This window comes from Acinetobacter sp. FDAARGOS_724 (genome assembly GCF_013364475.1).
GTDB classification, from domain to species: domain Bacteria; phylum Pseudomonadota; class Gammaproteobacteria; order Pseudomonadales; family Moraxellaceae; genus Acinetobacter; species Acinetobacter variabilis.
This window is the reverse complement of record NZ_CP054908.1, coordinates 1727429-1785099: the sequence shown is the minus strand read 5'-3', so window position 1 is coordinate 1785099 and position 57671 is coordinate 1727429. Positions and strand designations below refer to the sequence as shown.

General features: G+C 41.7%; 48 protein-coding genes, 6 tRNA genes and 1 other RNA gene (2 of these 55 running past the window's edge). 29 read left to right on the top strand and 26 right to left on the bottom strand.

Annotation, left to right across the window (positions count from 1 at the left end):
* Positions 1–458, bottom strand: the 5' end (the start) of a protein-coding gene (hemE, locus tag FOC32_RS09715; RefSeq protein ID WP_175967227.1) for a uroporphyrinogen decarboxylase. Its footprint begins 613 nt before the window's first position; 458 of the gene's 1071 nt are visible here — the first part of the coding sequence; the start codon lies at positions 456–458; its stop codon lies beyond the left edge, outside the window.
* A 206-nt stretch (positions 459–664) separates the two neighbouring features.
* Here hemE and FOC32_RS09710 point away from each other — a divergent pair, with 206 nt between their 5' ends.
* From FOC32_RS09710 to FOC32_RS09695, 4 genes are all read left to right on the top strand, one after another.
* Complete coding sequence (locus FOC32_RS09710; protein ID WP_175967226.1) at positions 665–1882, top strand: L,D-transpeptidase family protein; 1218 nt, start codon at positions 665–667, stop codon at positions 1880–1882.
* A gap of 164 nt (positions 1883–2046) precedes the next feature.
* Positions 2047–2745 (top strand): pirin family protein, encoded by a 699-nt coding sequence (locus FOC32_RS09705; RefSeq protein WP_175967225.1) that lies wholly within the window; start codon positions 2047–2049, stop codon positions 2743–2745.
* Positions 2746–3050: 305 nt separating this feature from the next.
* Positions 3051–4031: a N5-glutamine methyltransferase family protein gene (locus FOC32_RS09700; protein ID WP_175967224.1), complete on the top strand. Its 981-nt coding sequence runs from the start codon at positions 3051–3053 to the stop codon at positions 4029–4031.
* 251 nt (positions 4032–4282) lie between these two features.
* Entirely contained in the window at positions 4283–7120 is a 2838-nt protein-coding gene (locus FOC32_RS09695) for an ImpA family metalloprotease (protein ID WP_228761254.1), read from the top strand.
* Between the two features lie 108 nt (positions 7121–7228).
* Here the strand turns inward: FOC32_RS09695 and FOC32_RS09690 are convergent, their stop codons facing one another.
* Entirely contained in the window at positions 7229–7714 is a 486-nt protein-coding gene (locus FOC32_RS09690; protein ID WP_034706081.1) for a CinA family protein, read from the bottom strand.
* A gap of 83 nt (positions 7715–7797) precedes the next feature.
* On the opposite strand from FOC32_RS09690, the gene FOC32_RS09685 reads away from it, so the two are divergent.
* Positions 7798–8957 (top strand): IS3 family transposase gene (locus FOC32_RS09685; RefSeq protein WP_175967220.1). Its coding sequence is split into 2 segments (ribosomal slippage): positions 7798–8032 and positions 8032–8957, totalling 1161 coding nucleotides; the frame shifts between segments, so codons are not numbered across the junction.
* Between the two features lie 459 nt (positions 8958–9416).
* On the opposite strand, the gene FOC32_RS09680 is transcribed toward FOC32_RS09685, so the two are convergent.
* The 7 genes from FOC32_RS09680 to FOC32_RS09650 form a co-directional block, all read right to left on the bottom strand.
* On the bottom strand, positions 9417–9629 hold the full coding sequence (locus FOC32_RS09680) for a hypothetical protein (protein ID WP_175967218.1): 213 nt from the start codon (positions 9627–9629) through the stop codon (positions 9417–9419).
* Between the two features lie 70 nt (positions 9630–9699).
* Entirely contained in the window at positions 9700–9927 is a 228-nt protein-coding gene (locus FOC32_RS09675) for a hypothetical protein (RefSeq protein WP_104426368.1), read from the bottom strand.
* Between the two features lie 102 nt (positions 9928–10029).
* Positions 10030–10245 carry a cold-shock protein gene (locus FOC32_RS09670; protein ID WP_175967216.1) on the bottom strand — a complete coding sequence of 72 codons (216 nt, stop codon included), beginning with the start codon at positions 10243–10245 and terminating at the stop codon, positions 10030–10032.
* 418 nt (positions 10246–10663) lie between these two features.
* Complete coding sequence (locus FOC32_RS09665) at positions 10664–12364, bottom strand: NAD-dependent malic enzyme (RefSeq protein WP_175967214.1); 1701 nt, start codon at positions 12362–12364, stop codon at positions 10664–10666.
* A 423-nt stretch (positions 12365–12787) separates the two neighbouring features.
* Positions 12788–12878: transfer RNA gene (locus FOC32_RS09660), tRNA-Ser, on the bottom strand.
* A gap of 87 nt (positions 12879–12965) precedes the next feature.
* A complete protein-coding gene (locus tag FOC32_RS09655; RefSeq protein WP_175967213.1) occupies positions 12966–15002 on the bottom strand; it encodes an NADPH-dependent 2,4-dienoyl-CoA reductase in 2037 nt (678 codons plus the stop codon).
* A gap of 147 nt (positions 15003–15149) precedes the next feature.
* Complete coding sequence (locus FOC32_RS09650; RefSeq protein WP_034170456.1) at positions 15150–15503, bottom strand: hypothetical protein; 354 nt, start codon at positions 15501–15503, stop codon at positions 15150–15152.
* Between the two features lie 243 nt (positions 15504–15746).
* Between FOC32_RS09650 and argG the strand changes: the two genes are divergently transcribed.
* Complete coding sequence (gene argG, locus FOC32_RS09645) at positions 15747–17090, top strand: argininosuccinate synthase (protein WP_175967211.1); 1344 nt, start codon at positions 15747–15749, stop codon at positions 17088–17090.
* 54 nt (positions 17091–17144) lie between these two features.
* Here argG and FOC32_RS09640 read toward each other — a convergent pair whose 3' ends face one another.
* The gene (locus FOC32_RS09640) at positions 17145–18416 is read right to left on the bottom strand and encodes a GGDEF domain-containing protein (RefSeq protein ID WP_175967210.1); all 1272 of its coding nucleotides are present in this window, start codon (positions 18414–18416) and stop codon (positions 17145–17147) included.
* 152 nt (positions 18417–18568) lie between these two features.
* On the opposite strand from FOC32_RS09640, the gene pyrC reads away from it, so the two are divergent.
* The 13 genes from pyrC to FOC32_RS09575 all read left to right on the top strand — a co-directional run bounded on the left by pyrC (position 18569) and on the right by FOC32_RS09575 (position 28323).
* Entirely contained in the window at positions 18569–19603 is a 1035-nt protein-coding gene (gene pyrC / locus FOC32_RS09635; protein WP_175967209.1) for a dihydroorotase, read from the top strand.
* Positions 19588–20247: a ribonuclease T gene (gene rnt / locus FOC32_RS09630; protein WP_034704922.1), complete on the top strand. Its 660-nt coding sequence runs from the start codon at positions 19588–19590 to the stop codon at positions 20245–20247. The genes pyrC and rnt overlap by 16 nt, the downstream gene beginning before the upstream one ends.
* Before the next feature lie 20 nt (positions 20248–20267).
* Positions 20268–20343, top strand: a tRNA-Glu gene (locus FOC32_RS09625).
* 162 nt (positions 20344–20505) lie between these two features.
* Positions 20506–20661, top strand: coding sequence for a hypothetical protein (locus FOC32_RS09620; RefSeq protein WP_005234786.1), 156 nt, complete (start codon positions 20506–20508; stop codon positions 20659–20661).
* Between the two features lie 130 nt (positions 20662–20791).
* On the top strand, positions 20792–22222 hold the full coding sequence (locus FOC32_RS09615) for an amino acid permease (protein WP_175967208.1): 1431 nt from the start codon (positions 20792–20794) through the stop codon (positions 22220–22222).
* 211 nt (positions 22223–22433) lie between these two features.
* A tRNA-Glu gene (locus tag FOC32_RS09610) sits at positions 22434–22509 on the top strand.
* A 110-nt stretch (positions 22510–22619) separates the two neighbouring features.
* On the top strand, positions 22620–24032 hold the full coding sequence (locus FOC32_RS09605; RefSeq protein ID WP_034170462.1) for an amino acid permease: 1413 nt from the start codon (positions 22620–22622) through the stop codon (positions 24030–24032).
* Between the two features lie 84 nt (positions 24033–24116).
* Positions 24117–25010, top strand: a complete 894-nt coding sequence (locus FOC32_RS09600) for an alpha/beta fold hydrolase (protein ID WP_175967207.1) — start codon at positions 24117–24119, stop codon at positions 25008–25010.
* 248 nt (positions 25011–25258) lie between these two features.
* Positions 25259–26170, top strand: coding sequence for a hypothetical protein (locus FOC32_RS09595; RefSeq protein ID WP_005234779.1), 912 nt, complete (start codon positions 25259–25261; stop codon positions 26168–26170).
* Positions 26171–26301: 131 nt separating this feature from the next.
* A tRNA-Glu gene (locus tag FOC32_RS09590) sits at positions 26302–26377 on the top strand.
* Between the two features lie 24 nt (positions 26378–26401).
* Positions 26402–26477: transfer RNA gene (locus tag FOC32_RS09585), tRNA-Glu, on the top strand.
* Positions 26478–26522: 45 nt separating this feature from the next.
* Positions 26523–26598, top strand: a tRNA-Glu gene (locus tag FOC32_RS09580).
* Between the two features lie 303 nt (positions 26599–26901).
* Positions 26902–28323: an iron-containing redox enzyme family protein gene (locus FOC32_RS09575; RefSeq protein WP_175967206.1), complete on the top strand. Its 1422-nt coding sequence runs from the start codon at positions 26902–26904 to the stop codon at positions 28321–28323.
* A 65-nt stretch (positions 28324–28388) separates the two neighbouring features.
* Here the strand turns inward: FOC32_RS09575 and FOC32_RS09570 are convergent, their stop codons facing one another.
* The 5 genes from FOC32_RS09570 to FOC32_RS09550 all read right to left on the bottom strand — a co-directional run bounded on the left by FOC32_RS09570 (position 28389) and on the right by FOC32_RS09550 (position 36991).
* Positions 28389–29633: an NADH:flavin oxidoreductase/NADH oxidase family protein gene (locus FOC32_RS09570; RefSeq protein ID WP_175967205.1), complete on the bottom strand. Its 1245-nt coding sequence runs from the start codon at positions 29631–29633 to the stop codon at positions 28389–28391.
* 130 nt (positions 29634–29763) lie between these two features.
* Positions 29764–30774 (bottom strand): ABC transporter permease, encoded by a 1011-nt coding sequence (locus tag FOC32_RS09565; protein WP_175967204.1) that lies wholly within the window; start codon positions 30772–30774, stop codon positions 29764–29766.
* Positions 30774–31817 carry an ABC transporter permease subunit gene (locus FOC32_RS09560; protein ID WP_175967203.1) on the bottom strand — a complete coding sequence of 348 codons (1044 nt, stop codon included), beginning with the start codon at positions 31815–31817 and terminating at the stop codon, positions 30774–30776. The genes FOC32_RS09565 and FOC32_RS09560 overlap by 1 nt, the downstream gene beginning before the upstream one ends.
* 22 nt (positions 31818–31839) lie before the next feature.
* A complete protein-coding gene (locus FOC32_RS09555) occupies positions 31840–33672 on the bottom strand; it encodes an extracellular solute-binding protein (RefSeq protein ID WP_175967202.1) in 1833 nt (610 codons plus the stop codon).
* A gap of 16 nt (positions 33673–33688) precedes the next feature.
* Complete coding sequence (locus tag FOC32_RS09550; protein ID WP_175967200.1) at positions 33689–36991, bottom strand: LysM peptidoglycan-binding domain-containing protein; 3303 nt, start codon at positions 36989–36991, stop codon at positions 33689–33691.
* Between the two features lie 208 nt (positions 36992–37199).
* Here FOC32_RS09550 and dnaQ point away from each other — a divergent pair, with 208 nt between their 5' ends.
* From dnaQ to nudC, 3 genes are all read left to right on the top strand, one after another.
* Positions 37200–38573 carry a DNA polymerase III subunit epsilon gene (dnaQ, locus tag FOC32_RS09545; RefSeq protein WP_175967198.1) on the top strand — a complete coding sequence of 458 codons (1374 nt, stop codon included), beginning with the start codon at positions 37200–37202 and terminating at the stop codon, positions 38571–38573.
* A gap of 126 nt (positions 38574–38699) precedes the next feature.
* Positions 38700–40343: a chemotaxis protein gene (locus FOC32_RS09540; protein WP_175967196.1), complete on the top strand. Its 1644-nt coding sequence runs from the start codon at positions 38700–38702 to the stop codon at positions 40341–40343.
* Positions 40343–41122, top strand: coding sequence for an NAD(+) diphosphatase (gene nudC, locus FOC32_RS09535; protein WP_175967194.1), 780 nt, complete (start codon positions 40343–40345; stop codon positions 41120–41122). The genes FOC32_RS09540 and nudC overlap by 1 nt, the downstream gene beginning before the upstream one ends.
* A 71-nt stretch (positions 41123–41193) precedes the next feature.
* On the opposite strand, the gene FOC32_RS09530 is transcribed toward nudC, so the two are convergent.
* The 4 genes from FOC32_RS09530 to FOC32_RS09515 all read right to left on the bottom strand — a co-directional run bounded on the left by FOC32_RS09530 (position 41194) and on the right by FOC32_RS09515 (position 44273).
* A complete protein-coding gene (locus tag FOC32_RS09530) occupies positions 41194–42072 on the bottom strand; it encodes an alpha/beta hydrolase (RefSeq protein WP_175967192.1) in 879 nt (292 codons plus the stop codon).
* Complete coding sequence (locus FOC32_RS09525) at positions 42062–42754, bottom strand: BON domain-containing protein (protein ID WP_175967190.1); 693 nt, start codon at positions 42752–42754, stop codon at positions 42062–42064. Before FOC32_RS09525 ends, FOC32_RS09530 begins: the two co-directional genes overlap by 11 nt.
* Before the next feature lie 136 nt (positions 42755–42890).
* Positions 42891–43304, bottom strand: a complete 414-nt coding sequence (locus FOC32_RS09520; RefSeq protein WP_175967188.1) for a YraN family protein — start codon at positions 43302–43304, stop codon at positions 42891–42893.
* A gap of 9 nt (positions 43305–43313) precedes the next feature.
* Positions 43314–44273: a penicillin-binding protein activator gene (locus tag FOC32_RS09515; RefSeq protein WP_005234759.1), complete on the bottom strand. Its 960-nt coding sequence runs from the start codon at positions 44271–44273 to the stop codon at positions 43314–43316.
* Positions 44274–44283: 10 nt separating this feature from the next.
* Here FOC32_RS09515 and rsmI point away from each other — a divergent pair, with 10 nt between their 5' ends.
* On the top strand, positions 44284–45126 hold the full coding sequence (gene rsmI, locus FOC32_RS09510; RefSeq protein ID WP_175967186.1) for a 16S rRNA (cytidine(1402)-2'-O)-methyltransferase: 843 nt from the start codon (positions 44284–44286) through the stop codon (positions 45124–45126).
* A 67-nt stretch (positions 45127–45193) separates the two neighbouring features.
* Here rsmI and FOC32_RS09505 read toward each other — a convergent pair whose 3' ends face one another.
* From FOC32_RS09505 to FOC32_RS09490, 4 genes are all read right to left on the bottom strand, one after another.
* Positions 45194–45445, bottom strand: coding sequence for a hypothetical protein (locus FOC32_RS09505; RefSeq protein WP_004782870.1), 252 nt, complete (start codon positions 45443–45445; stop codon positions 45194–45196).
* 174 nt (positions 45446–45619) lie between these two features.
* Complete coding sequence (locus FOC32_RS09500; RefSeq protein WP_175967184.1) at positions 45620–46867, bottom strand: FAD-dependent monooxygenase; 1248 nt, start codon at positions 46865–46867, stop codon at positions 45620–45622.
* Positions 46864–48072: a 2-octaprenyl-6-methoxyphenyl hydroxylase gene (gene ubiH, locus FOC32_RS09495; RefSeq protein ID WP_175967182.1), complete on the bottom strand. Its 1209-nt coding sequence runs from the start codon at positions 48070–48072 to the stop codon at positions 46864–46866. The genes FOC32_RS09500 and ubiH overlap by 4 nt, the downstream gene beginning before the upstream one ends.
* 422 nt (positions 48073–48494) lie before the next feature.
* Complete coding sequence (locus tag FOC32_RS09490; protein WP_175967180.1) at positions 48495–48935, bottom strand: BLUF domain-containing protein; 441 nt, start codon at positions 48933–48935, stop codon at positions 48495–48497.
* 1205 nt (positions 48936–50140) lie between these two features.
* Here FOC32_RS09490 and FOC32_RS09485 point away from each other — a divergent pair.
* A complete protein-coding gene (locus tag FOC32_RS09485) occupies positions 50141–51184 on the top strand; it encodes an acyltransferase family protein (RefSeq protein ID WP_175967178.1) in 1044 nt (347 codons plus the stop codon).
* 189 nt (positions 51185–51373) lie between these two features.
* On the opposite strand, the gene FOC32_RS09480 is transcribed toward FOC32_RS09485, so the two are convergent.
* From FOC32_RS09480 to FOC32_RS09470, 3 genes are all read right to left on the bottom strand, one after another.
* The gene (locus FOC32_RS09480) at positions 51374–51613 is read right to left on the bottom strand and encodes a DUF378 domain-containing protein (RefSeq protein WP_034703714.1); all 240 of its coding nucleotides are present in this window, start codon (positions 51611–51613) and stop codon (positions 51374–51376) included.
* Between the two features lie 397 nt (positions 51614–52010).
* A complete protein-coding gene (gene pepP, locus FOC32_RS09475) occupies positions 52011–53345 on the bottom strand; it encodes a Xaa-Pro aminopeptidase (protein ID WP_175967177.1) in 1335 nt (444 codons plus the stop codon).
* A 151-nt stretch (positions 53346–53496) separates the two neighbouring features.
* Positions 53497–54129 carry a UPF0149 family protein gene (locus FOC32_RS09470; RefSeq protein WP_005234747.1) on the bottom strand — a complete coding sequence of 211 codons (633 nt, stop codon included), beginning with the start codon at positions 54127–54129 and terminating at the stop codon, positions 53497–53499.
* A 65-nt stretch (positions 54130–54194) separates the two neighbouring features.
* Here FOC32_RS09470 and FOC32_RS09465 point away from each other — a divergent pair, with 65 nt between their 5' ends.
* The 5 genes from FOC32_RS09465 to lon form a co-directional block, all read left to right on the top strand.
* Entirely contained in the window at positions 54195–54752 is a 558-nt protein-coding gene (locus tag FOC32_RS09465) for a hypothetical protein (RefSeq protein ID WP_004782884.1), read from the top strand.
* The gene (locus tag FOC32_RS09460) at positions 54749–55036 is read left to right on the top strand and encodes a cell division protein ZapA (RefSeq protein ID WP_005234746.1); all 288 of its coding nucleotides are present in this window, start codon (positions 54749–54751) and stop codon (positions 55034–55036) included. The genes FOC32_RS09465 and FOC32_RS09460 overlap by 4 nt, the downstream gene beginning before the upstream one ends.
* 97 nt (positions 55037–55133) lie before the next feature.
* A non-coding RNA gene (ssrS, locus tag FOC32_RS09455) (6S RNA) lies at positions 55134–55318 on the top strand.
* Between the two features lie 288 nt (positions 55319–55606).
* Complete coding sequence (locus tag FOC32_RS09450) at positions 55607–56188, top strand: 5-formyltetrahydrofolate cyclo-ligase (protein ID WP_175968193.1); 582 nt, start codon at positions 55607–55609, stop codon at positions 56186–56188.
* Positions 56189–56335: 147 nt separating this feature from the next.
* Positions 56336–57671, top strand: the 5' portion of a protein-coding gene (lon, locus tag FOC32_RS09445) for an endopeptidase La (RefSeq protein WP_005234742.1). The gene runs 1091 nt beyond the window's last position; only the first 1336 of its 2427 coding nucleotides appear in the window; the start codon lies at positions 56336–56338; the stop codon falls past the right edge of the window.

The following is a 57671-nucleotide window of genomic DNA, read 5'->3' as shown; positions in this document are numbered from 1 at the left end:
GTTGCCAAGGTCCACGGGCTGCCGGAGAAGCCGATCAATGGTACTTGTCCACCCAAAGCTGAACGAATAGTCGATACTGCATTCATTACATAATCAAGGTCAGACTTGGCATTAAATTTGGGTAAATTAGCCACATCCTGTTCAGTCCGCACAGTTTTGTGGAATTTCGGACCTTCACCTGCTTCAAAATAAAGACCCAGACCTAAAGCATCCGGAACAGTCAGAATGTCCGAAAATAAAATGGCCGCATCCAGCTCATAACGGCGTAAAGGCTGCAAAGTCACTTCACAGGCAAAGTCAGTATTTTTGCAAAGAGAAAGGAAATCCCCTGCTTTGGCACGTGTTTCTCGATATTCTGGTAAATAACGGCCTGCCTGACGCATCATCCATACAGGGGTAGTATCTACAGGTTCACGTAACAATGCGCGCAGAAAACGATCATTTTTTAAGGTCGTCATTCACTTTCCTATCTATCTTTGATATTGCCCACATCATAACAAAATGACTGCATTTTGAATAACTTCTCATGACTTTAAAAACCGATCATGTTAAGTGATCAAATGTGAGGAATTACACAAAAGAACTACTGCATCTCCACATTTTTTCTGTAATACTTATAGTGTTTTTTCACATAGTTAACGAAATATTTTTAAGGTTGAGTTACATGTTCGTTCGCACAATGCTCGCTGTGAGTCTAGGTTGCATTTTCGCAGGTACTGTTTTCGCTGCGTCTACTGCTGAACAACCATTAAATCCCCAAGTTGTCACTGATGTTGCGGTACAGGATCCGATTGATCCTTTAGCGACTGAAGCTTCGGCAGCACAAGCAGAAACTCGAATTAGTGCTCAAGAACAACAAGATCTGAAGAAAGCTTCTGAAGCATTAGATTTATTACAAAATACTGAAGACCAGACGGCCGATATCGGTGCTGCTTCAACCAAGACTAAAGTACCGACGAATTCTGCTGCTGCGAAAGCATCTTGGACTTTAGATGGCCTTAATAATGCAAGCTGGTATGAAGATATTGGTAAGGGCCAATTTCCGGTGTATGCACGTGCGCATGTCATGTTGAATAATGCCCATGCTTCTCCAGGTGCGATTGACGGTACTAGCGGTAAAAATACGTTGAAAGCGATCGCATCTTTCCAGCAAATGAATGGTATTAAACCAACAGGTACGTTAACTCAGGAAACTTGGGATGCCCTATTGGCTAAACAGGGTTCTAAGCCTGCTTTTGTGGAATACACCATCACTGAAGAAGACCTAAAAGGTCCTTATGCCGAGTCTATTCCTTCTGACTATGCCTTACAGGCAAAAATGAAAGGTTTGTATTACACTCGCGTAACTGAAATGCTGGGTGAAAAATTCCATATGGATGAAGGCTTTTTGAAAAAGTTAAATCCAAAAGCTACCTTTAAGAAAGCTGGGGAAAAGCTGATTGTTGCCAATATCCGCAATGAAGTTCCTGAAGATATTCATTTGATTGTGGCGCATAAAGGCGCCAAGCAGCTTTATCTGTTCAATAGCCGCAACCAGATGATCGCTTCTTTCCCGGCAACGATTGGTAGTTCAAGTACTCCATCGCCAACAGGAACTTATAAGGTGACTGGCGTAGCGAAAAACCCATGGTATAGCTACTCGCCATCTAACTTTGTTCAAGGCAATAACAAGAAACCACTTTCTTTACCACCTGGTCCAAACGGTCCTGTAGGTAATATCTGGATCGGTTTAAGCAAAAAATCATTTGGTATTCACGGTACACCGAATCCATCGGCAATCTCTAAAACTGCATCACACGGTTGTATCCGTCTGACCAACTGGGATGCGAATGATTTAGGCCGTAAAGTGAAATCAGGTGTAACTGTCCGTTTCCTTGAATAATCTTTATTTAAATGCTTAAGCCCACTTTCGAGTGGGCTTTTTTGTACTTACATCCTTTTTGTATCGTTGCAAAAATGCAATGATCTGTCGCCTGTTTATGATTTTTTAAGAATTAAAACAACGGTATGATGATCTCAAGTTAAAAATTAAAGTGAGATAAACCCATGAAAGCTTTTCTACATCCAAGTGAAAATCGTGGTCATGTAAAAATGGGCTGGCTGGAATCTAGACACAGCTTCTCATTTGGCAACTGGTACAATCCGAACTATATGGGCGTGAGTGCTTTACGTGTCATTAATGACGACCTGATTGATGCACATCAGGGCTTTGGTACCCATCCGCATGACAATATGGAAATCCTGACCTGTGTATTGAAAGGTACGATTACTCATCAGGACAGTATGGGCAATCATGGCGGTATTGCAGCAGGTGAATGGCAATTGATGAGTGCCGGAACCGGTGTACGTCATAGTGAAATGAACCAGGGTGATGAACAGGTACATCTCCTGCAAATCTGGATCATTCCGAATGAACGTGATGCTCAGCCGAATTATCAGCAAATTCGTCTGGATGCCAAAGAACAACCGAATCAATGGCATTTAATCTGTGGACCGAATGACAATGCACCCATGCACATTCGTCAAAATGCAGAAGTCAAAACAGCCGTGATCCATCAAGGCCAAAGTCTGGACATCAAAGCGACTCAGCATATCAATTATGTACATGTGATTTCTGGCTCAGTACAAATTGCAGAATATACAGTTGAAGCTGGTGGTGCGATTGCCTTTATGGATGATGCAGAAATTAAAGCAATTGAAGATGCTCAAGTGATCTGGTTTGATTTACCAAAAGCTGCTCATTAAAACTTCTATTTATATTCAGTCTATGCCGACTTATCATTTTGATCAGTCGGCATTTTTATAGAAAACATATAAAAATAAAAGTGATTCATTCTTTATAAGGATTTGAACTTCAAAATACCGCTATACAAATTAAACCAATTCACATCAGTTTTTTACCGAACAACAGTAAATTTTGGGCGAAGATTGAGCTGATCCATTTTGATTGAATCAATATAGCGAATGGCTGTTCTGGTCATTATCTTGTATAGATTAAACAGGTGTATGCACCTTTTCATTTATTCTGAATAAACCGAAGAGCACATCTAATGAACCAGATTTTAGAAATTCAAAATAGCCAGCAACAAGCTCTGCACTTTTTATTAGACTTTTTAAAACAACAGCAATATCAGTTTACCGCCATTACCCCACTTTCTCATCAACGGATTCTGGATCGTAAAAGAAGCGAAAAAAATAAACAGAAAACCCTACAGGATATCTTTGGCTGGAATCTGGAATTTACAATTACCGATCTTGATCCTGTTCTTTTTTCATTATTATTAGAACATCAGCTTCTAGAAGTTAAGAATAATGCATATAAAAGTCTGATCAGAGTCGCTTCACTCGAAGACAAATTATTTATTCACTCAGCCTTTCCTACGACCCAACAGGACGCTGTTTTTTTTGGTCCTGATACTTACCGCTTTGCCTATCATTTAAAGCAGTATTTATCTTGCCAAGCCAATTCTTTTAAACGGGCGGCTGAAATATGCTGTGGCGCTTCTGCTGCTGCAATTCATATGGCTAAACATTTTCCAGATCATGAGAAAATCTTTGTCGCAGATCTGAATCCGAAAGCTCTTCTCTATAGCCAGATTAATATCAATTTTTCAGGTTTTGATACGATTCATCCTGTGCAGAGTAATTTATTTTCTGATCTTGAAGGCCAGTTCGACCTGATTTTTGCCAATCCCCCTTATTTAATTGATCCAGATCAACGGCAATACCGTCATGGAGGCAATGAACTGGATGGCAATGAATTGTCTTTTAAGATTATCAAACAGGGTTTACAGCGACTCAGTCCAGATGGACGTCTATTTTTATACACTGGCGTCACTATTTGTCAGGATGGCAATCGCTTCTTGCAGCATCTGGAAGCTTTGATGAAGCAGCATCAAAATATTGACTGGTCTTATGAGGAAATTGATCCGGATATTTTTGGTGAAGAGTTAGAGCAACCTGCTTATCAACATGTAGAAAGAATTGCGCTGGCCCTGCTCAAGTTTGAAGTCAAAACTGATAGAACATGAAATTTCAGCTCGGGTCGAGGCTATTTTTAAACTGCGGCCTAATTAAAACAAATAAAAATTAACTCAATCCGCATCACATTTAAAATTATTTTCAATAATTATTTATCATTAAAAAACATACACTTAAACTAAATATTAGTTCTATTTTATCACTACTTACTTCTATAATTCTCATCTGATATTTACGACAACTTTAAAAATAATGTCGTCTTTTTGGTTATACCTTGGGGAAAATTGTGGAAAGAAATTATTTGAGGTTGAGAACAGCCTTACTGACCTTATCGCTATCGATCAGTCTGATTGCCTGTGGTGGAGCTGGTAGTGAAGAATCAGCCTCAGCGCCTAAAGAAGTACCAGATAATAGTTTACCTGTAACACCTCTCCCACCTGCAACCAATCGGATTGATCAGGCATTGAGTACAGGTGACGCGATACCTTTAACTGAGCAGGATTCAACTGCACTACTAGACTGGGCCTTACAGCTCGCCAAGCAACAACAAACATGGCAAAAGGGTTTAATTACCTCACTCTATACCAGTTCAAATGGCAAAGTTTTGCAACCTAAACTGCAATTTACGCCAACTGCTTCAATTAATCTTTATCCTTATGATTTAAGTGCAGCTTTGCCAATCGCAGTTTCAGATCAAGCCTGCGGCTGGAATTTAAGTCAGCAGGCGAATAAGGGTTGTGGTCTGGGAGTCGCATCACAAATCGGTAAAGGCCGTGCGCTGGCTTTTGGCCAGAATATGCTTGGGGGGATCTCAGCGAATAGTCCTGACGTGATAGATTTTGCACCCGTGCTTAATAATGGTTTTCGCTGGCTATTGACGGGGAAAACACAAGCACAGCCTAAACAAGAACTTAAACTTACCGTGAATGGCCTGGCACAAACCAACCTGAGCATAATAGAAAATTATTTTGCCCAGCATTTAGGGGTTAAAGTTACCTTTCTACAATGTAATGTACTGGATCAAACCAATACCTGCTGGAAAGATGCTGACCTGATGATTTTAGGCAGTAATATCGGCGCCAATAATTTTGAATCCAGCTTGATTCAGGAATATCTGGAGGCTGGTAAGCCAATATATTTCCAGGCAATGGGTTATAACGTCACTACACCGATGGAAAAAATCTTTTTGGCATTGAAGATTGAGACCAATAATAATTACTGGCGTGGCCAAGATACTTTACTCATGTCTTCAGGACGTTCCATCACGGATAAATGGAATAAAGTGAATGACATCGATAGTACGATCCAAATGCTGGAATATTTCAAGTCACCAAGTGCAGCACGTCTAGGTGATTTAAATGCCAATAATTCGTTGATTCAAACCATCAATAAAGCTTCTATCAATTTACAAAATTTAAATGCACAGGGAATCACTGCATTCAGCACAAAAAATAATAATCAGATTCTAAAAGCTTTGGTGTTATTGGCAGATCTCTGGCGTCCAGGCGTGAATTACAGCGGGCTGTCGAAAAATAGTGATGCTTTGACTTTTATGCGTACGTATGCCAGCGACTCCTGGACGGACTATAAACGCAAAACCACATTGGTGAATCCAAATGGTGCTGGCGATTATATGCCAGCCTCTGCACAAAACATGGCTGTCAGTGCGCAAGCCGAAACCATTACCGTGACCATTCCGCAAGGCAGCGGAATTACCGCAATTGGTCGTGCCAGCATTCCGGGCAAACCTGTCAGTATTGAGATTGTTGATGCTCAAGGTGCACAGCTTTCAGTCCAGACCAGCTATTTACGTGCCTGGGGCAATCCCTTTGATGATGGCGGCTATAAACGTCCTCGCCGACCAAACAGTTTCGCCGTAAAATTAGACACCACTCAAAGCAATGACTTTATCAGCCCGTTCGGTGGACCATTGATGTTGAATTACAGCAATGCCAAAGCAGGCTCTGTGGTGACCTTAAAAATCAAAGGCGCAGCAAAATATGCACATTATGATTTTACTCAAACGATCACTGAAGCGGATATTAGCGAAGCCACCAGCATCCTGCAAAGTAGAAACTTCGGCTGGAACACTTTTAAATTCGTTGGTGGTGAAATTCAACAGACCAATGACTATGCCTTAAAAGCCATTGGTGATCGATCAGCACGTACCTATGTGGATCAGATTAAGGGCGTAATCTTTGACAGTAACCACATTGCCAACGGTTATAACAACATGCCGCTGGATAGCAGTACGGCACAGCGTTGTAATGAATTAGGCTGGGATTGTACCGGCACAGTTCACCGTGCACCGAATGTTCAGCATTTTGTGGGCTGGATTGCGACCTGTGGCTTCCTATGCTCAGGAAATCCATCAGATGGGTCAACTGGCATTGATACCGGTTGGGGCTGGGTACATGAATTGGGACATAATACTGTTCAGGATGTCTTAACCATGGTATTCCCTTCTACTGAAACCGGAAAAACTGTTGGTTGCGTAGTGGAATGTAATAACAACATTCTGGCGGGTTTAAGCATGATGCGTAAATATCATCTATATGCTCAGGACAGTAATGGTAGCAATTTCCGTTACCCAACTTTATATGCCAATATCAAGGATACACGAAGCCTTGGTTTGTCAGGTGAAGCACAACGTGCCGCAATGGAAAAACGCTTATGGCAAGATGGCTATCATGTATCGATGCAGGCCTTCCATATCCAGATGGCCATGAACTATACCCGTTTACATCAAGGTAAATCGCGACCTGATCTTCAGGGTGTATTTGAGTTCATACGCTTACTGAATACTTCACAGCGTTTGTATAATCAGATTGATTTAAGCAAAGCATCTCAAGCAGATAAGAATAAACTGGGATTAGGCGCCTTTAATGCGAAAAGCATGAGCCGCCCTGACCTGATTTATGTGCTCAGTTCAAAAATCATGGGCTATGACCTAAAAGATTTTTATGCACTTTATGGCTTGCCTGTCACTGCAACTGCACATGCTTCAGTCGCCATGCTTAATCTGCCTACCGCACCTTTATATTTCTATGCGCAACCGGATGGCGGTTCAAATCGCTTGGCAACAGGGCAATGGCTCACCATTCCAGCGAACGGTTCTGTTCCTAACTATCCTTATTAATCGACCAATTAAATATAAAAAATCCCGGCTTCGGCTGGGATTTTTTTATAGCAGATCGTTTTCATGATCAGTGTATGAGCGACCATCAAGAGCTAAATAAATAGCGATTTACTTATTTTTCTTGTCTCGACTGCCTTCAAGGATTTCGATTAAGCTCAGATTAATATTTCTCGCCAGTTTTTTTAATTTCTCTCTCGGTTTTCCTCTGCAAAGAAAGCGGAAACTATAGAGCTCATCCTTATAAGAAATCACATAAAAAAAAGTTCCTACTGGCTTTTCTTTGGTTTCTGTCCCGCCTCTTTTTAAGAGTCCTGTACAGGCAATATAAATATCAGAATAAAACATTTTCTTGGCTTTTCTGACCATTTCCTGCGTGACTTCCATAGATTCCGGGGTATATTTTTTAATAAATTCAGGTTTGATTTTTAAAATATTCTCTTTGACACCCATGTCATAACACACCAGTCCGCCATATAAAATATCACCCGAATATTTATTTTGGGAAAATCGGTAAGCCAGGTAACCTGCTGATGCACTCTCTAGAAAAGTAATACTTAATTTTTTTTTGGCGAGTAATTTTATACATTTATTCATAGAGTAAACTTGATCCTAGACAAAATAATGGACAGCACGTCCCTCTAAAGATAACGTAACTTTAATCTTTGGAGATTCAAGAAATGGCTAAACGTTTTAGTCCCGAATTTAAACAGCAAGCGATTGATTATGCACTTTCAAACTCACACGAGTCTGTAGCTGCAATCGCCCAGAAATTAGGTGTGGGTTATTCAACATTAGATAAATGGATTCGTGAAACCAATCCGGCAGGTTCAAGCAAACGTCAACTTTCACCAGAACAACAGCGGATCGTGGAATTAGAGAAAGAAGTCAAACAGCTCAAGGAAGCCAATGACATCTTAAAAAAAGCGCATGTGTACTTTCTAACAGATCATGCCAAGAAAAGTACACGGTAATTCAAGATCTAGATATGAATGAAGTCACCGTATCTTCTGCCTGTAAATACCTAGGTGTCAGCACTTCAGGCTATTATGCCTGGCGAAAACATCAAGCCAATACGGCACAGAAATATAATGACTTAAAAGCCGTATATTGGCAGCATCATGCACGATTGGGTGCACCTTCATTAGTACATGACATGCATGATTTAGGTTACAACATGAGCGAACGTACTATTGGAAGGATCCTAAAAAAGCTTGGTTTACGTAGCAGGATTGCACGTAAATACAAGCATACGACTGATTCGACCCATCATTTGCCTACAGCACCCAACTTGTTGGATCGCCAATTTACAGCTACTCAGCCTAATAAAGTCTGGACAACAGACATTACCTATATCCGCACTAAAGAAGGTTGGTTGTATTTATGTGTGATGCTAGATTTATTTAGCCGTCGTATCGTGGGGTGGCAAACCAGCCATCGAATAGACCGCCAGTTGGTGTGTGATACATTTAACTATGCAATGGCTCGTCAGGGTTATCCAACTGGTGTTATGGTTCATTCGGACCAAGGCTCACAGTACTGTAGTCGTGATTTTAGAGCGCTGTTACTGAAAAATGATTGTACTCAGAGTATGTCTAGACGTGGAAACTGTTGGGATAATGCAGTGACTGAAAGCTTCTTTCATACATTAAAAGGTCATGTGGTACATGGCAGTGTGTTTTCGACTCGAAAAGAAGCGAATGCTGTCTTGTTTGACTATATTGAAATTTATTACAATCGAGTCAGAAGACATTCTGCAAACGGCTGGTTAAGTCCAGAAGCCTTTGAACAGAAATATATTAAAAGTTTAGAGGGGCTGGTTGTCCACGATACTGTCTAGGATCAACTCCTGACTTTATGATCATCTATTGATTATTAAATGTTCAAAAAGAAAAGATTAAATACTTAGCGTCTGAATGTCCTAGCAAAACTAAAACTGAACTGCCCTTGCTCACCACCTTAAACCAGCTGTATATCCTCAGTCATTTATATGACTTAAGTTCATACCAACGAAACTTATAATAACCTTGACGGGTTTTAACTCTGATTGGCTTTCTGATTTGATGTGTATTAGATTTTTTATAGGTTGATAATAGTTTTATGCCTAAAAGCATAAGTAGTAGAAGATATAAAATAGGGATCACTGAAATGATGGCTAAGTCGATTTAAATTTGAACTAAAAATATGCTTATTAATTCAGGATTTATTTATAAGACGATGAATAGGTTTAATTATCAAGTTCATAATTTCAAAGACAAAATCCTGGCAAGATACCAGGATTTTTTATATTCACTTTTGGTCATGTCACATGACCACTAAATAATTTTGAAAATTTTGCCGCGATGGTGCTTTGAAAAAACATTTCAAAACTTGGGCGAATATTTTCACCTTCAACTGTAATATGTTTGACGTTAGAATCCGATTGGGTATGAACAAAATCAGGGTCAACAGTAGCCTGAATCGCGTATTGAACACCGAATTGATCTTTCACACTGATATTTTGCTTAAGCATAATTAAACCTTTAATAATGATTATGAGAGAGATCGGCTAGAAATTGGTTAGCCAACATATAATTTAAATATTAAATAACTTTATGATTTAATTTAAATAATTGATTTAAAGATGTATAAAATGTACGACCGTCTAGATTCAGGTCAACTTCGATTTCTGATTGAAGCAGCACTCTTTTACCTACTTCAATTTCCTTAAAACCTTGACGTGTATTTTGCATTTTATTCAAGGGAATCAAAGAAACAATAATTTCTGTACCATTTTTAGATTTTGCAATTAATTCATTAATTTTTAACAACTTGTATCCTATTTTTATACTTCTTCCAATCTAGAAAAAGCTTTTTAACTTTTATTTAAAACAATAAAAAAGCACTGATGCGTGCTTTTTTATTCTAAAGACTTATAGCGCAGTAATATTTACAGCATTTGGGCCTTTTTGACCTTGAACTACGCTAAATGCAACTTGCTGGCCTTCCATTAAGGTTTTAAAACCTGAACTGGCAATTTCACTGAAATGAGCAAAAACATCTGGACCAGATTCTTGTTGAATAAAACCGAAACCTTTAGTTTCGTTGAACCACTTTACAGTACCTTTAACAATATTTGAGTTTGGCATAATAAAACCTACTAATTTTTAATCATCTGAATGACCAGTTGTAACTTTGAAAATAATAAAGAATGGAACTTAAAATCTGGATAAAACGAAGGATTATGAATAAAACGACGATACTTAAGGAAGATTTTTTGCAACAAGACTTTTTTCTAGTTAAGGCCAGTATACAGGAAGATTTAAAATAATAAAGTTTTCTTATATATATATTTAATTAATTTATAAATAGTATTTTTTTATTTACAGGATTTTTATTAAATTTCTATTAATTTCAATTACTTGATAAAATAAAACCGTATTGTTTGAGTAGGTTGAACTTCTATATTTTAGATTATCTTCGCTTTCTCCAAACAAAAAAAGCAGAGAAATAACAATGTCATCGCTCTGCTTTACTTAATATTAGGCCGCCCTTTTCCTAATAATATTAAAAGGTCACACGCTTATATTCCCGATATTCCGGTATCCAGAAATTCGTATCAATGGCTTTCTGCAGCACATCAAAACCAACTTTTGGAGCAACGCCATCATCAATCGCAGCTTGCGCAACCCTTAAGGCAATAATCTTGGAAATATGCTGGATCTGATCCAGATCTGGCAACAAGTTGGCAGTTGGATCCTGAAGTTTTGGAGAGCATTCTGCTAAGGCATTACTTGATGCCATCAGCATATTATCCGTAACACGTGTAGCACCTGAAGCAATCACGCCTAGTCCAATTCCCGGAAAAATATAAGAGTTATTGCATTGAGAAATAGTATAAATCTGTTCCTGATAATTAACAGGTGCAAATGGGCTACCTGTAGCAATCAAAGCTTTCCCATTGGTCCATTGAATAATATCGGCTGGAACAGCTTCTACGCGAGAAGTAGGATTCGATAAAGGGAAGATAATCGGATGTTCACAATTTTCAGCCATTGTCGTGATCACATCTTTGCTAAATAATCCCGGCTGTCCAGATACCCCAATCAACACTGTGGGTTTCGCATATTTGATGACATCCGATAGAGAAATAATCTCTTCAGCATTTCCCCATTCAGCAATATTTTCTGGTTCTTGCGCCAGTTTTCTCTGGAAATTTAATAGATTCGGCTGATTCTGGGTAATAAGACCGAAGCGATCCACCATAAAGACCCGCTTACGCGCTTCTGCATCAGTCAGGCCTTCTGCCACCATTTTTGCCACAATTTGTTCAGCAATCCCACAACCGGCTGAACCTGCTCCCAGAAAGGCAACAGTCTGATCTTTTAACTGTTTGTTTGACGCATACGAAGCTGCAATCAGACTGCCTACTGCCACAGCTGCCGTACCCTGAATATCGTCATTGAAGCAACATACTCGATCGCGATATTTTTCCAGTAAAGGCATGGCATTGTGCTGGGCAAAATCTTCAAATTGAATTAGCGCATCGGGCCATCTTTGCTGAATCGCCTGTATCACCATTTCGACAAATTCATAATATTCATCACCAGTGATACGAGGCTGACGCCATCCCATATAAATCGGATCATTCAACAACTGCTCGTTGTTCGTGCCCACATCCAAAGTAATCGGTAAAGTATAGGCGGGACTAATACCTCCGCAGGCCGTATATAAAGCCAGCTTTCCAATCGGAATGCCCATTCCACCAATGCCCTGATCGCCTAAACCAAGAATGCGCTCACCATCCGTAATCACAATCACTTTGACATTTCTTCGATTTACATTATGTAGGATATGCTCAATATGATCCCGATCCGGATAGGAAATAAAAACCCCGCGATGACGGCGATAAATCTTGGAAAAATGCTGACATGCCTCTCCTACCGTTGGCGTATAGATGATCGGCATCATTTCGCTTAAGTAATTTTCGATCAAATGATAGAAAAGCGTCTCGTTGGTGTCTTGGATGTTACGTAGGTAAATATGCTTATTGATTGCATCATTGAATGAGCAGTATTGTTGATACGAACGCTGACTTTGTTCCTCAATCGATTCGATCGCTTGGGGCAAAAGTCCGTGTAAATTAAAATGTATACGTTCTTCTACAGAGAATGCTGAACCTTTATTCAGCAATGGGAGTTCAAGTAATGCAGTACCTGCGTAGGGAATATAAAGTGGACGTTTAGGGTTCAGAGGTTCAGTTGCCATTTTTAACTCGCACTTTAAAATTCGACATGAATGAAAGCCGAAAAGAACAAAAAATTATCCTACTATCCTAGTCGACTTTCAGGTGTTTCAGTCATTCAGCGAATTAATAATGAAAAATGTTCTATTTAATAAACTGATAACGGCAATAAAATAAGCTTTAAATTTTTATATCCTCTTGTCAGATAAAAATTTAGATCATACTTTTTAAATTGAGACTTAAGCTCGTTGCCTGAGATTAAATTTTAGAAATTAAAGCTATATATGCATTCGTTTTTATTCATTCATTTTTTAATAAGAAAATATCTTAGAAATTAGATCAATTAGCTAGTTATCTACTTACTACATCTAAAAAATCAGACAGTTTCCAACTAAATAAAACTTAGACAATAAAAAACCCCGATCATTGATCGGGGTTTTCATATCTGGCGGAAGCGGTGAGATTCGAACTCACGGAGGGGTATAAGCCCTCGTCGGTTTTCAAGACCGGTGCATTAAACCGCTCTGCCACGCTTCCATGTGCGCAATAATACGGAGCTTTTAGGCGACTGACAAGTGAAAATTACAGTGAATCTCATCAACTGCATATAGTTTCATCAAATCCTTACAATTTTGCTGCCAATTCTGCCCCTTCACGAATTGCACGCTTGGCATCCAGCTCAGCAGCCAGCTTCGCTCCACCAATAATATGGTAATTCGCCAAAGTCTTTTGTCCTTCTGAAGGCATAACATCTTTGACCGACTCTTGACCAGCACAAACCACGACCGTATCTACACGCAGTAACTGATCATGCCCATCCACTTCAATCCACAAACCTTCATCCGTGATCGATTTATATTGCACGCCGCGTAACATGCGCACGCCATGTTTTTTTAATTGGGCACGATGAACCCAACCCGTGGTTTTACCTAAGCTTGCTCCTAAAGCGGTAGTTTTACGCTGTAATAGATAAATTTCACGTACAGGTGGCTCGACTTCTGCTGGCTGCAGTCCGCCTTCACTTACATAATTTGCATGCAGATCTACCCCCCACTCCCGTTTCCATTCATCTACAGGTTGTGGTTGCGGCTGATGCGGGGGCTTTAATAAAAATTCTGATACATCAAAACCGATTCCACCGGCACCAATGACCGCGACACGATCTCCTACTGGTGCACCGCGCAATACTTCAGCATAAGACAGAACTTGAGGTGCATCACTACCGGCAATTTTCAATTCACGCGGAACAACGCCCGTAGCAACAATGACTTCATCAAAACCTTCGCGTTCCAATTGCTCCCGATTCACTCGAGTATTTAAACGGACATCTACCCCAGTTTTTTCCAGTTGTACTTTAAAATAGCGAATGGTTTCATGGAATTCTTCTTTGCCTGGAATCACTTTGGCCAGATTAAATTGCCCACCCACTTCGTCGGCGGCTTCAAATAAAGTCACATCATGACCGCGGCTGGCTGCGACTGTGGCTGCGGATAGACCTGCGACTCCACCACCTACTACCGCAATCCCTTTAGGCTTTTTGGTTTTGACATAAACCAGTTCGGTTTCATAACCAGCACGTGGATTTACCAGACAGGTAGCGCGTTTATTTTTAAAGGTATGATCCAGGCAGGCCTGATTACAGGCGATACAGGTATTAATTTCATCAACACGATTGGTTGCAGTTTTATTCACCCAGAATGCATCTGCCAATAACGGGCGTGCCATTTGCACCATATCTGCCTGACCTGATGCCAAAATCGCTTCAGCAGTCTCCGGCATATTGATCCGGTTCGATGCAATGACTGGAACAGCAACATGTTTTTTGACTTCTGCGGTGTAATCTACGAATGCAGCACGAGGAACTGAAGTGACAATCGTCGGAATACGCGCTTCATGCCAGCCAATACCGGTATTCAGCAAAGTTATTCCAGCCTTCTCTAATGCTTTAGCGACTGTAATCACTTCCTGCATGGTATTGCCATCATGTACCAGATCTAGCAAGGACAAGCGGAAACAGATAATAAATTTTTCACCAATTTCAGCACGAATCGCTTTAACAATCTCCACCGCAAAACGCATGCGGTTTTCAATGTCCCCACCCCAACGATCAGTACGCTGATTGACGTGACGGCTTAAGAACTGGTTAATCAAATACCCTTCAGATCCCATGATTTCCACGCCGTCATAGCCCGCTTTTTTAGCCAGTTTTGCAGTTTTAACATAGTCCTGAACCGTATCCAGAATCTGGTTTTCAGACATCTGACGTGGTTTAAAAGGTGAAATTGGCGATTTGATCGGGCTCGCAGATACCACAAAAGGCTGATAGCCATAACGTCCGGCATGCAAAATTTGCAACAGAATCTTGGCCCCATGCTTATGCACAGCATGCGTAACCAGTCGGTGTGGTGCAACATCACCCAAGGTATTCATCGTTCCACCAGCGGGCAATAACCAGCCCTGACGATTCGGTGAAATCCCGCCAGTAATCAGGAGACCCACACCACCTTTGGCACGTTCACCAAAATAAGCTGCCAGTTTAGGATAATTATAAAACCGATCTTCCAAGCCCGTATGCATTGATCCCATCACCACACGGTTTTTAATCGTGGTGAAACCCAGATGTAATGGTTTTAAAATATTTGCATAGCGCGTCGTTGTCATAAAATATCCCTGATTCTTATTTGGCTAAAAGCTTAAATCTTATCAATGTACTTTAACTGATTTTCAGAGGCTTTTTATGACTATCATGTCTGCTTTCTCAGGCACAAATACCAATTGTGATATTTATGCCGTACCTTAATGGTGAATTTATTGCTGCCATTGATTTTTGCTCGATTTCCATAAGGCAATTACACCGAGTACTGTACCAATGGGAAAACTGAGCAGCATCAGGATCGCCATAATTCTGGACAAGGTGCGTCCTGAACCATTGCCCTGTTTTACCTTGAGACAGGCCTGAATATTCAAAACAATCAGCACCGCCAAAAGTAGCAACACAATAACCAGACTCAACATGGAAATCGTCGACTGCTGATATTCCAGATATAAAAATGCAACCGTACTAAAAACCAGCAAACCGGCATAGATTCCATGCACAATCGACAGGGTTTCATTTTTGGCAGCCGGTTGCAGATTAGGTAAAGGAGGAATATTCGGGCTCATGAGGGCTATCCTGAAGATGTTTTTTTAATGATGTTATTGAATCTTCCCAGATTTTCCTATTTTTTAAGCATTTGTCAAAAATACGGTAATTTTATGATTATCTAAGCCTATTGAATCAAGATTTTGAAATGAGTTTTTCTTTTCTAAAGCAAACCTAAATAAAATAATGATACAATTGACGCAATATGTGTTTTTTCAGGCCACCACTTCTGGCGTGCCTATTTCATATCATTAGGATGAACAATGTCTGATAATGCAACTATCTTGCAGAATGTCCCAGTAGGCAAAAAAGTTGGTATTGCCTTTTCTGGCGGTCTAGATACTTCTGCAGCTCTTTTGTGGATGAAACAAAAAGGCGCTGAACCTTATGCTTATACAGCAAACCTGGGTCAGCCAGACGAAGACGATTACGATGCGATTCCAAAAAAAGCTGAAGCTTATGGCGCAGTAAAAGCACGTTTGATCGACTGCCGTTTACAGCTTGCATTAGAGGGTATTGCTGCAATTCAATGTGGCGCGTTCCACATTTCTACAGGTGGCGTTCCATACTTCAACACGACTCCTCTTGGCCGTGCAGTAACAGGTACCATGCTGGTAACTGCAATGAAAGAAGATGACGTGAACATCTGGGGTGACGGTTCTACTTATAAAGGTAACGACATCGAGCGTTTCTACCGCTACGGTCTGTTGACTAACCCTAACCTGAAAATCTACAAACCTTGGTTAGACCAGACCTTCATTGACGAGCTAGGTGGCCGTGCAGAAATGTCACAGTTCCTGATCGACAATGGCTTTGACTACAAAATGTCAAAAGAGAAAGCTTACTCAACTGACTCAAACATGTTGGGTGCGACTCACGAAGCCAAAGATCTTGAATACCTGAATGCGGGTATCAAAATCGTTGACCCAATCATGGGCGTTGCATTCTGGAAAGAAGAAGTTGAAATCAAACCTGAAGAAGTATCGATTACTTTTGAAGAAGGTTTCCCTGTTGCAATCAATGGTCAACGTATCGAAGATCCAGTTGAGTTCATTCTTGAAGCGAACCGTATTGGTGGCCGTCATGGTCTAGGTATGTCGGATCAGATCGAAAACCGTATCATCGAAGCGAAATCTCGTGGTATCTACGAAGCTCCGGGTATGGCCCTTCTTCACATCGCTTATGAACGTCTGGTCACTGGTATTCATAACGAAGATACGATCGAACAATACCGTATCAACGGTCTTCGTTTGGGTCGTCTTCTGTACCAAGGTCGCTGGTTCGATTCTCAAGCATTGATGCTTCGTGAAACTGCACAGCGTTGGGTAGCTAAAGCTATCACTGGTACTGTGACTTTAGAACTGCGTCGTGGTAATGACTACACCATCATGAACACTGAATCTCCTAACCTCACTTATGAAGCTGAGCGTTTGACTATGGAGAAAGGTGATTCTATGTTCTCTCCAGCGGATCGTATCGGTCAGTTGACTATGCGTAACCTGGATATCACAGATACACGTGCGAAACTGGGTATCTATACAGATTCTGGCTTACTTGCAGTAGGTACAGGTTCTGCAGTACCTCAATTAAAAAACAAAAACAAATAAGTTTGTTCAGGTCAAAAAAACCGCTCATCTGAGCGGTTTTTTTATAGATTCGATTTAGGTATTCACACTGTTTGGATTTGCAGTGCGGATCGACTGATAATAAATCTGATTCCGTCCTAGCTGTTTGGCTCGATACAACGCCTGATCCGCAATTCCCAACAAAGCATCCTTATCAATGAAGTATTCACCACGATAAACGGTAATGCCCAAACTGATGGTGATATGGTTAGCTACACCAGATTTCTCATGTGGAATTTCCAGACGCTCAATTGCATTAAAGATATTGGGAGCCAGTGCATAGGCGCCATGCGCATCAGTTTCTGGAAGCAGTACCACAAACTCTTCACCACCATAACGGGCCACAAAGTCCATATGCCGGATGGCATTTTTAATGGTAAAGGCAATACTGGAAATGACATCGTCCCCTTTTTGATGCCCATAGAAATCGTTATAGTTTTTAAAGTGATCTACATCGATAAACAAAATCGCCAAAGCATGCTGATTACGACGGGAACGTTCAAAAAAGATATCCAGTGTTTCATCGAAAGTTCGTCGATTAGAGATTTTGGTCAGTTCATCATGCTGGCTTAAATGCAGTAATTCTGTGGTATGAATCCGCTGAATTTTCTCACTGATTCTGGCCCGCATGGTGTATAGAAAAATCATTCGCTCACGGGCAAAAAGCATATAACTAATCACACATCCCAATAGGCTACTGCCAATCAGAATCCGCCCCAAGACTAGCGCATTAAAGTCGATCGATAACATGGATAACAGCCAGACCGTACAAAGTGCAGCAAATAATCCCGTGATTAACATCTGTAAAGGTTTTACTCCGGTCAGAATATATCCCAAGATGTAGATAATGGTGATGATCGCCATCGACTGATGTTGCAAGCTTACTGTTTGAATAGACATGGTCAGATAGGAGGTCGAGACTATCATCCAGAACATCAGCAGCATGGAAGCTTGCGGAAAAAAGCGTTTGATTTTAGGTAGACAGGAGAAGAAATAAAAAGCAAGTAAAGCTAGACTACCATTGATCAGCCCCAGCATACAGCGCACAAAATCTTGTACGAAATATTGTGAATCGATAATCCAGTAGTCCGTTGGAACCATAACGAGCAGAAAAATAAAATAGGTCAGTACACCTGCCCAGACATATTTTTCGACATGTTTACGTGCTCGCTCCAGGTTTTTGCTCCAGAACTCCTGTTCCAGATTCTGAGGGAAAATCGAACCTACACGCTGACTTTGCCGTGTGATTAATTCTTCTATTTTTTCTTTTTCATCTTGCAATTTTGCTAGATTGTACTTGTATTCCATTGCCAAGTATTTATGTAATTTTTTTATTAATTTTAAAATATCATACTTTTATAAATTAATTTATAGATATCCCTTATTTTGTATATATTTCTCGTTACCATTTTGGGCATAGATGCATTATCATTTGTTTTATTTCTCCGATTGAATTCGCCTTGAATACGATTACCCTTCTCCAGCCAGACGACTGGCATGCCCACCTGCGTGATGGTCTCGCTCTGCAACGCACCGTTCCTGATCTAGCCAAACAGTTTTCCCGCGCAATCTGTATGCCGAACCTTGTTCCCCCAGTTAAAACTGTGGAAGAAGCATTAAGCTACCGTGAACGTATTATGGCGCATGTTCCTGAAGGTAGCGATTTTGATCCACGCATGGTGCTGTATTTCACAGATAATACCTCTCCAAGCGAAGTCAAAAAGATTAAAGATTCTGATCATGTCAATGCCATTAAACTTTACCCTGCTGGCGCAACCACCAACTCGGATAGCGGTGTAAGCGACATTAGTAAAGTATATTCTGTCATTGAACAGCTTGAAGAGCATCAGGTGCCTTTATTGCTGCACGGTGAAGTGACGCATAACCATGTCGATATTTTTGACCGTGAAAAACGCTTTCTAGACGAAGTCTTAGCACCGTTACTGAAACAGTTCCCGAAACTGAAACTGGTTCTAGAACACATTACCACCAGCGAAGCAGCTAATTTCGTGCTGGAACAGGATCGTAATGTAGCTGCGACCATTACTCCACAGCACTTACTGTTTAACCGTAATGATATGCTGGTTGGTGGGATCAAGCCGCACTTCTATTGTCTGCCAATTTTAAAACGTCAGACGCATCAGCAAACGTTGCTTGAAGTAGCGACCAGCGGTAATCCTAAATTCTTCTTAGGCACCGACAGTGCACCGCACTCAAAAAATGCCAAAGAAAATGCGTGTGGCTGTGCAGGATGCTATAGTGCGCCGACTGCAATTGAGTTATATGCTCAGGCCTTTGATCAAGTAGGTAAAATCGACCGTCTAGAAGGTTTTGCCAGCCACTTTGGTGCAGATTTCTACGGCCTCCCACGTAATACCAAAACCATTACGCTGGTCAAAGAAGATCAAGTTATTCCTGAAAGTCTAGACTACTTGGATGGTGAACAAATCATTCCGCTATATGCAGGAAAAACCATTCAATGGAGAAAAATGTGACAAATGAAACTCTTCCAGTCATTGGTCAGCGTTTCCGTGGATTTTTGCCTGTTGTTGTCGATGTTGAGACAGCAGGCTTTAATGCACAGACTGATGCCTTGTTAGAAATTGCGGCCATTCCAATTGTTTATAATGAAGATGGTCAGTTTGTGCCTGGTGAAGCTTACCATGCACATATCAATCCTTTCGAAGGTGCCAACCTGGATCGCCGCTCTTTGGAATTTATCGGGATTGACCCGTCAAATCCGATGCGGATCGCAATGGCTGAAGATGAAAAAACCGCGTTAAAACGTATTTTTAAATCGGTTAATGAAGTGCGTCGTCAGCAAAATTGTACGCATGCCGTTTTGGTCGGTCATAATGCGCATTTTGATTTGGGCTTTGTACAGGCCGCAATTGCCCGTACCGGAACCAAAAACCAGAACCCGTTCCACAGTTTTTCTGTGTTTGATACCGTAACTTTAAGTGCGGTGATGTTTGGTCAAACGGTTCTGGCTAAATCTTGTATTCAGGCCGGGATTGAGTTTGATGGCAAAGAAGCACACTCTGCGTTATACGATACGCAAAAGACTGCGGAACTGTTTTGCTATATTTTAAACAAACTCGCACCTCACCTGCTTGACACTTTGGTGGCGGATCAATAAGATACCGCCATCTTCTAAACGTCCCTATCGTCTAGAGGCCTAGGACATCGCCCTTTCACGGCGGTAACCGGGGTTCGAATCCCCGTAGGGACGCCATCTTATTTACCCCCACTCTTCTTTCATTTTTTTCAAGAAAACTCTTTTTCTTATTATTGCTTTCAATCCTATTGTTATAAATTCCGCATGACTGAGTTTGGTGCACTTTCTCGTTTGCTTAGGCTATAATCAAGTTGATGTTAGGTTTTGATCAATTTTCCCATGCTAAAGAAAATCTTGCTTGTTTTACTCATTCTGGCACCTTCAGCGCTTTATATTTATGTGATTAGTCGCGATGATAAAACTGCTGAGAATCAAGCAGAAACTACGCCTGCTGAAAAAACACCGACTGAGCAATACCAGACTCCAGATCACTAGTTTTTAAGAGGCTTTGCAAATATTTATTTTTCAAATTAAAAAAATAACTTTATGAGGAAATTCCAATTTATGTGATATTTCAAATAATTAAAACTAAAATACTTTTTTTAAATCTCTCCTTTTATGAGCTATGCAATCTCCCTCTCCACCTTCACAGCATTCGTCTGTTGAGGGCCAAACTCCGTCATTAAAACGTGCCATGGGCACACGTCATCTGATCATGCTCTCCCTTGGTGGCGCAATTGGTACCGGCCTGTTTATGGGTTCCGGTGAAGTGATTTCACAAGCTGGGCCTTTAGGCGCGGTACTGGCCTATATTATTGGCGGCTTGATCGCCTATATGGTCATGCTCTGCCTCGGTGAACTGGCTGTACATTTACCCGTATCTGGTTCCTTTGGTGCCTTTGCAACCCATTATATTGGCCCGGGTACTGGCTATATGGTGTCCTGGATGTACTGGCTGGGCTGGTCAGCCACTTTGGGTACCGAATTTACTGCCGCAGCAATTTTGATGCAGGAATGGTTCCCGCAAACTTCGATCTGGTTATGGACACTGATCTTTGCTGCAGGTGTTCTGCTCTCCAATCTAAGCTCAACCCGTACCTTTGCCGAATCAGAATTCTGGCTATCGCTGGTGAAAGTCGCGACTGTACTGATTTTCATTATTCTGGGCTTTGCCTGTATCTTTGGCTTTATTCCGTTCCAAGGTTATGAATCTGCGCCACTGTTCAATAATTTGACTGAACATGGCTGGCTGCCAAACGGTTTAATTCCGTTATTCACCACATTACTAATCGTGAACTTTGCCTTTAATGGTACCGAGATGATCGGGATCGCTGCCGGTGAAACCGAAAATCCTGAGAAAAATGTACCGAAAGCAATTCATGCTGCGGTATGGCGTCTGATGATTTTCTTTGTCGGGACCATTATCGTGATTAGCTCACTGCTGACTTATACCGATGCGGGTTTACAGGTCGGTGGTCATGGGGGCTTAAGCAGCAGCCCGTTTGTATCCGTGTTTACCCAAATGGGTATTCCATATGCGGAAGACTTTATCCGTTTCGTAATTATCACTGCACTGCTGTCGACTGCAAACTCTGGCCTTTATGCAGCTTCACGTATGATGTGGGCATTGTCTTCACAAAACCAGTTACCGCGACTGTTTGCTAAAGTCAGTAAATCCGGCGTGCCTTATGTAGCAGTCTGGGTCACCATGATTGGCGGTTTGCCTGGTCTGCTCTCTGAGCAGTTTGGTGCAGATGTCATCTTTAAAAACCTAATGGGCGTGGCCGCTTTTACCATGGTGATTGTCTGGATGAGCATCTGCTGGAGCCAGTTTAATTTCCGTCGCCAATGGCTGAAGTCTGGTCATAGTGTCTCTGAACTAAAATTCCGTACACCTTGGTTCCCTTTAGTTCCCATTCTAGGTTTTGTAACTTGTACTGCAACCGGTCTGAGTATGGCAGCTGACCCTGAAATGCTCTCTGGTTTTATTGGCTGTTTATTGTTTATGGCAGCATGCTATGCAAGTTACTACTGGCTTTATCATCAAAAAGCTTAAATTCTAAACTTTTGAACTTAAAATAATTTCTTTAATAAACCCAGTTCCGATTGGGTTTATTTTTTCATATCAGGTAAATCCGTTCAGAAAATAACATCTTAATAAAATAAAGTTTTTGTTTTGCCTAATGTTTAAACTGTTAAATACATTTTAGTAAAAACTCTTTTGACAAAGTTCGGCTTAGTCCTTAATATAGCCCTCACCTCGCAACGTCCCTATCGTCTAGAGGCCTAGGACATCGCCCTTTCACGGCGGTAACCGGGGTTCGAATCCCCGTAGGGACGCCATTATCTGATCGCACACGATCAAGTCTTATACATAATCCATATTAATACGTTGCAGATTTGTAGTTTTTCACTACAATAACCCGCTTCATTCTCTTATTTTTTTGACTCCTATGCACTCATCTCCGAATGATGCTACGCATCAGGGCAATTCTGCGCCTTTAAAACGCGCTATGAGTACTCGACATCTGGTCATGATTTCGCTTGGCGGCGCAATCGGAACAGGCCTATTTTTAGGGTCGGGTGAAGTCATTGCACAAACGGGGCCTGTAGGTGCCATTCTTGCTTATCTCCTTGGCGGGATCATCGCTTACATGGTTATGCTATGTCTGGGTGAACTTGCCGTTCATATGCCCGAATCGGGCTCATTTGGCGCCTATGCCAAACGCTATATTGGACCAGGGACTGGCTACACCATTACCTGGCTATACTGGCTGACCTGGTCAGTGACCTTGGGAACTGAATTTACCGCTGCAGCTTTATTAATGCAGGAATGGTTCCCGGATAGCTCCATGTGGATGTGGACGTTGATTTTTGGTGCTTTCGTATTCGCACTGAATATGATTTCCACTCGCTGGTTTGCTGAATCTGAATTCTGGCTGGCACTGGTTAAAGTTGTTACTGTCGTGACCTTTATCCTGCTTGGCCTACTCGCTATTTTTGGTGTAGTAAGCTATCAAGGACAGGAAACTGCTCCGCTATTCAGTAACCTGACAGCTCAAGGCTGGTTCCCGGAAGGTCTGTTCCCAATCTTCACAACCATGCTGATTGTAAACTTTGCATTCTCTGGCACAGAACTGATTGGTGTGGCTGCGGGTGAAACCAAAGATCCTGCCAAAAATGTACCAAAAGCGATTAATACTGCAATTTTCCGCTTACTGATTTTCTTTGTAGGTACGATTATTGTGGTGACCTCCCTTCTTCCGCATCAGGAAGCAGGTCTGGCAGCTGAAGGTGTCAGTAGCAGTCCATTCGTGACAGTATTCCAGCATATTGGTATTCCTTATGCCGAAGATATTATCCGCTTTGTGATTATTACAGCACTGCTGTCTGCTGCTAACTCAGGTCTATTCGCTGCATCCCGTATGATGTGGTCATTGTCTTACAGCAAACAGTTACCAGCAGTATTTTCCCGCTTAAATGCGCGTGGTGTACCTTATATTGCAGTCATTGTCACCATGATTGGTGGTATGCCTGGTTTGCTGTCTGAACAGTTTGCCCCGGAAACTATCTTCACTAACTTGCTAGGTATTGCAGCATTTACCATGGTAGTGGTCTGGATGAGCATCTGTCTCAGCATGTTCAACTTCCGCCGTGAATGGTACAAACAGGGTAAAACAGCGAAGGATCTTGATTTTGCTGCGCCATTGTTCCCGATCGTACCGATTCTGGGTTTTCTGTTCTGTCTTATTACTTGTATCAGTATGGTGTTTGATCCAAGCATGCGGATCAGTTTCTTTGGCTGCTTGCTGTTTATCGCACTGTGCTATGCCAGCTACTACAAGTTCTATCACAAAAATGCTTAAACATTAAAATGACTAAAAGAGCAGCTTCGGCTGCTCTTTTTTATTTATACTGAAAATGTTCTAGGCAGCCAGCGTGGTGTGTCGATGAAAATTATTTATATTCATGGCATGAACAAGCAGAAATTCAGCTCTGCGTCTCTGCGTCAACATTGGCTGAGTCTACTGAAATACGGTCTGGAACAGTCGCATCAACAGGCACATTTTGCTTATCTGAAACGGCATATCCATATTCCTTTTTATGGCGACTTGCTGTCCCGTCATCATTTACATAATGTGCTAAATGCCAGCACCTTGATGCCACAAGACTGGCCTCGCTTTCCCTTCCATCAGCCAGTTAAATCCCAGCCACCATCACCCCATCTCAATCAATATTCACCTGAAATTTGTGAAATTCCCGAGCTAAAGGTTGAGGATGCCATGACCTTTAACCAGAAGGTGAAGTTTATTAGTACTTTGAGCCGGAATACTCTATTACGGGATTTTGTGATCTTATTGAATCATTTCCCTCGCCTGCATGATACGCTGATCAAAAAATTTCTGATTGAAACCTATTTTTATCTGGCAAATTTCACATTCATGCAGCAGGTGCATCAGCGAATTGGCCAGCAACTGCATGGCGATAAACCTTGTATCCTGATGGCTCATTCTTTAGGAAGCGTGATTGCCTATCATTATCTGCTTCTGCACCCGGAACTGAATGTACAGCGTTTTATCAGCATGGGATCACCAATGGCTTTCCGGGTCATTCAGGAACATTTGCCCCAGCCTATTCATCGACCAAAAGCTATTAAAGGTGACTGGATCAATTTTTATTGCAGCGATGACTTTTTAACTGCCTTTCCATTATCAGAACCGCCTTTTCAGTTTCAGCCGGCAATTATCAATCGGGAGATTCGTACTTCAATGTATCATCCGCATGATATTGATGGCTATGTCCAGCATCCGGAAGTCATCGAAGCCCTGCTGGAATTACTCTAAAAAGCATCTCAATTTACAGATTTAATTCTAATATTTTCTTTGTACTATTTTTCTGCTGAGTCAAATTCTTTATCCATACCTACTCATTTTCTGGTTTATTTATGACATTTTTACAAATATACATATGTCTGTTAATTATTGTTTTATCAAAGATAATTTACACATTAACACCACAAAAAGCGCTGCTTTTGCTACGTTAATTTTTTCTATACTGTAAATATAATTCTATCGAACTCAGTGGGGTGTCGATGAAAGTTATTTTTATTCATGGAATGAATCAGCAACATCATAGCGCTGCCTCCATCCGCCAACGCTGGCTCCATATACTTCAAAAAGGGATGCGCAAACACCAACAAGATGCCAGATTTAGCTATTTAAAACGTCACATTCGTATTCCATTTTATGGCGATCTGCTTTCACGTTATAACGTCCGCAATATTCTAGAAGCCGGCACCCTGATACCACAGGAATGGCCCAGCTTTCCTTTTCGCAAGCCAGCTCAACCTCAGCTTCCTGCCCCTGTTCCACGTCCTGGCTGGCGTAGGCCCACAATTACCGATTTTTCCCAACCCGGTTCAAGTGACACCATGGATTTCAGACAGAAATTCAATTATTTTACCGCTCTCGGCAGGAATGTGGCGCTTCGGGATTTTGCCTTATTACTCAATTATTTTCCCACTCTGCATCGCACTCTATTGCAGAGATTTCTGATTGAAACTTATCTTTATCTCGATAACCCTGATTTCATGAGAGAGGTACATGAACGGATTGCCCGACAACTGAGTGGTCGCAAACCCTGCATTGTCATTGCTCATTCTTTAGGAAGTGTGATTGCCTATAATCATCTCATCCAGCACCCTGAACTGAATGTACAGCGTTTTATTACTTTAGGTTCGCCATTAGCTTTCCAGGTGATTCAATCCAGCCTGGCACAGCCAGTGGTACGACCTCAGGCAATTAAAGGCGACTGGATCAATTTCTATTCAACGGATGATTATCTTACTGCCATTCCGCTTACTCAACCGCCATTCAAGTTTGAACCTGAAATCATCAATCATGGCATTCGTACACATATTCACCGTCCACATGATATTACTGGCTATTTACTACATCCTCAGGTCGTTGAAGCTATTCTGGAATTACTTAAAAATCCGGCTTAAATCCGGCATTTTTCAAGTATTCTACTAATATTGTTTTAAATTTATGCACTCAAAAGAAAAATTCCAAAAAACTCTGGAAAAGCGTTTGACACCCCCCTGTTTTCACCCTAATATACGCCCACCTCTGAAACGTCCCTATCGTCTAGAGGCCTAGGACATCGCCCTTTCACGGCGGTAACCGGGGTTCGAATCCCCGTAGGGACGCCAATTTCAGAAGTAATATTTTATTAAGTCCCTATCGTCTAGAGGCCTAGGACATCGCCCTTTCACGGCGGTAACCGGGGTTCGAATCCCCGTAGGGACGCCATTACTTCAAATCAAAAGTTCTAGTTTAAAATATCACTTCTACATTGTCCCTATCGTCTAGAGGCCTAGGACATCGCCCTTTCACGGCGGTAACCGGGGTTCGAATCCCCGTAGGGACGCCATATTCGAGATGGTTAATTTAACTAACTTCTCATAAAAAAGCCCAAGCATGATGACTTGGGCTTTTTTATTGCATGTTCCTTCATTCCTGTTTTTTAATGTTTGATCAAATTGTCTCGATTGCAATTTTATTTGTTTATAAATAATTCATTCAAAAATCTTATTCTTTTACATTTCTCTTCAACTCGTTATCCATTCATTTTCATTTACAGCAATCGCACTATAAATCCGAACAAAAAATCAACACCGGTGGTATAAGCATGCCATTAAGGTAGAAAGCATAATATATCTGCAAGGATCAGATTATGTTCGTCAGTACAAAGTTAAGTTCGCCTGAATCATCTATTAAAAATCATAATCATCAATTTAATAACTTTAAAGATTGGGTCAACTTCTTTCAAGATCAACAGATTTCGACGACAGTAAAGACCGAACAGGCTGAGAACTATTTAAGGGGTTTAATCCATCTAGTTGACGTGGCTGGATTGGAATGGCTGGATCAACCCAGACATGTAGAGCAACATTTTCTGGAACAGCACCACCAAACCTGCGCAATTTTCCAGTCTTATGTAGAGCGGCGTAAACAGCAGCAAGGACGTGAATACTTCCCGACTATTTCACATGCATTTGAGTTCCTGGCCAAAGTCGCACCTGTAAAACTGGTAGACGGCTCATGGCTATATTCGACTGTACAAAACTGGAATCGTCCGGAAAACAAAGACCTGATTTATATCTATCTGGAAGAACTGGGCATGGGTCATACCCGCGCCAATCATGTCACCATGTATCAGGACTTGCTGAATCATTATGAGTTGAACAGCTATGCTGAACAGTTAGATGCCAGCTATTATGAACAGGCAGCCGTTCAACTGGCACTAGCTTATGCACCGCCAGAATATTTACCGTTGGTAATTGGCTTTAATCTAGGTTATGAGCAGCTGCCATTACACCTGTTAATTACCAATTATGAGCTGTCTGAACTGGGTATTGATCCGCATTACTTCAATGTGCACATTACTATTGATAATGCTCACAATGGTCATGCACAAAAATCGCTGCAAGCGTATTTAGATCAATATGCACTCGCTGAAGATCCTGCCCAGTATCTAGACCTGATTAAAAAAGGTTATGTGCTGAATGATATTGGTAAAAGTTCTGCCCAGATCATCAAGCAACTGGATACTGAAAAGCTGGCTTTGAAAGTGTTCCAGAACAAAGCGCTGATTGGACAATATATCCATAACCAGAAGTGCCAGTTTAGTGGCAAGACCATTAATGAATGGTTATCCGATCCGGCACAGATTGCGGATTTCCTGAAAGTCATGATTGAAAAAGGCTGGATTGTAAAAGATGCACCTGTAGAACAAAGCCGTTTCTGGAAAATGATTGATGATCCAGATGGCAAAATGTTTGGTGTATTTAATGCGACTGAAAAACAAATTATTAAAGACTGGATTCAAGGTGAGACTTTAGCTGCTCGTCTGTCATCACGTAGCAGATCTCAAGTACATAACCAGATGGAACCAGTGCTGAACCGTATTGACCAGCAACAGATCCATCAGCTGAAAAGCCGTCTGAATCGCTGTGCCGCTGCCGAACAAAAGATTGATTTATTGATTCCTTATGTAGCACCGCATATGCATCATCAGGAAGTAGGCTTGTGGGCAACGCGTCAGCTTTCCCAGCTGCTCTTCCCTTTCCAGACTCAAGCCATGACTTATTCTTAGAAAGATCATTCATAAAAAACAGGGCATTGTATATGCCCTGTTTTTGCTTCAATACATTGTGCACATTAAGCCGATTTACGTGAATTGATCTGACCTTTAATCACAGCTTTCACATTGCCTTTTACGTAATTTAAAAATACCTTTAAAGGCGACAGTTTTGGATTTGGTCGATAACCTTTGGCAATTTCCTTAAATTGCGCGGCATACCAGATGATTTCCATAATCGCCATCTTATCGATCATTGGAATACCAGTTTTAATTTTCTCCACTGTATAACGTACATCCTGTCCTGCAACCAGACGGTTACCCAGATCAGGCTCGACTGCAAATGGACGTGCAATACCGACAAAATCACATGCGCTACTATCTAGGGCTGCATTCATACCTGCTGCGGTACGGAAGCCACCCGTCACCATCAAATGACAATTAACTTCCTGACGGATCTTTTCGGCAAAGTCAAGGAAATAGGCTTCGCGGGCAACCGTTGATGCTTTACGTTTCTCTGCTTTTACCCCTGCCATTGCGGGTGCTTCATAGGTTCCACCAGAAACTTCAATAATATCGATCCCGGCTGCATCCATCGCCTTAAAGACATAAATAACGTCTTCTTCACTAATGCCACCGCGCTGGAAGTCTGCCGAATTTAATTTTACTGAAATGATAAAATTCTCTGAAGTTGCTGCACGTACTGCCTTATAGGTTTCTAGCAGGAATCGGCTGCGGTTTTCAATACTACCACCCCACTGGTCTTGACGTTTATTGGTCAGTGGCGATAAAAACTGGCTAATCAGGTAACCATGTGCCCCATGTAACTGCACGCCTTCAAATCCCGCCTTTTCGCAAATGGCAGCTGAAGTCGCAAAGCGCTGGATAATATCTAAAATTTCATATTCACGCAGTTCACGTGGCGTACCGAAACTCATCGCCAGTGCTGGACTGAAAGGTACAGCTGAAGGTGCTACGGTTTCTTTATTCAAGCCTTTTGGGCATTGACGTCCAGGGTGAGATAACTGTACCAGTTGTACCATACCATGACGTTTTCCGACATTCGCCCAGGCTTTTAACTTTTCCAGGTCACGTTCAGTTTCTATTACCACTACACCGGGTTCATTCTTGGCACGAAAATCCACCATGACATTACCTGTAATCGCACAGCCTAAACCACCTTTGGCCCAAGCTTCATATAACTTTAAATGGGCCTGATTAGGTTGGCCTGCATCATTGGCCAATGCCTCACTCATGGCACCTTTAATGATACGGTTTTTAAACTGGGTATTACGGATCTGGATAAAATCGGCCAATTGTGTCATGTACTTTCCTGAAATGTTTATCTTATTTTGTATGTGTTATAACCTAACTTGCTATAATTGACAATTCATATTGTCAAATGGATACAAATTTTATTTTTAGATATTAGGGGGTAGTCTTAAAAAAATCATTTTAAATTTTGGGATCGAAAGCATCTCGGATGGCTTCACCGATATAGATAAGCAAAGACAAGACAATGGCTAAGGTCAGAAACCCGGACAAAGCCAACCACGGCGCATTGAGATTATTTTTGCCCTGCAGCAATAATTCACCCAAGGAAGCGGTTTCAGGCGGCAAACCATAACCTAAAAAGTCCAGTGCAGTTAGTGCGCTGATGTTGGCGGTCAGCATGAAAGGAAGTTGTGACAGACTGGAACCTATGACATTCGGCAAGATATGCCGGAACATGATCCGGCCATGCCCTGCTCCAATGCTTCTTGCTGCCCAGACATATTCCAGATTTCTGGCTCGTAAAAATTCGGCGCGCACCATCGACACCAGTGTCGTCCAGCCAAAAAATAGCATGATCACAAATAGCCAGTAAATATTTGGATTAAATACGCTGACCAGAATCATGACCATAAACAGCATCGGCAGGCTGCTCCAGACCTCAAGTGCACGTTGCCCGATTAGATCAATCCAGCCACCATAATAGCCTTGAACTGCCCCAACCAGCACCCCTAATCCTGCTGACAGTAAAGTTAATGCAAAGCCAAACAGCAAGGAAATACGCAAGCCATATAAAATACGTGCTAGCACATCCCTTCCCTGATCGTCTGTTCCTAGCCAATTTTGTCGGCTTGGAGGTGAAGGTACTGGAATATCGAGTGCCAAATTGGGTGTGTCATAGCCGAAGCGGATCACCGACCAGATTGCCCAGCCTTTGGCATTAATCAGCTGCTGTACCGTAGGATCCTGATACTCGGCTTCAGTTTCAAAGACACCCCCAAAAGTCGTTTCAGGATATGACTTTATTACTGGCAGATAATAGGAATTCTCATACTTGACCAGTAAAGGCTTATCGTTAGCGATCAGCTCAGCACCAAGTGACAAGATAAAAATAATGATAAAGGCAATGAAGCAGGCAAATCCGGTTTTATTATTTTTAAAACGTTGCAGGCTGGCGCGTAGCATTGGTGACATTATTTTGACCCTCGCGAATCAAAATGGATCCGGGGATCAATCACCCGATACAGCACATCACTGATCAAACGCAGCACCAAGCCCAATAAGGTAAAAATAAACAAGGTTCCAAAAATGACCGGATAATCCCGCTGCAGAATCGCTTCAAATCCCAGCATGCCCAAACCATCCAGATTAAAGATGATTTCAATAAACAGGTTCCCGACAAATAAAATACCGAGCAAAGCTTCTGGCAAACTGGCAACCAACACCAGCACAGCATTGCGCAGTACATGACGGTAGAGCACTGCTCTGTCCTGTAGTCCCTTCGCTCTTGCTGCCAGCACATATTGTTTACTGAGTTCTTCCATAAAGGAAAATTTCACCAGATAAGTCAGCCGTGCAAAACCGCCGAGTACCATAGCCAGTAGCGGCAAAGCCATATGCCAAAAATAATCCTGAATTTTTCCAAAGAGGGATAATTCAGCAAAATTTTCCGAGCTTAACCCTTGTAAAGGAAACCATTGCAGATAGGAACCACCTGCAAAAAATACAATCAGCAAAATGGCAAAGATAAAGGCTGGAATAGCATAGCCCACAGCCAGCAGCAAAGACGTCATTTGATCAAACAGGCTGCCATGCTTTTTGGCCTTCTGGATGCCAAGAGGAATAGAGACCAGATAAATGAGCAAGGTACTCCAGAAACCTAGAGACAGTGAAACTGGCAATTTTTCCCAGATCAGTTCAGTCACAGCTTGGCCTTTAAAAAAGCTCTGGCCTAAATCAAACTGGGCATAGCTTTTCAACATTTCCCAGAAACGTAAATGAGCCGGCTGATCAAATCCATACTGAATCTTGATCTGCTCCAGCATTTCGGGCGTCAGGCCTTGCTGTCCCTGATACTGCAGGCCACCGATCGCCAAATTATTTGCATGCTGTGCCTGATAGATGGCCTGTTCCACTGGACCACCCGGTGCAAGCTGAATCACCACAAAATTGATCAGTAAAACCATGAATAATGTCGGAATCATAAGAAGCAAACGTTTGACGATATAAGTGCTCATGGCACTCCCCAAAGCTGGAAATCTAGCGATATTTTAAGTACGGCGCCACTTGTCTGGCTTTAGCTGCATCCACCCACCAGTAATCAATACCCGCAGAAAGCTTGGGCTTGATTTTAGGCTGCTGATACATATTCCAGTAAGCATACCAGTATTCACCCGTACCATAAGTCGGAATATGATAATAACCGGCTCGCAATAAACGATCTAAAGCTCGGGTACTATAAATCAGCTGCTCCCGGCTTTGTGGTTGAACCACCTGATCAATCACCCGATCAATCACCGGATTTTGAATACCGGCATAATTATAATTGCCAGGCTGACGTGCCGCCTGACTACCCCAAAACTGTTTCTGTTCCTGCCCCGGTGTCAGCGATTGCGGCATAATATCCACAATCATATCAAACTGATAATTTCTAAGGCGCTCATAGTACTGAGCCGTTTCTACCATCCGAATGTACGCCTGAATTCCTAAACGTTTCAAATGGCGTAGATAAGGCATTAGATGACGCTGCTGTTCAGCCTGATGCAACAGAAATTCAATCTGTACAGGTTTACCTTGAGCAGTCACCAGTTTTCCCTGCTGATAACGGTAACCAGCATTCAATAAAATTTGTCGCGCCTGTAATAAATTTTTGCGGTTAAACCCGGAGGCATCTGATTGCGGATAATGCCAATCCTGTAATACCGTCTGACGTTGCACCGGATGCAATTTAGATAAATTTGGCTGTAATATTTTCAGCTCTTGGGCACTCGGCTTGCCTGTAGATGCCAGTTCACTGTTACTAAAAAAGCTGTTAAGACGCTGATATTCCCCATGAAACAAGGCTTTATTTAGCCATTCAAAATCATAGGCCAGAGTTAAAGCTTGCCGGAAGCGGATATCGACAAAGGGCTGACGCCGCATATTAAAAATCAGGCTTTGGGTTGGAATCGGATTGTGATGGTGAAAACGATAGGTTTTGATCTGGCCTTGCTTTACCGCAGGAAAGCGATAATCACTTACCCAGCGGTTAACCTGTTTTTCTTCATGCAGTGTGAACTGGCCCGACTTAAAAGCTTCAAACTTGATTTCCGGACTACGGTAATAACGATACTGTATGTGATCAAAATTATAACGCCCACGATTGACCAGCAGATCTTTACCCCAGTAATGCGGATTACGTTTATAGGAAATACTGCGTCCTGCATCAATACGTTCAATCACATAAGGCCCAGAACCCAAGATCGGTTTCAGGTTAATGTCTTTGAAATTACGCTTTTGCCACTCCTGCTGAGAATAGATCGGCATTTGCGTCACAATCATGGCCATTTCCGGATTATGGCGAGATTTAAAACTAATCTTAACTTTTGAAGGTGACAGAACTTCGGTTTTTTTAATATCTGCCAGATACATCTGTAAGCCAAAATTAGACTGAGTCTGGTACAGATCAAAACTGTATTTCACATCTTTAGCCGTCACTGGCTGACCATTACTGAATCTGGCCTTAGGATTTAAATGGAAAATAATATAAGCAGTCTGCTTTGGATCGAAACTGACTTTCTCCGCCAGCAAAGGATAATAAACGCCGGGCTCATCCAGGGATTTCGACATAAGGCTGTCAAAAATATAATTAATCCCTTCAGTGACATTCCCCTTACCATTCATGCTGTTCAGATTATCAAAACTGCCATCGGCTGCCTGAATAAGAATGCCGCCTTTGGGCGCTTGCGGATTGGCATAAGGCAGAGATTTAGCCTGTGCATATTTGGGTGCACCATGCACTGCAATATAAGGTGTCGTAATGACTGCTGCCCCGCTAGAACTGATGATCCAGGGGGCAGCAAGAATCCATAAGACATGGACGGGATTAAACAATTTCACGATCCAGAAATTAGTTTGGAACCTTAATCACATCACCAATACGCAATTGCGTATTGGGTTTCAGCTCATTCATTTCTGCCAGCTCATTGGTTGCCATACCATAACGGGATGCCAGACGAATCAAGGTATCGCCACGCTTCACCTTGTATTCAGTGACCAGCTTTGGAAGCTGAAGCGTTTGGCCCACACGTAAACCAGCACGTGGACTAAGATTATTCAGGCTCGCCAGATCAGTAACGGGTACTCCTACACGATTGGCAATCGCAATCAGTGATTCTCCGGATTTTACCGTATAGGATTCTGTCGCCTTAGAAGAGGCAGATTTTGTTGCGACTTTTACTACCGGCTCTTTTTTGGCAATCTGAATATCTTCATTAATTTTTAAACGCTGTCCAATCCGCACATTGCTATTGGTGCTTAGGCCGTTCAGGTCTGCCAGATAACGTAATTGTAGATGATATTGGCGGGCAATCGAGCTTAAGGTTTCACCAGATTTCACGATGTGAGTATCTGATTTGACATTCTTTTCCTGAGTCTCGGTGACCACTTCCTGCACAGGTTCAGGACTACCAGATAATTTCAGATGCTGACCCACACGCACATTGGCACTACGGGAAATATTGTTCAGGTTGGCAATCTGATCCATCGACAGATTATATTTTGCTGCAATCCCGGTCAGCGTATCACCCGATTGAACCGTATAACTGTCAGGAACCTGACTACCGGCCGGAATCTTGATGGTCTGACCAATGCGTAAGCCGCTGTTTGCAGACAGGCCATTTAACGCTGCCAGTTCAGATACCGTCAATTTACTTTGATTGGCAATGCTGTACAGGGTTTCACCACGTTTGACCTGATAGCTTTCTGTTGGCGTATGATCAACCTTAACGTTCTCAAACTTCTGTTCGATTTTTTCGGTTTTCTTGCTGCTCGCAGTCAGTTCATCAACTTCATTGAGAGGAACATTAATCTTCTGTCCGACCATCAAACTGCTACCCGCGGTTAAACCCGGAGTTAGTGCAGCAAGTTCTGCATTCGACAATGCGTAGCGATCTGCAATCAGTTTCAGATACTCACCACGTTTAACGGTATAGGACTTGGTCTGGACTTTGACAGTTTCGACTTTTTTGCTGTCTTCAACTTTCGCTTTGCTGGTACTTTCTTTTAGGGAAAGCTTTTGCCCCACAAATAAACCACTGGTCGTACTCAGATCATTATAATCAGCCAACTGTTTAACACTAAGGCCGAACTGGCTGGAAACGCTGGTCAAAGAATCATTGGCCTGAACCACATAACTTTCCGGTTTCTCTTTGGCTTTCGGTACTTCCTGTACTGGGTTGGCATCATAGAGATAAATTGTGGTGCCCACATATAATGTAGAGTTTGGATCAATCTGGTTCCATTTCGCGACATCACGCCAGTTCACGCCATTCTTCGCTGCAATCAATGCCAGATTATCGCCCGGTAAAACCTTATAGGTACTGCGCTTACCTTTCGGTGCCACAACCACAACTTCTGAATCAGTTTTTACATAGTTTTTGCCCTGATTGAGTCGAGCTTCAACTGAATCTGCACTGGTGTTTACAGCGACTTCTTTCGGATATGAGAATCCTTTGGTCAGTTCCTTGCCCTGCTGCTCGGCAATAGACTGACTGGTCTGAATTGCAGTCAGTTTGATCTTGCCATCATAAGGGTCAACAATTTCTGTGCCTGCAGGTGCCAGTGCTTTCAACTCTTCAATGACCTGTGCCTGTTCAGCTGCAGTCGCCACAGGTTGTAAAAGCTCATCCACGGTCTTATTAATTTCTTCTGCTGACACCACTTTCTGGATTTGCTGACGTTCAGCTGCGGTAATTGGTGGCTCGACCTGGATAGGCTTCACTGAAGCAACTGGCGTCACAGCAACCGGAATACGTGGCGCGCTTGGAATAGGCAATTCACTTTTTGCCGCAAATTCAGCAAGTGCTTCGGAACCACGTGGTGTGCTGACCCGTTTGGTGGTTTGTGCAGTTAGATTAGGTGTCGTCGTGGTTGACACTGCTGCTGGTGCAGTCGTAGCTGGCTTTGGTGATGTAGTCGCAGTTGGAGCTTTAGTTGCTGTTGCAGTCTTAGCAGTCGTAGTGGCAAGCACCGGCGGAGTCTGCTTGGCAGGTACGATGGTGGTACTGGTTGATGCTGGTGCTACAGTTGGATTTGGAGTTACTGTAGTGGTCGTTTTAGGCGAGTTACTGACAGTACCTGCCCATAAGCCGCTTGAACTAGACTGCAGTTTTTTCAGTTTTCCATCAATCGATGGACTTAAGTCAGCCGGAATCAAAATACGGCGCGGACTTTCCGGATCAATACGATCACCACGATGCCCCGGGTTAAGCTGATACAGTTCAGCACGGCTTAAACCGGTAATGGCTGCAATCTCATTTAAATTGGCTGCACCGACAGTCACTTCACGAAAGTGAGGACGGTTGGCAATTGGTGGCAAACTCACGCCATAAGTACCCGGATTTTTCACAATCTGCGCAACTGCCAGGAAACGCGGCACATAGTTCATGGTTTCCTGAGGCAGTTTCAAGGACCAGTAATCGGTAGGCAAGCCTGCGGCCTTATTACGGTTAATCGCCTGCTGGATACGGCCTGGACCGGCATTATAAGAGGCCAAAGCCAATTCCCAGGAACCAAACTGGTTATATAAGCTGCCTAGAAACTCATAAGCCGCACGAGTCGACTCAACGACATCACGACGGCCATCGTAAAGTGAGGTTTGTTTCAGACCATAAATACGGCCAGTACTTGGAATGAACTGCCATAAACCTGCTGCTGCTGCACTACTGGTCGCCGCCGGGTCATAAGAACTTTCAATGATCGGTAATAAAGCCAGCTCTGTAGGCATGCCACGGCGTTCTGCTTCTTTCACCGTATAATAGAGATAGCGCGATGCACGGGCACTCAGGCGGTCCAGATAAGGCTGACGGGAAATAAACCAGCCACGCTGTGCATCAATACGCGGATTCCAGGTATTCAGATCCATCTTGAAACCCACGGTCATCCGTTTCCAGATATCACCATGCTTCAAAATCAGTAAGCGGTCACCTTCAACCGCACGCATATCCGTTGCAGAAAGTAAATCTTCCAGCCCATCCAAACTGCTTGCATCTAGATATTGTGAGCCAACCTGCTTGCTTGACGCTTTTTGGGTCGCACTTTGTGTAGAAGAACAGCCCGTCAGTCCCAAGGAAGCGAGTGCCGTTCCAAGTACAGAAAATTTTAAAAATGTTGGTAATGCAGGCTGCCACAAAATTGCGGTTGGTTTATACATAAAGAAATCCAAACAATTCGTATATAAATTTATTTTTTAGATATGCCATTGTAGTGAAGCATGTCGTGGACACAAGGCATTAATTTACCCCGATTTCACGTTAAATGTTACAAGAAATTAAAAAAACTGGTGCATCTAGACGCATCAAGCGTATTTGCGTTATACAATATCCGCTTCAGCAAGTTCTTTTTTGATCGGATTTTAATTTATGTCTCACACTATCACGCTATATGTTGATGGCGCCTGTCGCGGCAACCCGGGTTTAGGCGGTTGGGGTGCGTACATAATTACCGAACAGCAGGAACACAAAATTTGCGGTGGCGAAGATCATACCACCAATAATCGCATGGAGCTGACCGCAGCGATCGAAGGCATCCAGTTCTGTCCAAAAGATGCCAAGCTGGTCATTTATACCGATTCCAATTATGTCAAACAAGGCATTACCGAATGGATTCATGGCTGGAAAAAGAAAAACTGGAAAGACGTTAAAAATCCGGATCTATGGCAAAAACTGGATGCCATTTGCCAAGGTCGGGATATTGAATGGCACTGGGTAAAAGGCCATGCCGGACATCCTGGCAATGAAATGGCCGATCAACTGGCTAATCAGGGCGCAGATGAAACCTTGAAAAAATCCAAATCAGTTACTGCAATCACTGAAAATAAAAAAAAATCTGAACCTGACTGGCTTCTAGACGACCCTTTCGGGCTGGATCTTGTCGATAGTGAAGAAGAACTCGAAGAGAGCATGGAAATGGCCGAAGAAAAAATGGAACGGACTGAAAATTTAGAAACAATTGAAAATACCGATGAGTCTGCTTCAGTCACTTCAGATTCAACCGAACTACATCCGCAAATTGTGATTACACCGCCGACCTTAGAGCTGCATGGCCCCCGTCAATTGATTCTGGATACGGAAACCACCGGTTTCTATTATCAGGATGGTGACCGGATCATTGAGGTGGGTGCGATCGAAATGATTAACCGGAAACTTACCGGCAGCTCAATCCATATTTATATCAATCCGAAAAAACCGGTTGGTGATTCGGTGAATGTCCACGGTATTACCGACGAGTTCCTGCAAGACAAGCCGCTGTTTGAAGAAATCTCACAGGTACTGTTTGACTATCTGCAAGGTGCCGAAATTATTGCGCATAACGCGACCTTCGATATGAACTTCCTGGACATGGAATTCAAGCGTGCAGGCTTTGTCGCACTTTCTGAAGTTTGTGAAGTAACCGATACTCTGGCAATGGCCAAATCCAAGCATCCTGGACAGAAAAACTCTCTAGATGCCCTCGTGCGTCGTTATGAAATTCCACAACGTGACCGTACCTTCCACGGTGCCTTGCTCGATGCGGAAATTCTGTCCGATGTTTATCTGGCCATGACCGGTGGACAGGTCTCTTTTGATATGGATGCCCTGTCACATACCGAAGAACAAGGTGGCAGTTCAAGCACTGTGAAAATCGAAATTGAATTGCCTGTGATTCTTCCATCAGATGAAGAACTTGCCGAACATGAGAAATGGGTCAAACAATTTGAAGAAAAGCATGGAACGCCTTGCCTTTTTGCAAAATAAAATCTAAATTTCAAGCAGTAATTTCGCTTTTAAAATACAGTTCTTCAGTTATAGTAATTCCAAAGAGGCCCCGTCCGATAAAGCGGGGCTCATATATAGAAAATACTCAAGGAAAGGTGCAGATCCATGTCTTACCAAACCTCTATACATTTTGATCCAACAGCTTTACTGATAATAAAAAATGAGGTTGATAACTCGATCAAGTTAGTCGAATCAGCAGTAAGCACCTTGGTAGAAGATCAAACTTTACCTTTTGGCATTGACGATGCATTAAATCAGTTCGAACAATGTGCACAGGTACTGGCACTGATTGATATGCCGAATCTGGCACAAATTGCTCAATATTCAGCAGAACTGATGCGCAAGATTATGGGGAATCCGGCGCAGGTCAACACTCAGGATGTGATCGCATTGAGTGAAGGCACCACCATGCTGAAACGCTATATCGAATTTATCTGCTTGCGTGAAGTGAAAATTCCGCAGTTCCTGCTCGATACCCTGAACCGTCTGGAACTTGCGCTTGGTAAACCATTGACGACCGAAGGTCAGCATATTGAACCTTTGCTTGATCTGATTACTCCAGACTTCCAGTTACCCCAAGTACCAGGTCTTGAAAAATCCAAATATGTGCAACGCCTGTATAAGCTGTCTCTTAACAAACTGCTAAAACAGGAAGAAAGCGAGATGGATCTGCAGGCGATCAAACTGGTCGGTACTTATCTGGCAGGTCTTTCAGCAAATCATCCAAGCAAGCAATACTGGCATCTGGTGCATGTTGCTTTTGATAATATTGATCATCTGCTCATCAATGAACCACGTTTGCGTACTTTAATAAGTATTGAACGCAACATGGCGCAGTACTTTAGTTCAGCCGACAGCTTCAAAGCCTCTCTGTCCGATCTGGCAAATGTATTAAGCTTATGTATTAGTCAGGAAGATGCAACTGCACAGCAAATCCGTAGCCAGCTGAATATTGGTGATGATCTACTGACAGATATGCAACTTCAAGTATTTAGCCGTCATCTGTATGGCCCAGACTTCGAAACCATGCATACCATTAGCGAACTGGTGACTGCAGAAATGACCCAGATCCGCAATGATATCGAATATAACTATCAGCACATGACACCTGAAAAAACTCAGGAACTCCAGACTCAACTGAATAGCTTAGCCAATATCTTCAAGGTTCTGAACCTGAACGAAGCCTATCATGATTTAAACCGTCAGGCAGCTTCACTCAGCCAGGCGGATATTCTGAAAGATGAGTCTTTTGCCCAGCAGTTGATGAATGTGATTCTGTCCGCGATGAACTCGATTGGTGTATTGGAACGTCACCATACTTCGAGCCGTCTGCAGCTACGTGTGAATAACATGAATATCTCATTGGATCGTCTGGACGAAGCACATAACGCTTTGTTAAATGAAACCAAGGCACTGATTGAATTATCTAGCCAGATTCTGACTGATTATCTGCAGGATCAAGATTTGACCCAACTCGAACCTGTACCCATCCAGTTCTGTGAAATTGGCGGTGCTATGCTGTTCCTGAATGCTGAACATGTGAAAGCTGCATTCAATACAACTGCCCTGTTTATCAAAAACCGTATTGAACAGTCGGTTGCATTAACACCAGCAGAAATTCATCATGCGCTGGATGCATTGGCTAGTGCCGATATGATGATCGATAACTTAAAGAATAAACAGCCTGTATTACAGTCCATGTTTAAGGTAGCATTAGACAGTAGTGAGAAACTGAAAATCGTTGCCTAATGTCTAAAAAATTATCACTTGCTTATATTTTCCAGCAGCAACAGTTGCTGGTCGACCAACACTTTCAACTGCCTCAAGTTGAAGCTCTGGCAAGTGATTTGCTGCTGAATCCGGGTGATCAGGTGGTTGCCCGTGATCTTCTTCCAGATGAGCCAATTCCTGAAGGCTTGCAACTGGTTCCGATCCGTCAATTATTACAGTTCTGGAATGTTCAGCAATTTGAACAGGCCAGCCGTGCTGTGCAACTACTGGAATGGCGCCGGAATCACAAGTTCTGTAGCCACTGTGGCACCCCGACTGAAGCCCATGCTGTTGAATATGCCATGGTTTGCCCAGCTTGCCATTATCGTCAGTATCCAAGGGTGCAACCTTGTGTGATTACCGTGATTACCCGTGGTGAGGATGAAATTTTGCTGGCTAAAAATGCACGTAATACCAAAAGCCAGATGTATGGCCTGATTGCCGGATTTGTCGAAGTTGGGGAAACACTTGAAGAAGCGGTACGTCGCGAGACGCTGGAAGAAGTCGGCTTGAAAGTGAAAAATATCCAGTATCTGGCTAGTCAGCCGTGGCCCTTCCCGAGTAATCTGATGATTGCCTTCAAAGCAGAATATGCTGGCGGTGAGCTGCAATTGCAGGAAGAAGAAATTAGCGATGCGAAATTCTTCAAGTTTGACCAGCTGCCGGAAATTCCGTTTAAAGGCAGTATTGCCCATGTCATGATCATGCATGTGACTCAAGGTACACCGGTCGCAGATGATACCCGTGAATGGCTCTAAGGTTTTCAATTAAAAAAAGCCCGGTTTTCATACCGGGCTTTTTTTGTGGGAATTGCCATGATCACAGATCTTCACTTAAAAGCATCTTCTAGCGCCCACATCACACGCGGCTTGGTTTCAAAGAACCGGCTAAACAAACTGGACAATGAACCGATCATCGTAATATGACCCAGTTTCGGAATGGTAATCAACTCACTATGATTGCCATGGTCTTTGAAAACCCGATCCAGATCCTGACTGTTGAAATGACCGACAATATTGTCCCGCTCGGCCATGAACAGATAATGTTTGGTGGAGGTATTTTCCACAAAATAATATGGCATCACCTGCTGATACGGAATCGACTGGTCAAAAGCATCGGCACAGATTGGATCATCTTTATAGTCAAAATGATACGGTCCTGCCAGACCAATAATGGCGCGGATTTTTTCCCGCTCAATCATGGCCTTTTGTGGATGGTATAGCGCTGACATGACATTAAATGCCCCGGCTGAATGTCCCATCAAGACCAGATTTTCCGTAGAAACATTTAACTGGCCTGCATGCTGCTGCAAATGATTTAGCAACAGATGCAGGTCCTTAATATAGATCGGGAAAATGTGTTCAGGCGCTAGGTGATAGTTCATTACCACCACATCATAGCCTTCTTTGGCAAAGGCCTCGCCAATGAAATGGTAATCCTTTTTATCACCGTGCAGCCAGGCACCACCATGGACAAAGACAATCAGGGGGCGATGCGCTAAAGGCTGATGACTTAAAAACAGATCAAAACGTTGACGGGCTCTTAAGCCATAGGCTAACTGGGTTTCAACACTATAACCCTGTTTTGGGGTTAAACGGTTCAGCGCATAACTGCCAAAATCATAGATCCGGAAATCTTTATAACGTTGCTGGACTTCAAGGATCCGATCTGACAGCTGCGTTTTAAATTGACCGACCTTATGGAACATCAGTCGGTTCAACTGTATCAGGATCAATGGCGACTGGAGTCTGTTCAACACCCGACTGTGCATAAGATGCAGGCGCTGCAAAATTCTGGTTAGTATTATAACCAGAGCGCTGATCCACGTTGTCGATGAGCGTGACAATTTTTGTGATATTCCCCACTTGTTGCAGCACCTGATTCAGGTCATCGATTTCTGCACTATTCAGACGTCCCATCACATACAGCACACCATCTTCAGTATGCACATGCACTTTGCTGTCAGATACTACTGGTGCTTTCATAATCAGGCCACGGGTATTCGCCGTCACGGCGGTATCCTGCATGATCGTAGTGTAGCTGCTCTGGTTACCCACAGTGATAAAGTTATGCACCGCTTTGACGTCACTCATGGATTTGACATTATCTTCTGCCAATTGCTTGAGATGCGCATCCGGCACCTGTCCGGTCAACAGGACATTGCCATGGAAGCTTTCAATATTGACCCTTGACTGTTTAAAACGTGAATCTAGTTTATAAAGATTAATTTTTGCAGTACGTACAATAGAAGAATCGATAAATACCTGTCCTAGCGTCCGAGCTCCATTTTCGGTACCTACAGGAGCCGTACCAGTACCGTTAGAAATAAAGCTGGCACAACCCGATAAACTTGCGACACACAGCATTGTTATTGCAATACGCTTAACCACTCAGCAAGACTCCTTAATTTTAATCAGTCTTATTTCAATATAATAATCTGTTTTTTCAAGGCCAGATGTTCTTCATCATACTTGAACTTTCCCATGATGCTGCAAATTTTATCTACCGCATCAGATCTTATTTTATTCAAAGATTAATAAACTCTTGATCAAAAGTAAAAGCATTTTCAAACCAGTGCAGATCATAAGGGTATTGAGAAAAATCATGCTGTATGGTTTTTGCAAAATACCGATTAAAATCAAAACAAATCACATCAAAACGATAGTAATAATGTGCAAACTGTGGATTCTTTTGAATAAAACATACAGCCGTTTGTAGGACTTTTCGTTGCTTGGCAGAGGAAACCGATTCAAAAGCCAATGCATAAGCTGTTTTAGCCCGTGCTTTTACCTCGACAAAGACCAGTTCCTGCTCACGCTGCATGACCAGATCAAGTTCACCATAGCGACTATGCCAGTTTCTGGCAATGAGATGAAAGTCTTGTTGCTGCATTAGTTGGGCAGCTTGTTGTTCTGCCCATGCACCTAATTGTTTCTGCATCGTTGACCCTTATAGTGCCTTGAGACCTTTGGCACTCTGCTGAAAACAGGACGGCGTACGTTGTATGCCCTGATCCGATACCCGAATCATTCCAGTACGACCCTGGAATTCAATATTGCGTATTTTTTTATTGTTTAAATAATACTGGGTGATTTGCCAGGCATCCCCACCAAAAGCAATCAAACGCTGATAGGACATATTCACCGGTGCCTGTTGATAAGCCTGCATCACATCAGGCCAGTTAGCAAAATAAAGTACCGGCACATCGCAGAACTTGATGCCTCGTGGCGGAGCATGCTGTTCATTAATTGCATTCGCGACTGTGTAAATCCGTTTATGTCCTAAACCCTGTAAGGATGCCAGCCAGTCCGCATTGCCGAGCAATAGGATCCCCTGCTTGCTCTTCAGAAAAAATGGCGGCTTCTGGATCATTTCCAGTTGCAGCTCACTCTGGCTAAGTAGTGACATTAGCAAGAGTTCATGTTCTGACTCACTGCCCGGTTGACGCAGCACAAACAGTTGCTGAATCCCATCTAGCGCAATCTGCTTCTGTAAGGCAGCTGCATCTTCTTTTTTCGACAGGCTAAATTGCCAGATATTTGGGGCCGTTAGGCTAGTTTCATTCAAACTCAGTGTACGAATCTTGGGTTTAGTCTGCACCAGCTGCTCTACATCCTGACGTCCCAGAGGACCGATCACCATTTGCGTCTTTTTACTGACATGCTGTTTGAGTAACTGAGAGATTTTTTTCTGGTCTGAATTGACCCATTTCAATGGTACTTTCTGTCCGGACGCCGTATATGCACTGAGAAATCCTTGCTTGATACTCGAAGCAGCTCGCGCCAAGGGGCCGGTTTCAGGTAGAATAATCAGCACTTCCGCTTGTACGCTGCTGACGCAGACCAGTAACCCCAAGCCCAAAATTTTATTTTGAATCTTCCATTTTTTATTATTCGACTTATTCCACATGGAGAAACCTATGAGTGCTCAGTTATTTGTTGTTGCGACTCCAATCGGGCACTTAGATGATATTAGTTATCGTGCAATTAATGTATTGAAATCGGTGAGTCTTATTGCAGCTGAGGATACACGAACTTCTGCACAATTACTTAAACATTTTAATATTCAAACACCTTTGACAGCCTGTCATGAACATAATGAAAGCAACAAGATTGATCAGCTGATTCAACGCCTGCTCAATGGTGAAGATATGGCATTAATCAGTGATGCAGGTACACCACTGATTAGCGATCCAGGATTCAAGTTTGTCCGTGCTGCGCAAGAACATAATATTCGTGTGGTTCCTGTGCCGGGTGCATGCGCTGCAATTGCCGCTTTAAGCGCAGTAGGTTTACCAAGTGACCGTTTCAGCTTTGAAGGTTTTTTGCCGTCTAAACAAAGCCAGCGGCTCTTGACTCTGGAAAAACTGAAAGATGAAACTCAGACCTTAATTTTCTATGAAGCACCGCACCGCATTCTGGAATGTGTTAAAGATCTGGCAGCGGTATTCGGTGTAGAACGTCCTGTAGGTTTTGCCCGTGAAATTACCAAGACCTTTGAAACCATCAAGAAAACGACACTGGGTGAACTGGTCGAATTTGTTGCCAATGACCATAACCAGCAAAAAGGTGAAATCGTACTGGTGATTGGTGGTTCTATCGAAGAGAAAGATCTGGATCAGGAAAAACTGGATAAATTGTTATTGCGTTTATTACAGGACCTGTCTGTCAAAGCAGCTTCACAACTGGCTGCAGATTTGACTGGGATCAAGAAAAAAATTGCCTATCAACGTGCTTTGGAACTAACCTCTGCCAACGATTAATTTTTCTTTACTCATAAAAACACCACAATCAATGTGGTGTTTTTTTATTCGCGAATATCAAGTGCAATTATTCTCTTGCAACGGATTCATCAGCTGGAACTTCAGTAATACGGCCACCACTTGCCAGAAAAGCTGCAATTTCATCCTCAAGTGCCTGACGTTTTTTCTGCTTAGCAGTTACAGTCAAAGTTTCAGCTTCTAATACGTCTGTATCATTCACAACTTCTTCGCTACTTGCAGCACCTTTTTCTGCTGCTTTTGCTTCATCGTCGTCGATTACAGGATCTTCTACATCATCATAATCATTTACGTCTGTCATTTTGCTCTCCCCACAAACGGCTTCGCTTTTATCTATTGAACCAAGCTTTAAATTAACTGAAATTTAGCAATCTCTTTGGTCTTCGCCTAGCCCTAATTTTCAAAAAATCGTATCTTTTTTAAACAAAATAGTTACTCTTTATAGATGTTTGTTTAAAAAATTTACATTCGGCCACTAGGTTGAATAACGTGTATCTTTGAGTAAACTTAAACCATTCGCCTGAGCCATAAATGCATCTTTCAGGACTGCCTGTTGCTCTACCTGTTTCAGCCCGAAATTACGTGCCCATACCACTGGGAAAAGCTCAGTAGTTTCCATCCAGCCAATCGCCGACATACTATGCATCATCGCATCATTCTGGCCTTTACGACGATGCTCATAACGTTTTAAGGTCTGCACATGGGCCCACACTCCACGCGCTTTGTCATGTAGCAACACCTCACAAAGTATAGCAGCATCCAGACAGCCGATATTAACCCCTTGTCCAGCAAGCGGATGAATCACATGCGCAGCATCACCAATTAATGCTAAGCCATCTTGTACATACTGCTGTGCAGCACGAGCTTTGAGTGGGAATTTAGCTCGCGGTGTCGCTTCCAGCACTTCGCCCAGCATATGATAGCTTTCACGGGTCAATAGTTGAGTAAAGTCAGCATCTGATAATGCTGCATATTCATCGGCATAATCATCAGGTAATGTCCAGACTATGGATTGCCAGTGGCCTTGCTCTTCTTCTTTAAGACCTGCCATTGGCAGATAAGCCAAAGGACCGGTTTCCAGAAAAATCTGACGAGCCACATGCTGATGCGGCTGGACTGTTCTAATTGCACAGCTGATTCCAGCCTGTTTATAGTCCAATACATCGATATCGATAAAGGCTTGTTCACGTACAAAGGAGTTCGCGCCATCTGCGCCAATGACCAACTTGGTTTTGAGCTGGGTGCCGTCTACCAGATGAATGATCCAGAGATTTACACCACATTCCACCCGGCTAACTTTGACCTGTGTGCGGTAATCTTGCACCTCTTCAAGCATCTTTTGCTGTATGGCCAGATTCAGGATACTCGGTTCTACCATCGAGCCTAGCGCCTGCTCTACAGAAGGTGTCCTTTCTGAAGAATGACCAAAGTTAATTTCACCGTAGCCATTTTTATTCCAGACCTGCATTCCAGTATATGGCTGCTGGCGTGCAAGTTTGTCCCACACCCCCACGGTTTTTAACAAATGAATGGTCGCCTGACTTAAAGCCAAAACCCGCGGATTGGCTACGCTTAAAGTTTTGTCTGCATCCAGAATAGGCGCAGCATCCAGCACAGTAGCTTGCACACCACCTTGAGCAAGTAATAAAGCGGTCAGGCCACCTACTAGCCCACCACCAACAATGATAACATCTAATACATCAGAACTCGGATTCAGACTCATGCTTTTAACCCCATGGCATAGTTAGCGACCAGTGGCTTGATGCCAGGAATAGTATCAAAAGCAATCAGTCCGGTATTACGGATCAGTTTCAAGAATGGATTCTGATTACTAAAACCACGTACGACTGAATCACAGAACTTGATCACTCTTTGCTGATCATTCAAGCGGGATTTCTCATAGTCCTGTAATACCGCTGCATCACCTAAGTCTGCGCCTTGTGACTGCTGCTCTTTCAGGTAGCGCACCAATACATGTGCATCTCGCATACACAGGTTAAAACCCTGACCCGCTACTGGATGAATCGTATGTGCAGCATTCCCCATCAAGACCACACGGCCCACAGCCTGTTTTTCTGCTAATACTTGGGACAAAGGGAAACTGAAGCGCTTACCTACTTTCTGGAATTTGCCGGCACGATCGCCATAGGTCTCTTGTAAGGCATTCAGAAAATGCTGGTCACTTTCTTCACCCAGCCATTTTCCTTCCGTTCCTTTTTTCACAGGCCAGACCACAGAACGACGATATTCACCTGGAAGTGGTAATAAGGCTAATGGTCCTAGATGGCTAAAGCGTTCAAAGCCAACATGATTATGCGGTTTAGAAGTTTGAACGGTAGTGACAATGGCGACCTGATCATAGTCATGCTCTGAAGCCCCAATGCCAAGCGCTTTACGACAGAAAGAATCACGCCCATCAGCAGCAATCACCACTTTGGATTGAAGTTTCAATAAAGCATCACCACGTTGTGCTTCAAGATAAGCAAACTCAGCATCTTGAGTCAGAGAAGTCACCTGAATCCCATCAATCAGTTCAATTAAAGGTTCTTTTTTGACTTGAGTTAATAGCACACGGCCTAGCCAGGCATTTTCAATGACCTGACCAAAGCTTTCGACTTTTTCCTGTTCTGCGATTAAGCGCGCCTTACCAAAACTGCCCTGCTCAGTGATATTCACTTCAAGAATCGGCGTTGCATGTTCCTGCAAGGCATCCCAAAGCCCAAGTTCCTGATAAATCTGTACACTACGGCGTGATAAGGCACTGTTACGTGCATCAAAACTGGAATGATAGGGTGCAAGATTTACATCATCATAATCTGGATATTTGATCGCTTCCAAAAGTTTGACTGCAATATTGGTTTTAGCCAACATCAGCGCGAGACTCAGGCCGACCATACCACCACCGACAATGATGACTTCTTGTTGCATGCTGTAATCCTTTTAATATCGTATCTATATACATAGATACTTATAATCATGATGAATTTTATATTAGCCTAAAAAATTTCTTTTTTATAATAAATTAGGTAGCGGTTTCAAAGCGAAGTCTGCTTGTGGTTAATTTATAGCTAACCTCAACGGCCTACTTAAATTTTTCAAAATACAGAAGTGTCGTCTGCCTGATGAAAAGCAGAAGAATTTTGCACTGATTGTTAGGTTTAAAAGCTTGGCTTGGTATGAAATGATAAGGATGAGATCTGGATATATTTTTTTGAATTAACAATATTTATGTTTTTGAATTTATAAAGTATTTTTTATTTAACTTATTTAAAGTAAATACTCATTTTAAAAAATTTTTAAAAAATCATACGATGCAGGGCTAAAGCTTATATCGCATGATGATGTAAGGATTAACTTGCTTTCAATGTATAGGCATGGTCATTCAAACTTGCCAATATCTGAATAAATTGAGGAATGGTCTCGGCATTCAAGGTATAAGGATTGAATTCATCCAGATTATGTTCGGCAAAGAATCCAAGAATATCCTGATGGATATTGGCATATTTCATATGCCAGTATGAGAAGAGTCGATCATTTACATCTTCAAAATACAGTACTTCACAATTTTTATGTCGAGGATCTTTCAAGATTTTTTTATAGAACAGATCTTCAATCTTGTTCCTATCTCCTTCCAGACATTGAACAAAGTAACCATTCCCATAATACAGAGCCCCAAAAATCGCATTACGTGAATTGAAATTCAACGCTTCTGTAAGAATATTGAATAGATCATTCATTGGATCTTCGCAATCATACAACTTACTAACATATAAAAGTCTTGCGTCGCTCATTGTCTACCTCAATATTTTAGATTATGTACATTACTCAATATTTTTCCGTTTAATATATATAACTGATTTTATAAAAATTTTCTATGATTATATACAAAATAATTTATCGAATAGTAAAATAACTTGAAAAATAAAATGAATTTTTATATAAATTCAGTCACTTGCTTTTAATATGCATTTTCCAAATATTTCTATATTAAAAAGCTTCAAAATTTTGCTATTTGAGATCTACCATCAAGTATCAGTTTTTTTACTTTCTAAATGCTCATGTAATTTGAGCACCAGATATCTTTGCCAGAACAGCAGCAAGCCAGCAAAAATGTAAATCAGCGATTTGTTCTCGATCAGTAGTGCAACTGCTACAAATACAATAGCAAAGATGAAGGAAAAGATTAAATGAGTCTTGCTATTCTACTTAGAAACGACAGTCTAAGTCGAGCTCAAGCAACTTATTAAGCATGGACATTCTTCTTCCTCTTTTCTCAAAATATTTTTAAAGGTTAACTGTTTTAAATTTCTAAACGATACAAAAAACATGCCTATTTAATAATCAATCCTGTAGTCTTTGACTTATAGTCATTCAAGTCCTTTACTACTATTTTGGTTAAATGAATTTTCATATGATGATTACATCAGGAACAGGAAGTTCCACATAAGAATAACAATAGATAAGCACAAGGACGGTAAGGTACGACAGGAGTTATACCAAGCTAACCAATACGAAAAACCCCGGCAGGATGCCGGGGTTTTTTATTATCTAATGATTAAAAATTTGAATATAGTACCAAGGTTTCTAAACAGAAATCTTAGCAATTACTGTAAAATATATCTTTCATTTATGTATAGAAAATTCCCAAATTTTGGTGTGAAGAAGATAATGTATACGTGATCTTTGAATTGATTCATAAATGGTTTCTGAAATTTCTTTTATTAAGCTGATTACTTTTACTTTTTATTAAAATTTTGAAATATATTTTAAAGGGGCTAATAAATAATAATAATTAATAAAAAATTCAATTTTCATTTATTTAAAATACTCTAGCAAACAATCGAATTCTCGTAAAATAGGCTACTTTTATATAAAAATAACCGTAATAATTTTAGATTAAATAATCAGTAATATTCACGGTCTTTCACCAGGTATATTTGTGAGACAAACATTGAGTATGATAGTTTAAATTAAATACTTTAATAAAATAATAACTATGCTTTATTCAGTGCAATTTCTTAGGGGGATTGCTGCCTTAATGGTAGTTATAAGCCATACCTCCTTTAAAGGACAACAATACAATGTAGATGCGCTCCAGTGGTATCACATAGGCGGTTCTGGCGTTGATTTATTTTTCATCATCTCTGGCTTTATTATGTGTTATACAACATATAATAAAAAAGTTAATTTTTTAAATTTCATGAGAAACCGATTCATCCGAATCATTCCTCTTTATTGGATTCTCAGTTTTTTTGCTTTAATCGTATTTCTGATTTCTCCAAATCTTATAAATTCATCTGGTGGTGAAACAGGAATTTTCGAATCCTTCTTCTTAATTCCGAATGGCAGTAAATTTTTAATCAATAATGGATGGACCTTAAGCTATGAATTTTATTATTATTTTATTTTTTCATTTTTCCTAATCTTTTTATTAAAAGACTTATATAAATATTTTTTTATCATTCTATATTTTTCAGTTGTTGTGGCTACAGGTTTAATACTCCAACCAAAATCTGAATTTCTGATGTTTTTAACCCATAATCTTTTGCTTGAATTCGCTTTAGGCGTTCTAGCATTTATCATTATAAAAAATACTAACCTTTCACGATTAATGTCTTTATTTATGGTTCTTGTCGGCGCTTCCCTCTTAGCCTATCAAAACTTTTATAAACTACCTGATTTCATCACCTTGAGATCATTAAAAATCGGGATCCCGATGTTTTTCATTTTTATTGGATGCGTAGCTTTAGAGGACTTAATCACTGAAACCAAATCACTAATTTTAAGATTTTTTAATCATCTTGGAGATTCATCTTACTCTTTATATTTGATTCATCCTTTTACTTTAAGCCCAGTTGCTATGGTTTTAAACAAACTCAATATATTAAACCCTTACCTATTTAGCTCTATACTTATTACTTCTTCTATCTTAGCAGGTTCTATTACTTATCTGGTTTTAGAAAAAAGGTTAATTAAATTAGGCAAAGAACCATTTAACTTCTTTAAGTATTTTTATCCGGTTGATAGAAAAAACTTATAGAGATTTTTTGATCACTTTATACGGTTTTTATCAATTTAAAATTTTATATAGGTTGACCAATTTAAAGACGAAAAACGGAGCCTAAGCTCCGTTTCTGTTAAATGCCTTTATATCTTTTAAATTAACTAATCTATTATAGGCATCAGTTAATTAAAAAAATATCAATGATTTCAATTAACTTTCAGTCAGTTAACGTACTACTCGAGCCTGAGACTCATGATGTACATCGCGTCGACCCAATTTTGTACCCGTATAAATCAGATACAAGGCAGACAAACCAACCAATACATAAATAATTCGAGATAGTGCGCTCATTTCACCAAAGATGGCAGCGACTAAATCAAAGTTAAACGCACCAACCAGACCCCAGTTGATGCCACCAATAATCGCTAAAGCATAAGCAATCCAGTCAAGCGTATTTAGTCTCATCATTTTTCTCCTGCTCTTCTTTGAGTTTATTTAAGGAACAGGTCAAGTATGAGAACGAAATCGGAATTAATATGTTGCTTTGATGCTAAAAACTCAATTGCTGTGTTGAATTCCTGTCATCTTATAATTCTCAATTTTAACAAAATTAATTTTATTTGAATAAGTCGCGATTAACGTAAGTAAATGTCTTGCTTGTTTCTCGATAGTATCTTTGTTCTATCTAGCTATTGGATAACTTATTTCTAAGAAAATAATTTACATTTTCTTAAAATTTTATAAATACTCATTTTAATATCAATAGATTAGAAAAATTAATGTCTTCAATAAGTCAATTTTTAGCTTTTTCCTATAAAGATAAAAAAGCCGATGCGATCATCGACTTTTTTATATCTTTTATTTAAGCAGCACGTGCTTGAGCCATTAAGGCTTCAATATCTTCCACAGTTTTCACTACTTTTGCAGTTAGCACTAGTGGGCCATTTTTGGTAGCAACCACATCATCTTCAATCCGGATTCCGATGCCACGCCATTTCGCATCCACAGTTTCATCATCTGGCGCAATGTAAAGACCTGGCTCAACTGTCACGACCATACCTTCTTCATATGCACGCCATTCACCGTTGGCTTTATATGTACCTACATCATGGACATCCATACCGAGCCAATGCCCAGTACCGTGCATATAGAACTGGCGGAAACTTTCAGTCTGGATAATTTCTTCAAGTTCCCCCTGCATAATCCCCAGATCAAGTAAACCTTGAACCAGAATGCGAACCGCCACATTATGCGGCTCTTTATAAGAATTCCCGATTTGAACAGCATTGATCGCAGCAATCTGTGCATCCAGTACGACATTATATAAAGCTTTTTGTTCCGGGCTGAATTTACCATTTACTGGGAACGTACGGGTAATGTCTGATGCATAAAACTGATATTCACAGGCAGCATCAATCAGAACCAGATCACCATCCTTCAGCTCTTTATCATTTTCCACATAATGCAGAATACAGGCATTTTCACCGCCACCGACAATACTGTTATAGGATGGTACGCAGCCATTTTTACCAAAGATATAATTCAATTCAGCTTCTAAAGCATATTCCATCATGCCTGGACGAACTTTCTGCATAGCCAGTGTATGGGCTTCTGCAGAAATATCCGATGCAAGCTGCATCAGTTCAATTTCATTTTCATCTTTATGCAGACGCATTTCATCAACGATACGATCCAGCTGCATGATCTGTGCCGGTGCAGAAGTACCACGGCGGCTTTCACCACTGGCTGTTGCAATCCATTTAGCTACACGTGCATCAAATTCGGCATTGTGCCCAATCCGGTAGAAAAGCTTGTCTTTGTTCTGAAGCTTGTTGAGGATTTCCTCATCCAGTAGATCAATCGCATAAGCTTCGTCCGCTTCATAATCATCAACGGCGCCATCCACTCCGGCACGATAGCCATTCCAGATTTCCATTTCACGATCACGTTCACGGCAGAACAGACTATAGGTATAGCCTTCTTCTTCAGTATCAAAAGTTTCAATGACTGCAACTGCTTCAGGCTCAGCAAATCCGGTCAGGTAAAAGAAACTGCTGTCCGCGCGGTATTTATAATCTGCATCACGATTACGCAGGGCAACCGGGCTGGTGGCAATAATCGCGATACTACGTAATCCCATTTCCCCTGCGAGGATGTCACGACGTTCCTGAAAATTGGCTTGAGTCAGTTTCTTCATTACACCTTACTTCTTATCAATTGCTACTGTTATTTAAAATTTGATTCTGAAAACGGGTCAGATCAATTTACTATCATCTTCATGAGAAGACTCAGCAAAAAATATGCCGGTTTCAGAAACGTTTTTAATTTGTGTCTAAAACCGCTTGAACTTAACTCGGACGTTTCGGCGAGAAAATTTCAACTACAGATTGCGCTTCAGTTGCAGAAGCTGGAGCTGGAGCTTTTTGCGTGAATTTCTGCAATAAAGGTGTTTCCTCAACCTCTACTTTCTTACGACCGACGGACAGGCTTACTGGAATCAGACGAACAAACTCATACAACTCCTGATAACTTTCTTCACCCTCGGCATCGTCATCAGAGTTTTCAAATTCAACTGCTGCAACATCTTGTAAATGTTCAATCAGTTCCATTTCATCATTGCGGATATGACCTGAAGCCAGACCAAAACCAAGCACTACGCCTGCACACCAGTCAGCCAGAGCCTGAACGCGTTCTGCCAAGCTATGCTCATCATCTGGTAGTAATGGCAGATAATCCAGCGCATCTTCAGACAGCGCATGAAAGATGTCTTCTGCCTCACCTGTTAACAATTCTAATGCTTCAGGATTCAGTTCAGGGACATCTAGCGTTTCTAAAATCTGTACCCATTCATCACTTGTAGGTGCCTGAGTGACACAGACAATTCCAGTAAGCAAACCATGCAGTTCGCTTGGGCTAGAAATTTCTTCAATTGAAGAAAAATTGCGGTACCATTCTGACCAACCTGAAATATCGTCTTGCATTCGTTTATCCAATCTCTATACTGCTTTATATATTACCTTTGTTTGCAACACTGTGCGACCTCGATATGTTAGAAGAATTACAGCGTCTACAAGTGCATATTGGCGTTTTAAAAACGCGACTTGCACAACTTGAAAGTGAGAATACCAGTTTACGGGAGAAGCAAGAGGCTTCAAGCGTGCAACATGAAACTCAAATTGAACAAAAAAATAGCTTTATTGCGCAAAAACAACAAGAAATCCAGAACCTCAATCAGCAACTGACAGAATCACGTAATCAGTTTCAGCATTTAAACCAGGATGCTACAGCACTGGCAGATCGTTATAGCCGTCTGGAAAAAAGTTGCACTGATCTAAAGAACCGTTTTCAGGAAATTCTGGCTGAACGTAATGAATTGCGCGTGCTGAAAGAAAAGTTATTGCTGGAACAGCGTCATGCCCAGCAGGAAATTCAGCGCCTGAATCAGGAATCTGAACGTCTTACCCAGAAAAATGAAAATGCCAAAGCTAAAGTTGAAGCCATTATTCAACGTCTGGCGATTTTGGGAACAGCCCAAGATCAAAATGCACAGGAAATTCAGCAATTGGCCCATCCTACTGAAGTGACTGAGGAAGCTTCATCATGAGTGAACAAATCGCAATCGACTTAAAGGTATTGGGTCACAGTTTCCGTCTGGCCTCCACTGCGGATCAGCAGGATGAACTACAGCGTGCAGCGCAATTACTCAATGAAAAATACGATGAATTTCGCCGTAAAGCCCCTCGTATGGAACCAAGTAAACTGATCATTATGGTGGCACTGGAACTGATGCAGGAAGTATTGACGATGAATAAATCCCTGCAACAATATGCGCACTGCGAACGTTTGTTACAAACTATTTTGGAAGAAGTTGAAGAACTAACTGAATAATCGAGTTTTTTGTATAAACTTCGGTCGTTCGACTAAACTGTTTACAGTTCACGAACAGCATAGAGTTGCCACATCGGCATTATCGTTTATACTTAGTCTAACTCTGAGATGTTCGCCAGCGGGTCAGATTCCCCTGAGCCGATATTTAAATCTTAGGATTGAGTTCTGCATATTTAGAGTGTATGCCCATCCGGTATGGGAAACCCAGCAAGTATGCGTCTCGTCCACCTTGAACTTTAGGGTTCAAGGGTAATGACATGCAGCGGCATCCTCGGAGTGCTTCTATTTTTCTCAAAATATTTCATTATTTATCTTCTTTTATAAATCTCAAATTTATTACATTTTCCTGGTTTAGCGTCCTGTATCCGTATCTTTTTTCGTCTTTTAAAAAGTTACCTGGATCTAAGCACAGATCGATTAATTCATCATAAATGTTTCATTATTTTTAAAATTCAATCAAAAATTCATACAGATGCCTATAATACTCGCTATGTTGCTACCCTCTATTTAAGTTATGGCATTTTATTAATCTAATGCCCTAAAATCTTGAAGACCATATTTATGACGACGATGAATCTTTCCGAACTTCGCAAACAGCTACGTAAACAGCGCCGTCAACTCTCTCGATTTACCCAAAAACAGACTCAACAACGTATCCTGAATATGATTCGGACTTTGCCAGAATTTCATGCAAGCAAGTCTGTGGGGGTTTATCTGGATGCTTTCGGTGAGGTTCGCACTCAGGCGCTAATTGAATACTGCTTTAAGCATCATAAACGGGTTTATCTCCCAAATATTTGCAATATGAACCAGCGGCTCACGTGGGTAGAAATCAGTCAAAATCATTATCATTCCCAGCGTTTTGCTCATCATCGGTTGGGAATGCGTGAACCCATGGCTACACGGGGGCTGCATGTCTCAAAACTGGATCTTTTGGTTATGCCACTATTAGCTTGTGATCAATATGGTATCCGGATTGGTATGGGAGGTGGCTATTATGATCGTACGCTGGCAACAGCAGCGCGTCGCCCTTTTCGTCTTGGACTGGCGCATGACTTTCAGCGTGTGTCACAACCTTTAGTCCGAGAAGTTTGGGACCAGCCTCTAGATGCCCTGCTTACGCCTACACTTTTACAACGTTTTAAGCGTTAAATGATGTATTTCCAAATACATAAGTACTTTAAAATCAAATAATTAGTAATTTTTTATACAATTTAGTCGCTATAGCCCTTGTAATTTTTAAATTACCCATCACTATTAAAAACATGGCAACACCGTTGTCACTCATTAGGAGTGCCCATGTCTGAAATTATTATGAATCAAGAAACCTTAGAGCCTCAGGTTCCAAGTGTATTACCACTTTTGGCGCTACGTGATGTGGTGGTGTACCCACACATGCAAATTGCGCTATTTGTCGGTCGTGAAAAATCGATCAATGCAGTTGATGTGGCTCGTAACAGTGACAATCTAGTATTTGTAGTTGCGCAAAAAGATTCGCTTACAGAAGAAATTGATCACGACAACCTATATCAATACGGTACTGTCGCGAAGATTGTGCAAGTTGTGAATCACGAAAATGATGAAAACTGTATTAAAGTCCTGATTGAAGGACTGTATCGTGCCAAGCTCAAAACTATCATTGATGAAAATGAATATTTGACTGCTGAGCATGAACTTAGCCCAATGACTGTATCAGTCGATGAAACAACTCAAGCTACGCGCTTACAGGAGCTGCGTGCCCTGTTCGCTCAGTATGCTGAAGCAAAACTTCGTAATGCTCGTGAGCTGATTGCAGCGGCGAATAAAATCGAAGACTTGCTGCAACTGTTATTCTTCGTAGCGACCCGTGTTCCTCTGAATATCGAAGTGAAACAGAAATTCCTCGAATACGACGAGTTCGATGCACATTTAACTGAGTTAATGACTTATTTATTGCAACAGTCTGAAGAACAGCAGATTGAACAGACTTTGCATGACTCGGTTAAACGTCAAATGGAAAAAAACCAGCGCGAATACTTCCTGAATGAAAAAATGAAAGTCATTCAGCGCGAGCTTTCCGATATGAATGGCGGTGCAGAAGATGACGTTGCGGAAATCGAAAAACGTCTGGCTGAAGCTGATCTGCCTGAGCATGTGCGTAAGAAAGCGGAATCTGAGTTCCGTAAACTCAAAGCAATGCAACCAGCCTCTAGCGAAGCTGCGGTAGTTCGTAACTATCTGGAAGTGATTCTAGATACGCCATGGAACAAAGCCAGCAAAGTTAGCATTAACCTGAACAAAGCTCAGGAAATCCTGGATGCCGATCACTATGGTCTGGACGATGTCAAAGACCGTATTGTGGAATATCTGGCGGTTCAGTCTCGCGTGAAAAAATTACGCGGTCCAATCCTGTGTCTAGTCGGTCCTCCAGGTGTAGGTAAAACTTCCTTGGGTGAATCGATTGCCAAAGCGACTGGCCGTGAGTTTGTCCGTATGGCCCTCGGTGGTGTACGTGACGAAGCAGAAATTCGTGGTCACCGTCGTACCTACATTGGTGCGATGCCAGGTAAGATCGTGCAGTCATTGACCAAAGTTGGCGTGAAAAACCCGCTGTTCCTGCTCGATGAGATCGACAAGATGGCTCAAGACTACCGTG

Coding starts and splice junctions, on each gene's coding strand:
- FOC32_RS09710 (WP_175967226.1), top strand. CDS start 665: ATGTTCGTTCGCACAATGCTCGCTGTGAGTCTAGGTTGCATTTTCGCA.
- FOC32_RS09705 (WP_175967225.1), top strand. CDS start 2,047: ATGAAAGCTTTTCTACATCCAAGTGAAAATCGTGGTCATGTAAAAATG.
- FOC32_RS09700 (WP_175967224.1), top strand. CDS start 3,051: ATGAACCAGATTTTAGAAATTCAAAATAGCCAGCAACAAGCTCTGCAC.
- FOC32_RS09690 (WP_034706081.1), bottom strand. CDS start 7,714: ATGAATAAATGTATAAAATTACTCGCCAAAAAAAAATTAAGTATTACT.
- FOC32_RS09680 (WP_175967218.1), bottom strand. CDS start 9,629: ATGCTTAAGCAAAATATCAGTGTGAAAGATCAATTCGGTGTTCAATAC.
- FOC32_RS09670 (WP_175967216.1), bottom strand. CDS start 10,245: ATGCCAAACTCAAATATTGTTAAAGGTACTGTAAAGTGGTTCAACGAA.
- FOC32_RS09665 (WP_175967214.1), bottom strand. CDS start 12,364: ATGGCAACTGAACCTCTGAACCCTAAACGTCCACTTTATATTCCCTAC.
- FOC32_RS09655 (WP_175967213.1), bottom strand. CDS start 15,002: ATGACAACGACGCGCTATGCAAATATTTTAAAACCATTACATCTGGGT.
- FOC32_RS09650 (WP_034170456.1), bottom strand. CDS start 15,503: ATGAGCCCGAATATTCCTCCTTTACCTAATCTGCAACCGGCTGCCAAA.
- argG (WP_175967211.1), top strand. CDS start 15,747: ATGTCTGATAATGCAACTATCTTGCAGAATGTCCCAGTAGGCAAAAAA.
- FOC32_RS09640 (WP_175967210.1), bottom strand. CDS start 18,416: ATGGAATACAAGTACAATCTAGCAAAATTGCAAGATGAAAAAGAAAAA.
- rnt (WP_034704922.1), top strand. CDS start 19,588: ATGGAGAAAAATGTGACAAATGAAACTCTTCCAGTCATTGGTCAGCGT.
- FOC32_RS09620 (WP_005234786.1), top strand. CDS start 20,506: ATGCTAAAGAAAATCTTGCTTGTTTTACTCATTCTGGCACCTTCAGCG.
- FOC32_RS09615 (WP_175967208.1), top strand. CDS start 20,792: ATGCAATCTCCCTCTCCACCTTCACAGCATTCGTCTGTTGAGGGCCAA.
- FOC32_RS09605 (WP_034170462.1), top strand. CDS start 22,620: ATGCACTCATCTCCGAATGATGCTACGCATCAGGGCAATTCTGCGCCT.
- FOC32_RS09600 (WP_175967207.1), top strand. CDS start 24,117: ATGAAAATTATTTATATTCATGGCATGAACAAGCAGAAATTCAGCTCT.
- FOC32_RS09595 (WP_005234779.1), top strand. CDS start 25,259: ATGAAAGTTATTTTTATTCATGGAATGAATCAGCAACATCATAGCGCT.
- FOC32_RS09575 (WP_175967206.1), top strand. CDS start 26,902: ATGTTCGTCAGTACAAAGTTAAGTTCGCCTGAATCATCTATTAAAAAT.
- FOC32_RS09570 (WP_175967205.1), bottom strand. CDS start 29,633: ATGACACAATTGGCCGATTTTATCCAGATCCGTAATACCCAGTTTAAA.
- FOC32_RS09565 (WP_175967204.1), bottom strand. CDS start 30,774: ATGTCACCAATGCTACGCGCCAGCCTGCAACGTTTTAAAAATAATAAA.
- FOC32_RS09560 (WP_175967203.1), bottom strand. CDS start 31,817: ATGAGCACTTATATCGTCAAACGTTTGCTTCTTATGATTCCGACATTA.
- FOC32_RS09550 (WP_175967200.1), bottom strand. CDS start 36,991: ATGTATAAACCAACCGCAATTTTGTGGCAGCCTGCATTACCAACATTT.
- dnaQ (WP_175967198.1), top strand. CDS start 37,200: ATGTCTCACACTATCACGCTATATGTTGATGGCGCCTGTCGCGGCAAC.
- FOC32_RS09540 (WP_175967196.1), top strand. CDS start 38,700: ATGTCTTACCAAACCTCTATACATTTTGATCCAACAGCTTTACTGATA.
- nudC (WP_175967194.1), top strand. CDS start 40,343: ATGTCTAAAAAATTATCACTTGCTTATATTTTCCAGCAGCAACAGTTG.
- FOC32_RS09530 (WP_175967192.1), bottom strand. CDS start 42,072: ATGTTCCATAAGGTCGGTCAATTTAAAACGCAGCTGTCAGATCGGATC.
- FOC32_RS09520 (WP_175967188.1), bottom strand. CDS start 43,304: ATGCAGAAACAATTAGGTGCATGGGCAGAACAACAAGCTGCCCAACTA.
- FOC32_RS09515 (WP_005234759.1), bottom strand. CDS start 44,273: ATGTGGAATAAGTCGAATAATAAAAAATGGAAGATTCAAAATAAAATT.
- rsmI (WP_175967186.1), top strand. CDS start 44,284: ATGAGTGCTCAGTTATTTGTTGTTGCGACTCCAATCGGGCACTTAGAT.
- FOC32_RS09505 (WP_004782870.1), bottom strand. CDS start 45,445: ATGACAGACGTAAATGATTATGATGATGTAGAAGATCCTGTAATCGAC.
- FOC32_RS09500 (WP_175967184.1), bottom strand. CDS start 46,867: ATGAGTCTGAATCCGAGTTCTGATGTATTAGATGTTATCATTGTTGGT.
- ubiH (WP_175967182.1), bottom strand. CDS start 48,072: ATGCAACAAGAAGTCATCATTGTCGGTGGTGGTATGGTCGGCCTGAGT.
- FOC32_RS09490 (WP_175967180.1), bottom strand. CDS start 48,935: ATGAGCGACGCAAGACTTTTATATGTTAGTAAGTTGTATGATTGCGAA.
- FOC32_RS09485 (WP_175967178.1), top strand. CDS start 50,141: ATGCTTTATTCAGTGCAATTTCTTAGGGGGATTGCTGCCTTAATGGTA.
- FOC32_RS09480 (WP_034703714.1), bottom strand. CDS start 51,613: ATGAGACTAAATACGCTTGACTGGATTGCTTATGCTTTAGCGATTATT.
- pepP (WP_175967177.1), bottom strand. CDS start 53,345: ATGAAGAAACTGACTCAAGCCAATTTTCAGGAACGTCGTGACATCCTC.
- FOC32_RS09470 (WP_005234747.1), bottom strand. CDS start 54,129: ATGCAAGACGATATTTCAGGTTGGTCAGAATGGTACCGCAATTTTTCT.
- FOC32_RS09465 (WP_004782884.1), top strand. CDS start 54,195: ATGTTAGAAGAATTACAGCGTCTACAAGTGCATATTGGCGTTTTAAAA.
- FOC32_RS09460 (WP_005234746.1), top strand. CDS start 54,749: ATGAGTGAACAAATCGCAATCGACTTAAAGGTATTGGGTCACAGTTTC.
- FOC32_RS09450 (WP_175968193.1), top strand. CDS start 55,607: ATGAATCTTTCCGAACTTCGCAAACAGCTACGTAAACAGCGCCGTCAA.